Annotated in this window: 55 protein-coding genes and 1 riboswitch (1 of these 56 only partly in view); of the genes, 37 read left to right on the top strand and 18 right to left on the bottom strand. The window is 65.3% G+C overall.

All coding sequences use genetic code 11. The features are described 5' to 3' along the window. On the bottom strand, nt 1–111 hold the beginning of the coding sequence (locus tag KBI52_RS26880) for a cobyric acid synthase (RefSeq protein ID WP_210812323.1). It extends 1,335 nt beyond the left edge of the window; only the first 111 of its 1,446 coding nucleotides appear in the window; it begins with the start codon at nt 109–111; its stop codon lies off the left edge, out of view. A 12-nt stretch (nt 112–123) separates the two neighbouring features. Beyond that, entirely contained in the window at nt 124–729 is a 606-nt protein-coding gene (gene cobO, locus KBI52_RS26875; RefSeq protein ID WP_173949159.1) for a cob(I)yrinic acid a,c-diamide adenosyltransferase, read from the bottom strand. Nucleotides 730–835: 106 nt separating this feature from the next. Continuing rightward, nucleotides 836–1,024, top strand: a riboswitch (cobalamin riboswitch). A 120-nt stretch (nt 1,025–1,144) separates the two neighbouring features. Here cobO and KBI52_RS26870 point away from each other — a divergent pair. The 8 genes from KBI52_RS26870 to cobJ are packed head-to-tail and all read left to right on the top strand — an operon-like array spanning nt 1,145 to nt 10,213. Next, complete coding sequence (locus tag KBI52_RS26870; protein ID WP_210812302.1) at nt 1,145–1,786, top strand: HupE/UreJ family protein; 642 nt, start codon at nt 1,145–1,147, stop codon at nt 1,784–1,786. Between the two features lie 4 nt (nt 1,787–1,790). Further along, on the top strand, nt 1,791–2,186 hold the full coding sequence (locus tag KBI52_RS26865; protein ID WP_210812301.1) for a DUF1636 domain-containing protein: 396 nt from the start codon (nt 1,791–1,793) through the stop codon (nt 2,184–2,186). A gap of 24 nt (nt 2,187–2,210) precedes the next feature. Beyond that, complete coding sequence (gene cobW / locus KBI52_RS26860; protein ID WP_210812300.1) at nt 2,211–3,245, top strand: cobalamin biosynthesis protein CobW; 1,035 nt, start codon at nt 2,211–2,213, stop codon at nt 3,243–3,245. 1 nt (nt 3,246) lies between these two features. Continuing rightward, on the top strand, nt 3,247–6,783 hold the full coding sequence (gene cobN / locus KBI52_RS26855) for a cobaltochelatase subunit CobN (protein WP_210812299.1): 3,537 nt from the start codon (nt 3,247–3,249) through the stop codon (nt 6,781–6,783). Then, on the top strand, nt 6,780–8,078 hold the full coding sequence (gene cobG / locus KBI52_RS26850) for a precorrin-3B synthase (RefSeq protein WP_210812298.1): 1,299 nt from the start codon (nt 6,780–6,782) through the stop codon (nt 8,076–8,078). Before cobN ends, cobG begins: the two co-directional genes overlap by 4 nt. Further along, entirely contained in the window at nt 8,075–8,704 is a 630-nt protein-coding gene (locus tag KBI52_RS26845) for a precorrin-8X methylmutase (protein WP_173949153.1), read from the top strand. Before cobG ends, KBI52_RS26845 begins: the two co-directional genes overlap by 4 nt. Before the next feature lie 4 nt (nt 8,705–8,708). Beyond that, entirely contained in the window at nt 8,709–9,452 is a 744-nt protein-coding gene (locus tag KBI52_RS26840) for a precorrin-2 C(20)-methyltransferase (protein ID WP_210812297.1), read from the top strand. Further along, nucleotides 9,449–10,213, top strand: coding sequence for a precorrin-3B C(17)-methyltransferase (gene cobJ / locus KBI52_RS26835; RefSeq protein WP_210812296.1), 765 nt, complete (start codon nt 9,449–9,451; stop codon nt 10,211–10,213). The genes KBI52_RS26840 and cobJ overlap by 4 nt, the downstream gene beginning before the upstream one ends. On the opposite strand, the gene KBI52_RS26830 is transcribed toward cobJ, so the two are convergent. Further along, nucleotides 10,195–10,947 (bottom strand): cobalt-precorrin-6A reductase, encoded by a 753-nt coding sequence (locus tag KBI52_RS26830; protein ID WP_173949150.1) that lies wholly within the window; start codon nt 10,945–10,947, stop codon nt 10,195–10,197. The two genes, cobJ and KBI52_RS26830, sit on opposite strands and share 19 nt — an antisense overlap. Between KBI52_RS26830 and cbiE the strand changes: the two genes are divergently transcribed. From cbiE to cobM, 3 genes are read left to right on the top strand one after another with little or no spacing between them, the layout of a single operon-like run. Continuing rightward, nucleotides 10,946–12,199: a precorrin-6y C5,15-methyltransferase (decarboxylating) subunit CbiE gene (gene cbiE, locus KBI52_RS26825; RefSeq protein WP_247654675.1), complete on the top strand. Its 1,254-nt coding sequence runs from the start codon at nt 10,946–10,948 to the stop codon at nt 12,197–12,199. The two genes, KBI52_RS26830 and cbiE, sit on opposite strands and share 2 nt — an antisense overlap. Further along, nucleotides 12,178–12,582, top strand: a complete 405-nt coding sequence (locus tag KBI52_RS26820) for a cobalamin biosynthesis protein (RefSeq protein WP_210812295.1) — start codon at nt 12,178–12,180, stop codon at nt 12,580–12,582. Before cbiE ends, KBI52_RS26820 begins: the two co-directional genes overlap by 22 nt. Then, on the top strand, nt 12,579–13,352 hold the full coding sequence (gene cobM, locus KBI52_RS26815) for a precorrin-4 C(11)-methyltransferase (protein WP_210812294.1): 774 nt from the start codon (nt 12,579–12,581) through the stop codon (nt 13,350–13,352). Before KBI52_RS26820 ends, cobM begins: the two co-directional genes overlap by 4 nt. An 11-nt stretch (nt 13,353–13,363) precedes the next feature. On the opposite strand, the gene KBI52_RS26810 is transcribed toward cobM, so the two are convergent. After that, nucleotides 13,364–14,467, bottom strand: a complete 1,104-nt coding sequence (locus KBI52_RS26810; protein ID WP_210812293.1) for a cobalt-precorrin-5B (C(1))-methyltransferase — start codon at nt 14,465–14,467, stop codon at nt 13,364–13,366. Between the two features lie 71 nt (nt 14,468–14,538). Here KBI52_RS26810 and cobA point away from each other — a divergent pair, with 71 nt between their 5' ends. The 11 genes from cobA to KBI52_RS26755 all read left to right on the top strand — a co-directional run bounded on the left by cobA (nt 14,539) and on the right by KBI52_RS26755 (nt 26,211). Then, nucleotides 14,539–15,333 carry a uroporphyrinogen-III C-methyltransferase gene (gene cobA / locus KBI52_RS26805; protein ID WP_210812292.1) on the top strand — a complete coding sequence of 265 codons (795 nt, stop codon included), beginning with the start codon at nt 14,539–14,541 and terminating at the stop codon, nt 15,331–15,333. After that, nucleotides 15,330–16,652: a cobyrinate a,c-diamide synthase gene (locus tag KBI52_RS26800; protein WP_210812291.1), complete on the top strand. Its 1,323-nt coding sequence runs from the start codon at nt 15,330–15,332 to the stop codon at nt 16,650–16,652. Before cobA ends, KBI52_RS26800 begins: the two co-directional genes overlap by 4 nt. Before the next feature lie 86 nt (nt 16,653–16,738). After that, a complete protein-coding gene (locus tag KBI52_RS26795; RefSeq protein WP_173949144.1) occupies nt 16,739–16,900 on the top strand; it encodes a hypothetical protein in 162 nt (53 codons plus the stop codon). Nucleotides 16,901–17,210: 310 nt separating this feature from the next. Continuing rightward, nucleotides 17,211–17,411 (top strand): hypothetical protein, encoded by a 201-nt coding sequence (locus KBI52_RS26790; RefSeq protein WP_173949143.1) that lies wholly within the window; start codon nt 17,211–17,213, stop codon nt 17,409–17,411. Between the two features lie 177 nt (nt 17,412–17,588). Beyond that, nucleotides 17,589–19,640: a long-chain fatty acid--CoA ligase gene (locus KBI52_RS26785; RefSeq protein WP_210812290.1), complete on the top strand. Its 2,052-nt coding sequence runs from the start codon at nt 17,589–17,591 to the stop codon at nt 19,638–19,640. After that, nucleotides 19,637–20,437: an ABC transporter ATP-binding protein gene (locus KBI52_RS26780; RefSeq protein ID WP_173949141.1), complete on the top strand. Its 801-nt coding sequence runs from the start codon at nt 19,637–19,639 to the stop codon at nt 20,435–20,437. The genes KBI52_RS26785 and KBI52_RS26780 overlap by 4 nt, the downstream gene beginning before the upstream one ends. Nucleotides 20,438–20,455: 18 nt before the next feature. Further along, complete coding sequence (locus tag KBI52_RS26775) at nt 20,456–21,406, top strand: branched-chain amino acid ABC transporter permease (protein WP_371823216.1); 951 nt, start codon at nt 20,456–20,458, stop codon at nt 21,404–21,406. A 12-nt stretch (nt 21,407–21,418) separates the two neighbouring features. After that, nucleotides 21,419–22,504: a branched-chain amino acid ABC transporter permease gene (locus tag KBI52_RS26770; RefSeq protein WP_210812288.1), complete on the top strand. Its 1,086-nt coding sequence runs from the start codon at nt 21,419–21,421 to the stop codon at nt 22,502–22,504. 77 nt (nt 22,505–22,581) lie between these two features. Continuing rightward, a complete protein-coding gene (locus KBI52_RS26765; protein ID WP_173949138.1) occupies nt 22,582–23,904 on the top strand; it encodes an ABC transporter substrate-binding protein in 1,323 nt (440 codons plus the stop codon). 199 nt (nt 23,905–24,103) lie between these two features. After that, on the top strand, nt 24,104–24,952 hold the full coding sequence (locus tag KBI52_RS26760; RefSeq protein WP_173949137.1) for an ABC transporter ATP-binding protein: 849 nt from the start codon (nt 24,104–24,106) through the stop codon (nt 24,950–24,952). Beyond that, a complete protein-coding gene (locus KBI52_RS26755; protein WP_371823218.1) occupies nt 24,952–26,211 on the top strand; it encodes a phenylacetate--CoA ligase family protein in 1,260 nt (419 codons plus the stop codon). Before KBI52_RS26760 ends, KBI52_RS26755 begins: the two co-directional genes overlap by 1 nt. A 471-nt stretch (nt 26,212–26,682) precedes the next feature. Here the strand turns inward: KBI52_RS26755 and KBI52_RS26750 are convergent, their stop codons facing one another. The 3 genes from KBI52_RS26750 to KBI52_RS26740 all read right to left on the bottom strand — a co-directional run bounded on the left by KBI52_RS26750 (nt 26,683) and on the right by KBI52_RS26740 (nt 29,039). Further along, nucleotides 26,683–27,342: a porin family protein gene (locus tag KBI52_RS26750; RefSeq protein WP_315974853.1), complete on the bottom strand. Its 660-nt coding sequence runs from the start codon at nt 27,340–27,342 to the stop codon at nt 26,683–26,685. Between the two features lie 518 nt (nt 27,343–27,860). Further along, nucleotides 27,861–28,310, bottom strand: coding sequence for a sigma factor-like helix-turn-helix DNA-binding protein (locus KBI52_RS26745; RefSeq protein WP_173949134.1), 450 nt, complete (start codon nt 28,308–28,310; stop codon nt 27,861–27,863). A gap of 108 nt (nt 28,311–28,418) precedes the next feature. Continuing rightward, entirely contained in the window at nt 28,419–29,039 is a 621-nt protein-coding gene (locus KBI52_RS26740) for a pentapeptide repeat-containing protein (RefSeq protein WP_256439517.1), read from the bottom strand. A gap of 728 nt (nt 29,040–29,767) precedes the next feature. On the opposite strand from KBI52_RS26740, the gene KBI52_RS26735 reads away from it, so the two are divergent. The 4 genes from KBI52_RS26735 (at nt 29,768) to KBI52_RS26720 (ending at nt 34,714) form a co-directional block, all read left to right on the top strand. Beyond that, nucleotides 29,768–30,430, top strand: coding sequence for a Crp/Fnr family transcriptional regulator (locus tag KBI52_RS26735; RefSeq protein ID WP_173949206.1), 663 nt, complete (start codon nt 29,768–29,770; stop codon nt 30,428–30,430). A 152-nt stretch (nt 30,431–30,582) separates the two neighbouring features. Beyond that, nucleotides 30,583–31,620, top strand: coding sequence for a Fe(3+) ABC transporter substrate-binding protein (locus KBI52_RS26730; protein WP_173949132.1), 1,038 nt, complete (start codon nt 30,583–30,585; stop codon nt 31,618–31,620). 81 nt (nt 31,621–31,701) lie between these two features. Further along, nucleotides 31,702–33,441, top strand: coding sequence for an iron ABC transporter permease (locus KBI52_RS26725; RefSeq protein ID WP_259060726.1), 1,740 nt, complete (start codon nt 31,702–31,704; stop codon nt 33,439–33,441). Nucleotides 33,442–33,577: 136 nt separating this feature from the next. After that, a complete protein-coding gene (locus KBI52_RS26720; RefSeq protein WP_173949131.1) occupies nt 33,578–34,714 on the top strand; it encodes a DJ-1/PfpI family protein in 1,137 nt (378 codons plus the stop codon). Nucleotides 34,715–34,726: 12 nt separating this feature from the next. Here KBI52_RS26720 and KBI52_RS26715 read toward each other — a convergent pair whose 3' ends face one another. From KBI52_RS26715 to KBI52_RS26705, 3 genes are all read right to left on the bottom strand, one after another. Further along, nucleotides 34,727–35,317 carry a cysteine hydrolase family protein gene (locus KBI52_RS26715; protein WP_173949130.1) on the bottom strand — a complete coding sequence of 197 codons (591 nt, stop codon included), beginning with the start codon at nt 35,315–35,317 and terminating at the stop codon, nt 34,727–34,729. A gap of 137 nt (nt 35,318–35,454) precedes the next feature. Further along, the gene (locus KBI52_RS26710) at nt 35,455–36,135 is read right to left on the bottom strand and encodes a 3-oxoacid CoA-transferase subunit B (RefSeq protein WP_210812287.1); all 681 of its coding nucleotides are present in this window, start codon (nt 36,133–36,135) and stop codon (nt 35,455–35,457) included. Continuing rightward, a complete protein-coding gene (locus KBI52_RS26705) occupies nt 36,135–36,869 on the bottom strand; it encodes a CoA transferase subunit A (protein ID WP_173949128.1) in 735 nt (244 codons plus the stop codon). Before KBI52_RS26705 ends, KBI52_RS26710 begins: the two co-directional genes overlap by 1 nt. Nucleotides 36,870–37,232: 363 nt before the next feature. Here KBI52_RS26705 and KBI52_RS26700 point away from each other — a divergent pair, with 363 nt between their 5' ends. After that, on the top strand, nt 37,233–39,044 hold the full coding sequence (locus KBI52_RS26700; RefSeq protein WP_173949127.1) for an AsmA-like C-terminal region-containing protein: 1,812 nt from the start codon (nt 37,233–37,235) through the stop codon (nt 39,042–39,044). Here KBI52_RS26700 and KBI52_RS26695 read toward each other — a convergent pair. The 3 genes from KBI52_RS26695 to KBI52_RS26685 are packed head-to-tail and all read right to left on the bottom strand — an operon-like array spanning nt 39,038 to nt 41,915. After that, complete coding sequence (locus KBI52_RS26695; RefSeq protein WP_173949126.1) at nt 39,038–39,841, bottom strand: ABC transporter permease; 804 nt, start codon at nt 39,839–39,841, stop codon at nt 39,038–39,040. The genes KBI52_RS26700 and KBI52_RS26695 overlap by 7 nt on opposite strands. Continuing rightward, the gene (locus KBI52_RS26690; RefSeq protein ID WP_173949125.1) at nt 39,838–40,743 is read right to left on the bottom strand and encodes an ABC transporter permease subunit; all 906 of its coding nucleotides are present in this window, start codon (nt 40,741–40,743) and stop codon (nt 39,838–39,840) included. Before KBI52_RS26690 ends, KBI52_RS26695 begins: the two co-directional genes overlap by 4 nt. Before the next feature lie 2 nt (nt 40,744–40,745). Next, nucleotides 40,746–41,915: an ABC transporter ATP-binding protein gene (locus KBI52_RS26685; protein ID WP_210812286.1), complete on the bottom strand. Its 1,170-nt coding sequence runs from the start codon at nt 41,913–41,915 to the stop codon at nt 40,746–40,748. Nucleotides 41,916–42,140: 225 nt separating this feature from the next. On the opposite strand from KBI52_RS26685, the gene KBI52_RS26680 reads away from it, so the two are divergent. The 3 genes from KBI52_RS26680 (at nt 42,141) to KBI52_RS26670 (ending at nt 45,388) form a co-directional block, all read left to right on the top strand. Further along, on the top strand, nt 42,141–42,575 hold the full coding sequence (locus KBI52_RS26680) for a MarR family winged helix-turn-helix transcriptional regulator (protein WP_210812285.1): 435 nt from the start codon (nt 42,141–42,143) through the stop codon (nt 42,573–42,575). A 121-nt stretch (nt 42,576–42,696) separates the two neighbouring features. Next, nucleotides 42,697–44,265 (top strand): MFS transporter, encoded by a 1,569-nt coding sequence (locus KBI52_RS26675; protein ID WP_173949204.1) that lies wholly within the window; start codon nt 42,697–42,699, stop codon nt 44,263–44,265. A 7-nt stretch (nt 44,266–44,272) separates the two neighbouring features. Continuing rightward, a complete protein-coding gene (locus KBI52_RS26670) occupies nt 44,273–45,388 on the top strand; it encodes an HlyD family secretion protein (RefSeq protein ID WP_173949122.1) in 1,116 nt (371 codons plus the stop codon). 123 nt (nt 45,389–45,511) lie between these two features. On the opposite strand, the gene KBI52_RS26665 is transcribed toward KBI52_RS26670, so the two are convergent. Further along, nucleotides 45,512–47,104: a DHA2 family efflux MFS transporter permease subunit gene (locus tag KBI52_RS26665; protein WP_210812284.1), complete on the bottom strand. Its 1,593-nt coding sequence runs from the start codon at nt 47,102–47,104 to the stop codon at nt 45,512–45,514. A 5-nt stretch (nt 47,105–47,109) separates the two neighbouring features. Next, nucleotides 47,110–48,306 (bottom strand): HlyD family secretion protein, encoded by a 1,197-nt coding sequence (locus KBI52_RS26660; protein WP_210812283.1) that lies wholly within the window; start codon nt 48,304–48,306, stop codon nt 47,110–47,112. 149 nt (nt 48,307–48,455) lie between these two features. Here KBI52_RS26660 and KBI52_RS26655 point away from each other — a divergent pair, with 149 nt between their 5' ends. Continuing rightward, entirely contained in the window at nt 48,456–49,157 is a 702-nt protein-coding gene (locus KBI52_RS26655; protein ID WP_210812282.1) for a TetR/AcrR family transcriptional regulator, read from the top strand. Here the strand turns inward: KBI52_RS26655 and KBI52_RS26650 are convergent. Beyond that, a complete protein-coding gene (locus tag KBI52_RS26650) occupies nt 49,117–49,803 on the bottom strand; it encodes a Crp/Fnr family transcriptional regulator (protein WP_173949118.1) in 687 nt (228 codons plus the stop codon). The two genes, KBI52_RS26655 and KBI52_RS26650, sit on opposite strands and share 41 nt — an antisense overlap. 185 nt (nt 49,804–49,988) lie before the next feature. On the opposite strand from KBI52_RS26650, the gene KBI52_RS26645 reads away from it, so the two are divergent. The 6 genes from KBI52_RS26645 (at nt 49,989) to KBI52_RS26620 (ending at nt 54,027) form a co-directional block, all read left to right on the top strand. Beyond that, nucleotides 49,989–51,866 carry an ABC-F family ATP-binding cassette domain-containing protein gene (locus tag KBI52_RS26645; protein WP_210812281.1) on the top strand — a complete coding sequence of 626 codons (1,878 nt, stop codon included), beginning with the start codon at nt 49,989–49,991 and terminating at the stop codon, nt 51,864–51,866. A 185-nt stretch (nt 51,867–52,051) separates the two neighbouring features. Beyond that, nucleotides 52,052–52,453, top strand: a complete 402-nt coding sequence (locus tag KBI52_RS26640) for a hypothetical protein (protein ID WP_173949116.1) — start codon at nt 52,052–52,054, stop codon at nt 52,451–52,453. A 175-nt stretch (nt 52,454–52,628) separates the two neighbouring features. Further along, entirely contained in the window at nt 52,629–52,811 is a 183-nt protein-coding gene (locus KBI52_RS26635) for a hypothetical protein (protein ID WP_173949115.1), read from the top strand. Nucleotides 52,812–52,900: 89 nt separating this feature from the next. Continuing rightward, complete coding sequence (locus KBI52_RS26630; protein WP_173949114.1) at nt 52,901–53,038, top strand: hypothetical protein; 138 nt, start codon at nt 52,901–52,903, stop codon at nt 53,036–53,038. A 146-nt stretch (nt 53,039–53,184) separates the two neighbouring features. Beyond that, nucleotides 53,185–53,460, top strand: a complete 276-nt coding sequence (locus KBI52_RS26625; protein WP_259060074.1) for a hypothetical protein — start codon at nt 53,185–53,187, stop codon at nt 53,458–53,460. A gap of 84 nt (nt 53,461–53,544) precedes the next feature. Next, on the top strand, nt 53,545–54,027 hold the full coding sequence (locus KBI52_RS26620; protein ID WP_210812322.1) for an AAC(3)-I family aminoglycoside N-acetyltransferase: 483 nt from the start codon (nt 53,545–53,547) through the stop codon (nt 54,025–54,027). Between the two features lie 30 nt (nt 54,028–54,057). Here the strand turns inward: KBI52_RS26620 and KBI52_RS26615 are convergent, their stop codons facing one another. Continuing rightward, on the bottom strand, nt 54,058–54,441 hold the full coding sequence (locus tag KBI52_RS26615; protein WP_173949113.1) for a hypothetical protein: 384 nt from the start codon (nt 54,439–54,441) through the stop codon (nt 54,058–54,060). Beyond that, complete coding sequence (locus tag KBI52_RS26610; protein ID WP_210812280.1) at nt 54,441–56,009, bottom strand: S10 family peptidase; 1,569 nt, start codon at nt 56,007–56,009, stop codon at nt 54,441–54,443. The genes KBI52_RS26615 and KBI52_RS26610 overlap by 1 nt, the downstream gene beginning before the upstream one ends. Nucleotides 56,010–56,340: the final 331 nt, after the last annotated feature.

Below are 56,340 nucleotides of genomic sequence, written 5' to 3'. Positions count from 1 at the left end.
CATGTTCTGCGGCTTGAACGGCCGGACCGTCAGGCCCCGGCGCGCGAAGACCCGGCACAGGCCCGCCACCAGGAGCGACTTGCCCACGTTGGAGCCGGTGCCCTGCACCATGAGAGCGCGCATCTAGAACTCGACGCCTTCCTGTGCCTTCACGCCGGCGGCGAAGTGGTGCTTCACCAGGGTCATCTCGGTCACGAGATCGGCCGCTTCGATGAGTTCGGGCTTCGCGTTGCGGCCGGTGACGACCACGTGGAGGTCGGGCCGGCGTCGCTTCAGGGTCTCGACCACCTCGGCCAGGTCCAGGTACTCGTAGCGCAGTGCGATGTTGAGCTCGTCCAGCACCAGGAGGCGGACGTCCGGGCGGGCCATCAGGTCCTTCGCCTTCCGCCAGGCCCGCTCAGCCGCCGCCACGTCGCGGGAGCGGTCCTGCGTCTCCCAGGTAAAGCCCTCGCCCATGGTGTGCCATTCGACCTGGTCGGAGAACCGGTCCAGGGCGAGGCGCTCGCCGGTCTCCCAGGCGCCCTTGATGAACTGCACCACGCCGACCCGGAAGCCGCGCCCGAGCGCCCGCAGCATGAGCCCGAAGGCCGCCGTCGACTTGCCTTTGCCAGGGCCCGTATGGACGATAAGGAGCCCCTTCTCGACCGTCTTCGAGGCGACCTCCCGGTCCTGGACCTCCTTGCGCTTGATCATCTTGGCGCGGTGGCGCGCCTCGTCGTCCTGGGTCATCCCGATCCTGCCTTCGCCCGAATGGACCGCACCATGAACAGACCCGCCCGGGAATTCAAGGCCGGGTCATCTGCAACGCTCAGGCTTGAAAGATGCCCCTCGCCCCGGTAAGCGTGTTACGGACGGTGCCCCGGCAACGGGGTGAAAAGGGAATGCGGTGAGACACCGCGGCTGCCCCCGCAACTGTAAGCGGCGAGCCTTCGCTCCACATGCCACTGGGCCTCATCGTCCCGGGAAGGCGGCGAAAAGCATCGACCCGCGAGCCAGGAGACCTGCCGTCAGCCTTTGCTTCTATCGGGTCTGTCGGACGGGGTGTGCCGACGGTGACCGTAGTCGAATGACCTCTCGTCGTTCGGTTCCGTCCGTGGAAGCGCAACAGACTCGACCTGAATTGAGTCTCCCGACGGAGAGAACGATGACTGCACGCCTTCTGCCCCAGACCCGATTCGCCACCCTGACGCTCGCCGGCCTCGTGGCCGCGACCCCTGCCCTGGCCCACCACGCCATGGACGGCCAGATGCCGTCCACCTTCGCTCAAGGGTTGCTCTCGGGCCTCGCCCATCCGGTCATCGGTCTCGATCACCTCGCCGCCCTCGTGGGCGTCGGCCTGGTCTCGTCCCGTTTCGCCCGCGGCGTCACCCTGCCGGCCTTCTGGATCCTCGCCATGGCGGCCGGAATCGGCCTGCACCTGGCGAGCGCCGACCTGCCCTACGCCGAGCTGCTCGTGGCGCTGAGCGTTGTCGTCATCGGGGTCGCGGCCACCGTTCGCACCACGCTCCCCTATGCGGCGATCGCCGTCCTCTTCGCCATCGGCGGCGCCGTGCATGGCTATGCCCTGGGCGAGTCGATCGTCGGGGCGGAATCCACCCCACTCGCCGCCTATCTGGCCGGCCTCGTCGTGGTCCAGACCGCGCTCACGACCGGGATCGCCTTCGCGGCCCGGCGCTTCGCCAAGGCGCCGCTCCAGGCTCCCTCCCTGCGGCTGCGCCTCGCCGGCCTGGCGGTCGCCCTCGCCGGGGCCGCGACCTTCGCCCTTGCCCTGTCGACCGTCGCCTGACGTCATGACCTCATCCCATGAGGAGATCTGCCTGCACGTCTGCGTCACCTGCCGCGAGGCGGGTGGCCCGGACGACAAGGCGCTCCGGCCCGGTGCCGTCCTGCACCGGGCCCTCACGGAGGCGCTCGCCCGGCCTGACGCACCCAAGGTCCGCGTCGAGGCGGTCGAGTGCCTGTCCGTGTGCAAGCGACCGTGCACGATCGCCGTCTCCGCCCCCGGACGCTGGACCTACATCTACGGCGACCTGAACGCCGAGACCTCGGTCGAGACAATCCTGGACGGGCTGCGGCGCTATGCAGACACGTCCGACGGCCTCGTGCCCTGGCGCGAGCGGCCCGAGGCCTTCCGCAAGGGCGTCGTCGCCCGCATTCCCCCGTTCAAGACCAACAGCGCGGCCTGACCGAGGCCGCCGAAAGGCTCACTCATGAGCGATCTCACCAAGATCCCCTGCACCATCGTCACCGGGTTCCTCGGGGCCGGGAAGACCACCCTGGTGCGCCACCTCCTCGAGAATGCGGAAGGGCGCCGCCTCGCGGTTCTCGTCAACGAGTTCGGCGATCTCGGCTTCGACGGCTCCTTCATTGAAGGCTGCGGCATCGAAGGCTGCACGCAGGACGACATCGTCGAGCTGCCCAACGGCTGCCTGTGCTGCACGGTGGCGGACGATTTCGTCCCGGCCCTGAACACCCTGCTCAACCGGCCAAACCCGCCGGAGCACATCCTGATCGAGACCTCGGGCCTTGCCCTGCCAAAGCCGCTGGTGCGCGCCTTCAATTGGCCGGACATTCGCTCCCGCGTGACGGTCGACGGCGTGATCGCCGTGGTCGACGGGCCGGCCGTGGCCTCGGGAGCCTTCGCGGAGGATCCGGAGGCGCTGGAGGCGCAGCGCCAGGCAGATTCCTCCGTCGATCACGAGAACCCGTTGGAGGAGGTGTTCGAGGATCAGCTTCTCTGCGCCGACCTTATCATCCTCAACAAGACCGACCAGATGGCCGCCGGGGACAAGGGCAAGGTCCTGGCCGAGATCGAGGAGCATCTGCCCCGCGCCGTGAAGGTGATCGAGACCGCGCACGGCAAGGTCGATCCGACGATCCTGCTCGGCCTCGGAGCGGCCGCGGAGGCGGACCTCGAATCCCGCCCCTCGCACCACGAGACCGCCGACGACCACGACCATGATGATTTCGACAGCATCGCGATTCCGGTTGCGCCCGTGGACTCGCCCGAGGCGCTCGTCGCCCGCGTCGAGCGCGCCGCGGAAGCCGCCGGCGTGCTGCGGATCAAGGGCTTCGCGCCCGTCGACGGCAAGCCCATGCGCCTCGTGGTGCAGGGCGTCGGCACGCGCGTCGCGCATCACTTCGACCGGCCCTGGAAGGCCGGCGAGGCGCGCGACGGGCGCATGGTGGTGATCGGCCTGAAAGGCTTCGACCTGTCGGCCGTCGAGGCCGCTCTGCGCGGGTGACATGCACCTCCTCCCGGTCACGGCGATCTCCCTCGACGAAGGCCAGGAGGCCACCGACCTCCAGCAGCCGCCGGGGGATGTCGTGGTCCTGTCCTTCGCGGACAGCGACCTCGGCGCCCTGGCGGAAGCCCACCGCCTGACGGCGGGCACAGCCTCGCTCCGCCTCGCCTCACTGCGCCGCCTGCGCCATCCGCTCTCAGTCGACCTCTACGTCGAGAGAACCGCCGCGAAGGCGCGCTTCGTGCTCGTGCGCTGCCTCGGCGGCCTCGACTATTGGCGCTACGGCATCGAGCACCTCGCCCGGGCCTGCCGGTCCCACGGCGTGAAGCTCGCGGTGCTGCCGGGCGACGACCGGCCCGACCCGCGGCTTTCGGCCTACGCCACCGTTCCCGCGGCGCTCTGCGATGAGCTCGACGCCTATTTCCGGGCTGGCGGCATCGACAACATGCGACGGCTGCTGGCCCGCATCGGGGCCGAGATCGGCCTGTCCGATACGGCGGAGCCGCCTCGCGCGGCGCCGCGTGCGTTCGCTTGGGTGCTTCCGAGACCGCCCGTCGAAGGAAGTTCCGGTTACGGACCTGATCGCGAGAGACTGGGTCCCCGAGGACCAACAGCCACCTCACGGCATGGCCGGGCTTGTCCCGATGATCCCGATCCTTCGAAGCCCGGCGTTCTTCCGATTGAGATGGCCGGGACGAGCCCGGCCAGGACGGAGGTGGGAGTCTATGATGCGGCGGTCACCGGGAATGAGGGTTGCGAGGTCGAAGCGCACAGCATCGCGGTCCCGGAATCCATCCTCGCCAGCCTCCCCGGGGATCGTCCTCTCGCCTATCTCGTGGTCTACCGCTCTTCCATTCTCTCCGGCGACACGCGGGCCGTCGAGGCCCTGTCGGACGCGCTCGCCCGGCGAGGCATCGGGCCGCTCGTCCTTGCCGTCTCCAGCCTGAAGGATCCGGAAGCCGTCGCGGTCGTCCGGCGCACGATCCGGGCACGCCGTCCCGACATCATCGTGACCACAACCGCCTTTTCGTCGCGCGACGGGCAGGATTTCGTGCTCGACGAGGCCGATTGCCCGATCCTGCAGGCGCTCCCGGTCGGCAGCGCCAAGGACGCCTGGGAAGCGTCGCCGCGCGGCCTTTCCGCGGCCGATCTCGCCATGCAGATCGCCCTGCCCGAATTCGACGGGCGCATCGCGGCCGGACTGATCTCGTTCAAGACCGAGGAGCCCGCCGAGCCGGCGCTCGCCTTCTCGCGCCGCGCCCAAGCGCCCGATCCGGCCGGCATCGATGCCGTCGCCGACAGGGCGGCCGCCTGGGTGCGCCTCGCCCGCACGCCGCGCCACGAGCGGCGGCTCGCCCTGGTCCTGTCCGATTATCCCGCGCGCGGCGGACGCGCCGGCTTCGCAGTCGGGCTCGACACGCCGGCGAGCGCCTGCGCTATTCTCGATCTCCTCAAGGATTCCGGCTACGGGGCCGAGCGGAACGTCACGGCCGCCGACCTGATGCCGCGTCTCACCGAAGGCGAGTCGTCATTTTCCGTTCCACTCGCCGCCTACCTGTCGTGGCTCGACACGCTTGCGCCGGGCGAGCGCGCCGCCATCGACGGGCGCTGGGGTGTTCCCACGGACGACCCTGCCTTCGCGGACGGCGCCTTCCGCTTCCGCGCGATCCGCGCCGGAAACGTGCTCGTGGCCCTGCAGCCTGACCGCGGCCATCGCCGCGACCGAAAGGGCGTCTACCACGACCCCGAATGCCCGCCGGGCCACGGCTATCTCGCCTTCTATTTCGGCCTGCGGACGCTCGAGCGCATCCACGCCCTCGTCCATCTCGGCACCCACGGCACCACCGAATGGCTGCCCGGCAAGGCGGTGGCGCTGTCCTGCGCCTGCTGGCCGGGTCTCGCCATCGGGGCCATGCCGGTGATCTATCCGTTCATCGTCGACGATCCGGGCGAAGCCGCACCGGCCAAGCGCCGCATCGCGGCCGTCACCGTGGGCCATCTCACGCCGCAGACCGCCGAGGCGGGACAGCACGGCGAGGCGGCGGCCCTGCGCGAGCTGGTCGAGGAGTTCTCCTCCGCCCAGGTGCTCCACCCGGGCCGGGCCGCGCTCGTGGCGGGCGAGATCCTGGAGCGCGCCAGGGCGAGCGGGCTTGCCGAAGCGTGCGGTGTCGCGGACGGCATGCCCATGGATGAGGCCCTGACGCGCCTCGACGCCCATCTCTGCGACCTGGGCGAGGTGACGATCCGCGACGGGCTGCACGTGTTCGGCCGCGCTCCCGCCGGGCTCGAGGCCTGCGCGACTGGCGAGCGCGAGGGCCTGCTGAAGGCTCTCGACGGCCGCTTCGTCGTGCCAGGCCCGTCGGGCTCGCCGTCGCGGGGGCAGACCAACGTACTGCCCACCGGGCGCAACCTCGCGACCCTCGACCCGAGGGCCATCCCGACCCGAGCCGCCACCGAACTCGGTCAGCGGGCCGCGGCGGAAGTGGTGCGCCGGCACCTGCAGGAGGAAGGCGACTGGCCGCGCCGGATCGTCATGGATCTGTGGGCGTCCCCCACCCTCCGCTCGGGCGGCGAGGACATCGCCCATGCGCTGGCGCTCATGGGCGTGCGGCCGACCTGGGACCATGCCTCGACGCGGGTGACGGGGTTCGAGATCGTCCCGCAGCCGCTCCTCGACCGGCCGCGCGCGGACGTGACCCTGCGGGTCTCCGGGGCCTTCCGCGACACCTTCCCGGACCAGATCGCGCTGCTCGACGGCGCCGCCCGCGCGGTCGCGGCCCTCGACGAGGACGACGAGTGGAATGCGCTCGCCGCCGCGCGCCGGCGCGGCGAGGCGGCGTCCCGCGTCTTCGGCTCCGCCCCCGGCACCTACGGGGCCGGCGTGTCGGCACAGACGCTCGACGGCGAATGGGCCACGAGAGACGATCTCGGCCGCACCTATCTCGACGGCACCTCCCATGCGCTCACGGCGGACGGCGGGGCGCGGGAGGACCACAGCTTCCCCCGGCGGGTTGCGCAGGCCGAGGCCTTCATTCATGTGAGCGACGTGGCCGAGCGCGATCTTCTCGATGGGGATTCCGCCGCCGATTCCGTCGGGGGCTTCGCGGCGGCCGCCCGGTCGCTCGGCGCCGCCCCGGCCGTCTACAGTCTCGACACGAGCCGGCCTCAGGAGCCCAAGACCCGCACCCTGGCGGAGGACGTCGACCGCCTCGTCCGCGGACGCCTGACGAATCCCCGCTGGATCGCCGGCCAGCTGCGGCACGGCTGGCGCGGCGCCGCCGAGATCGCCCAGGCGGTCGATGCGCTCTTCGCCTTCGCGGCGACCACGGATGCGGTCCCGCCGTCGTTCTTCGATCTCGTTTTCACGGCCCTGATCGCAGACCAGACCGTCTGGGAGCCGATCGAAACCTTCAACCCGGCGGCCGCGCAGGCCATCGAGGCGCGACTCGCAGACGCCCGTCGCCGCGGCCTGTGGCAGAGCCGCCTCAATTCGGTGGCCGCCTTCTTCGAGGATGAACGGAAGGAGGCGGCCGAATGAGCCCGCAGCCCGTCAGCGACAGGCGCCGCGGCTGGTGCCCGGGCGTGCGCCGCCCGATGGCGACCGGCGACGGCCTGCTCGTGCGCCTGCATCCCTTCGCCGGAAGGCTCACGGCCGATCAGGCCCGCCTGGTCGCCGAAGCCGCCCGCGCCCATGGCAACGGCCATCTCGACATCACGGCCCGCGGCAACCTGCAGATCCGCGGCGTGAGCGACGAGACCTACCCCAGCCTGCTCGCCCTCCTCGACCGGGAAGGTCTGGTCGAGCCCGAAGGCGACGGCCCGAACCGCCTGACGGTTCTCTCGCCGCTGGCCGGTCTCGACCCGCTGGAGCGCTTCGACGCCGCCACCCTGGCCCAGGCGATAGAGAGCCTGGACGGGGTCGGGGGCGGATTGCCGGCCAAATTCTTCATCTCGGTCGATGGCGGTGGCGCCATGGCTCTCGGCGACATCGGGGCGGACCTTCACCTGGCGGCGGGCGAGACCGGCACCGTTGCATTCGATGTGCCCTCGTCCGGGGGCCTGCGCGGGATCGGCACGGCCGGCCTCGCCGACGCGCCAGGAGCGGTCCGCACGATCCTCGTGGGCTTCGCCGCCATGCGGCGCAACGGCGAGACCGAGGCGCGGCGTCTGCGGGATCTCGGCTTGGATGTCCTGGAAGGCTTGGCGGCATCCGCGGGTCTGGCTGCGGGATCCCCGACGCCCAGGCGCGAAGCGGCCCCGCGCGCCGGAATCCTCGCCGCCTCGGGCGGCAAAGCCGTGCTTCTGGCCCTGCCTTTCGGCCGCTGCGGCACCGGGCCGCTGACACAGGCGGCCGCGTGGAGCGAGCGCTTCGGGACGGGCGAGATGCGCCTGTCCTTCACCCGGGGTATCCTGGTGCCGGGACTGTCGGACGCAGTTGTGCCGGCGCTCCTCGAGGAAGCCCGGGCGGCGGGTTTCATCACCGATGCCGGCGATCCCCGCCTCTCCCTGATCGCCTGCCCGGGCCGGCCCGACTGCGCCGGCGCTGCGACTCCCGCGCCCGCCGATGCCCTCCGGCTCGCCGCCGCCTGCCCCGACCTCCTGGCCAAGGGCGTTACCCTTCACGTCTCGGGATGCCCGAAAGGCTGCGCCCATCCGGGCAGCGCCGATCTGACGCTGGTCGGGCGCCCGGATGGCCGCTATGACATCGTATCCGACGGCTCGACCCGTGACGGTTCCCTGCTTCACCTCTCACTCGACGAGATCATGACCCGCCTGATGTCTGCCAAGACCTCTGCCGACCTCAGCGGCGCGTTTCCGGAGCGCGCTCGATGACGAGCCGCGCCTATATCCGGGACGGGGCCGAGATCTATCGCCGTTCCTTTTCCATCATTCGGGCGGAGGCGGATCTGTCCGGCTTTTCCGGTACGGCGGAGCGCGTCGTCGTGCGCATGATCCATGCCTGCGGAATGACGGACCTGCCGAAGGACGTTGAACTCTCGCCCGACTTTGCTGACGCAGCGGAAGCCGCCCTCAAGCGTGGCGCGCCGATCCTGTGCGACGCCAAGATGGTGGCGAACGGCATCACCCGTACCCGCCTCCCGGCGGAGAACGACGTGATCTGCACCCTCGACGACCAGCGGGTTCCCGACCTCGCCCGCCAGCACGGCAACACCCGATCGGCCGCAGCCCTGGAGCTGTGGCGCGAACGGCTCGACGGGGCCCTCGTGGTCGTCGGCAACGCACCGACCGCCCTGTTCCATCTGCTGGACATGCTCGATGCCGGCGCGCCCAAGCCCGCCGCGGTGATCGGCATCCCGGTCGGCTTCATCGGGGCGGCGGAATCCAAGGAGGCGCTCGCCCAGGACCGCCGCGTTCCATATCTCGTCGTTCACGGCCGGCGCGGAGGCAGCGCCATGGCGGCCGCCGCGGTCAATGCCCTGGCGAACCCGGTCGAGTAAGCCGATGACCATGCAGGATCCCGTCCGCCTCTTCGGCCTCGGCCTCGGCCCCGGCAACCCCGACTACATGACCGTGCGCGCCCGCCGGGTGCTGGAGAGCGCCGACCGGCTCGTCCATTTCTGCAAGCGGGGACGGCGCGGCAACGCGCGGACCATCGCAGACGCCATCGTGGGCCCGAGCCCGGAGCGCGAGATCGCCCTCGCCTATCCGGTCACCACCGAGATCCCGGCCGATCATCCCGATTATGCGGCGGCCCTCAATCCGTTCTATGAGCAAGCGGCCGCAATGCTGCTCGCCGAGGTCGAGGCGGGCCGCACCGTCGCGGTGCTCTGCGAAGGCGATCCCTTCTTCTATGGCTCCTTCATGCATCTCTGGTGGCGTCTGAAAGACCGCCTGTCGATTGAAGTGGTACCAGCTGTCACCGCCATGTCAGGTGCCTGGACCCGCGCTGGCGCGCCGATCACCTGGGGTGACGACGTGCTGACCGTCGTACCGGGCACGCTCCCCGAGCCGGAGCTGGCGCGCCGCCTCTCCGGCACCGACGCCGCCGTGGTGATGAAGCTCGGAAGCCATCTGCCGAAGGTCCGGGCGGTCCTCAGATCCACCGGCCTGTTCGAGCGCGCCATCTATGTGGAGCGCGCCACCATGGCCCAAGAGAGGATCGTTCCTCTGCCCGACCTGCCTGACAATTTCGAGGCCCCGTACTTTTCCCTGATCATCGTGCCGGGCCGAGGGAGGCGCGTATGACGGGCCTTCTCACCATCGTAGGTCTCGGCCCGGGCGACCCGCGTTACCTGACGCCGGCCGCCTCCGAGGCCCTCGCCTCCGCGACCGACATCGTCGGCTACGGTCCCTATGTGGACCGCGTGCAGGATCGGCCCGGCCTGCGCCGGCACGCCTCCGATAACCGCGTCGAACTTGACCGTGCCCGCTTCGCCCTCGATCTCGCGGCGAACGGCGCCCGCGTGGCCGTGGTGTCCGGTGGGGATCCAGGGGTGTTCGCCATGGCGGCGGCCGTGTTCGAGGCCGTCGAGAACGGCGATCCGGCTTGGCGCGGCCTCGACATCTGCGTGGAGCCCGGCATTACGGCGATGCTCGCCGCGGCGGCCCGAGTCGGTGCCCCGATCGGCGGCGATTTCTGCGCCATGTCGCTCTCGGACAACCTGAAGCCCTGGGAGGTTGTCGAGGCGCGCCTGAGGGCCGCCCTCGCGGCCGATTTCGTCGTGGCTCTCTACAACCCGATCTCCTCCGCCCGCCCCTGGCAACTCGGGGCGGCGTTCACGATCGCGTCGGAGATTCGTAGCCCTGGCACGCCCATCATCCTTGTCCGCGCGGTGGGCCGACCCGACGAGCGGGTCAGGATCCTCCCGCTCGCGGAGGCGGAGGCGTCCATGGCCGACATGTCGACCATGATCATCATCGGCGCGTCCACCACGCGCCTGATCGAGCGGATCGCGAACCAGGAACCATGGGTCTACACGCCACGGTTCTATGGAATTCGGCCGTGAACACGCTCCAGCCAATCGAGCGCCGCATCGGCGGTCGCGACCTCCTCGGTATCGAGCGGCTTCTGCGGACGCGTCACGACGATCACCGGCAAGCGGAGAGATTGCGCCGCCAGGATCTTCGGATACGTCGCCGCGCCGCCGGAATTCTTCGTCACCACCACGTCGACCCGCTCGCGCTCCATGAGGAGGCGCTCGGCCGCTTCGTCGAAGGGTGCACGATCCTGAATGGCAGCGACGTTCGGTGCCATCAGAGCATTGCCGATAGGCTCGATGGTGCGCACGAGATAAGTGTGCTGCGGCGCGACCGCGAAGGGAGCGAGTTCGAGACGGCCAACGGTCAGGAAGACACGACGAGGGGCTTGACCCAGCGCGTTGACGGCCGCCTCCATGGACGAGACCTCGATCCAGTGGTCACCCTCCTGCCGGGTCCAGGCCGGGCGGCGCAGCGCGAGGAGCGGCACGTGGGTCTGTCGGCAGGCCTCGGCCGCGTTTCGAGAGATCACGGCGGCGAAGGGATGCGTCGCATCGACGACAGCCTCGATCCCCTCATCTTGCAGAAACCTAGCGAGACCCGCTGCGCCGCCGAAGCCGCCGATTCGGGTGGGAACCGGCATGGGACGGGGATCGCTGGTGCGACCGGCCATGGACAGGAGCGGACTGAACTTGGACCGGCCGGCAAGCCGCGCTGCGAGCGCGGAGGCCTCGGTGGTGCCGCCCAGAATGAGGATGCGCATGAGCTCCTTTTCCCTGAATTCTGAGCCGGAGTCGAGCATGGCGCCGGGCAGCCCCTGGCTCACGATCGTCGGCATCGGCGAAGATGGGCGCGCTGGGCTCTCCCGTGCGGCGCTGGCGGCTCTCGATCAGGCGGAGGTCGTGATCGGCGGCGCGCGCCATCTTGCCCTAGCCGCTCCCGTGACCGCAGAAACGATCACTTGGCCGAGCCCCTTCGCGGACGGCTACGCGATGATCCTCGCCCGGCGCGGCCGGCCCACCTGCGTTCTCGCGACGGGAGACCCGTTCCATTACGGCGTCGGTGCCGAGCTCGCACGCCTGATCCCGGCGGGGGAGATCACCTGCTTCCCGCATCCCTCCGCCTTCAGCCTGGCAGCCGCACGCCTGGGCTGGTCTCTGCCCGACTGCGACTGCGTGAGCCTGCATGGCCGCACGCTCGAGCGGATCATTCCCCATCTGCAGCCGGGCGCCCGTATCCTGGCTCTGTCATGGGACGGCTCGACACCGGGCAAGGTCGCCGATCTCCTGACACGACGCGGCTTCGGAGAGTCGACGATCACCGTGTGCGAAGCCCTGGGCGGCCCGCGCGAGCGCAACCGACGGGTCACGGCTGCCGACTTCGGCATCAGTGAAATCGACCCACTCAACACGATTGCGATCAAGGTCGTTCCCGCAAAGGATGCGCGCGTCGTGGCGCTCGCACCAGGCCTGCCCGATGACTTTTTCGAGAATGACGGTCAGCTCACGAAGGCGGAGATTCGTGCCCTCACTCTTGCGGCCCTCGCTCCGAGAGCGGGCGAGCTTTTGTGGGATATTGGGCTGGGTGCCGGCTCCGTCGGGATCGAATGGTGCCTGCGCCATCCGCGCAACCGCTGCATAGGGATTGAGGAACGGCCAGAGCGTGCCGAGCGCGCACGCCGCAATGCCCTCGATCTCGGCGCGACGGATCTGGACATTCGCATCGGGCGCGCACCGGAAGCCCTGACCAATCTGCCGGCGCCCGATGCGATCTTCATCGGTGGCGGCGCCTCGGAATCGGGCGTCTCCGAGGCCGCATGGGCGGCGTTGAAACCCGGAGGGCGGCTCGTGATCAATGGAGTGACTTTGGAAACCGAAACGCTTCTCGGCACTCTCTATGCGCAGCATGGCGGCACCATGCGCCGCCTTGCCGTCTCGCGCCTCGGACCGGTCGGAGGCATGCACGGCTGGCGGGCCGCGATGCCTGTCACGCAATGGACGGTGACAAAGCCATGATCGTGGCAGGGATTGGCTTCCGACGCAGCGTCGCCGCCGCAGAAATCGTGGCTCTCGTGGAGCAGGCGCTCGAGCAGGCTGCACTCGCACGCGAGGCTTTGACCAAGCTGGCGACTCTCGATTCCCTTGCTGACCTGCCTGCTTTCGCAGCGGCAGCCCAAACGCTTGCGGTCGCGGCGATATCAGTCGAGAAGACCGAGTTGTCCGCAGCGGCTCCTCGCATCCACACGCACTCGGCTCGCTCGATCGCTGCCCATGGCGTCGGATCCGTTGCGGAAGCGGCGGCCCTCGCAGCTGCAGGACCTCGCGCCGAACTCGTTCTCGACCGTATTGCATCGCAATCCGCCACCTGTGCCCTCGCACGCCTGGAGACTGGCCCATGACCGTCCATTTCATAGGAGCGGGTCCCGGCGCCGCCGATCTCATCACCGTGCGCGGCCGCTCCCTCATCGAACGCTGCCCCGTCTGCCTCTATGCCGGTTCCATCGTTCCGCCGGAGATCCTGTCCTGGTGCCCGCCCGGCGTTCGGCTCGTCGACACCGCGCCCCTCGACTTAGACGCGATCACGGCCGAGTTCGTCCGGGCATATGAGGCCGACGAGGATGTGGCACGGCTCCATTCTGGCGATCTTTCGATTTGGAGCGCCATGGGCGAGCAACTGCGGCGCCTTGAGGCGCTCGGCATTTCCTACACGATCACCCCGGGCGTCCCATCCTTCGCAGCCGCAGCCGCAGCCTTAGGCCGCGAACTGACTGTGCCGGAGGTAGGCCAATCGTTGGTGCTCACGCGAACCTCGGGCCGCGCCTCGGCCATGCCGGAGGCGGAGGGGCTTGCCACCTTCGCGCAGACGAAGGCAACGCTCGCCATTCATCTGTCCATCCACGTCATCGAACAGGTGGTGGAGGACCTATTGCCCGCATACGGCGGCGACTGCCCGGCCGCCGTGGTCTGGCGCGCCTCCTGGCCCGACGAGCGTGTGATCAAGGGGACCCTGGAGACGATCGCCGCCATGGCGCGCGCTGAAAAGCTCGAGCGGACGGCGCTGATCCTGGTGGGACGGACATTGGACGCAGGGGATTTTCGCGACAGCGCGCTCTATTCGGCCGATTACGACCGGCGTTTCCGTCCTGGCGCCCGAAAGGACAGTCTATGAAACGCTGGGCGTCAGGCGACCGGATGGAACGGCATGCGACCGACGAGTTGGCCGTCGCGGTCGAAAACCGCGATTTCGAGGGCGATTGTGGCACCGCCCAGGGCCTTGGCGGCCGTGCGCCAGGCATGCTGCGCGACCACGTCGCCGAGCGGAAGGCCAAGGCGTTTCGCGGTTTCCAGCACTTCCAGAGCTGTATTCGCCCCGAGAGCCTGTCCCACGAGGGACAGGTCCGCTCCCGCTTCGACGAGGCGTTCGGCCAGCCAGGCAAGATCGACCGCGCCGGAGCGGGAATGGAGATCAAGCAGGCCTTGGCCGAGCTTCGTCATCTTGGCGATGCCGCCCGCGATCGTGACCCGCGGGACCGGATTGCGGCGCAGGTATTTCAGCATGCCGCCGGCGAAATCGCCCATGTCGATCAGGGCATGATCGGGCAGGTCGTGCAGGACCTGCACGGCCTTCTCGGACGTGGAGCCGGTCGCGCCCGCCACATGGTCGAGCCCCCCGGCGCGGGCCACGTCGATGCCCCGATAGATGCTGTGAATCCACGCCGAGCAGGAATAGGGAACCACCACGCCCGTGGTACCGAGAATCGAGAGCCCGCCCAGGATGCCGAGGCGCGGGTTGAGGGTCTTCTTCGCAAGATCCTCACCGCCTGGAACCGAAATCTCGACCTCGATATCCATAGGACCACCGGCGCTGCGCGCGGCTTCCTCCAGGTTGTCACGGATCATCTGCCGCGGGACCGGATTGATGGCGGGCTCGCCCGGCGGCAGGGGCAAGCCGGCCCGGGTGACCGTGCCGACGCCTTCGCCCGCCCGGAACGTCACACCCGAGCCCGGCGCCCCCATACGGACGGCCGCGATCACCAAGGCCCCGTGTGTCACATCAGGGTCATCGCCCGCATCCTTCACGACACCGACCCGCGCGCCCTCCTCCGCGACCTCGCTCAAGGCGATGGAGAAGGCCGGCCGTGCTCCGCCCGGGAGCGCGATCTCGACGGGATCGGGACAATCGCCCGTCCGCCAGCCCAGATAAGCCGCCTTGGCCGCTGCCGTGGCGCAGGCGCCCGTGGTCCAGCCACGGCGCAGCGATCCGGCGGGTTTACTCTCGTCCATACGCCCTCTTACATCGTCCCCATGAATTCCAACAGCCATCCCGTGAATGCCGTCCAGGGCCGGAGGCTCGCATGACCTCCCTGTCCCGCCTCTCGCCCCCGTTCGCTCCCGGAACGGTCTGGCTCGTCGGGGCCGGCCCGGGCGATCCTGGCCTTCTTACGATACATGCAATGAACGCGCTCGCAGCCGCGGACGTCATCGTTTACGACGCCCTCGTCGACCCGGCCGTCCTGTCGTTCGCCCGCGAAGGAGCCGTGCTCGAATTCGCCGGCAAGCGCGGGGGCAAGCCCTCTGCCGTTCAGAGGGACATCTGCGAACGGCTGATCGAGCTGGCCTGCGATGGGAAGCGGGTTCTGCGGCTCAAGGGCGGCGACCCCTTCATCTTTGGTCGCGGCGGCGAGGAAGCGCTGGCTCTCTCCGACGCCGGCGTTGCGTTCCGCATCATCCCGGGCGTGTCCAGCGGCCTTGCGGCCCTCGCGATTCACGGTGTCCCGGCAACGATGCGCAGGACGAACCATGCGGTCATCCTCGCCACCGGTCACGCGGCGCCCGACGCTCAGATCGAGTGGACGTCGCTCGCCCGCACGGGTGCTCCCATCGTGCTCTACATGGCTGTCTCGAGCTTACCGTCCATTGTGGAAGGGCTCCTGGCAGGGGGACTTGCAGGGGATACGCCGGCCATCGCGGTGCACGGTGCAACGACCGGAAAGGAAAGTATCGTGGAAGGGACCCTTGAGGTCCTGCCGAGGCTCGCGGAAGAAGGGCTCATCCGATCACCCGCCATCGTCGCCATCGGGGCGATCGCGGCCTTCCGCTCGGCTATCGCCAATCACCTCCTGGAGTTCGGCAGCGAGGCCGCGCAGTGAACGCCGGTCCCGGACTTCTCATCGCGGCACCACGCTCCGGTTCGGGCAAGACGACGGTCGTGCTCGGGCTCCAGCGTGCCTTGGCCCGCCAGGGCGTGGTGGTGCGCGGCATGAAATGCGGGCCAGATTACATCGATCCCGCGTTCCACGCTGCCGCCATCGGCGCACCGAGCTTCAATCTCGACAGCTTCGCGATGAGCACACCGTTGCTGGAAACCCTCGCGTCCGAGGCTGGCCAGGAGGCCGATCTCATCATCGCGGAAGGCTCCATGGGCCTCTTCGACGGGATCCGCCACGAGACCGGCCGCACCGGCGCCAGCGCCGACATCGCGGCCCTGTTCGGCTGGCCGGTCATCCTCGTCCTCGACGTGTCCGGCCATGCGCAATCGGCAGCCGCCGTCGCGCTCGGCTGCGCCCGGTTCGATCCAAGGATCGACGTGGCCGGGGTGGTGCTGAACAAGGTCGCGAGCGACCGCCACCGGCGGCTGGTCGAGGACGGCATGGCACGGATCGGCTTGCCGGTTCTCGGTGCGGTCATGCGCAACGGCGATCTGACCCTTCCGGAGCGCCACCTCGGTCTCGTGCAGGCCGGCGAGACGGACGAACTCGACGCACGCCTCGAACGCCTCGCAGATGCCGTTGAAGCCGCGCTCGACATCGACCGGATCGTCGCCCTCGCCCGCCCGACCCGCCTTGGACCTCCGAACCATGCGACGAGCCTGCCGCCCCCAGGCCAGCGCATCGCTCTGGCCTCGGACCAGGCCTTTTCGTTCGTTTACCCGCATGTGCTCTCGGGGTGGCGTCAGGCGGGAGCGGAAATCATCACTTTCTCGCCGCTTGCCGACCAACCTCCGCCGGACGGGTGCGACGTCTGCTGGCTGCCGGGTGGATATCCCGAGCTTCACGCAGGCCGCATTGCGGAAGCAAGGCGCTTCCGTGAGGGACTGAGCGGTTTCGCCGAGACCCGGCCGGTCCATGGCGAGTGCGGCGGCTATATGGTGCTCGGCCAATCCATTGAGGACGGAGACGGCCGCACGCACCCCATGGCCGGTCTCCTACCGGTCGAGACGAGCTTTGCCAAACGCCGAATGCATCTCGGGTATCGGGTTGCCTGTCTCGCCCGGGACGGGATCATGGGAGCAGCCGGCCAGCGTCTTGTCGGCCACGAGTTCCACTATGCGTCCGTGATCCGGAGCGACGCCTCCCAGGACGCGGCCTTCGCGACGATCACGGACGCGGAAGGCAATGATCTCGGAACCGCTGGGCATCGTCGTGGGCTGGTCACGGGCAGCTTCTTTCACGCCATCGCGCTTGGATGACGGGGCCTCGTGCCATTGCCTGTAAGCTCGGCGGTGAACCGTCCAGCCGGCGAGGCGTTGAAGAGCACCATGTTGAGGAGATCCCGATGCGCCTTCGAATGATCCTGCCACTGGCCGCCCTACTCGCCCTGGCCGCTTGCGGTGAAGACGGACCGGACCAGACCGGAAGCACGGACAACGCCAATCAGCCCGGCAACAATTCGGCGCCTGCCAATCCCCGCAGCAACCCGCCGCCCCCAGCACAGTGACCGTCAAACTCGAGGAGCTCGCGGCGACCAGGGGGCCTCGAGCTTCAGCCATTTATCCCATCTTAATGCGCCTATTCTCAGTTCGGTCTCTTTTCGGCTGACAGGGATTAGAGGACGGGATGACGCAGCGGAAACGGGACAAAAAATCCGAAAACGCCATCGTTTTGCCTCAGGCATCCGTCTTGATCCCGGTCAACCTGAAAGGGGTCGGGGAGAACACCCAAGCTTGACGGTCGGACAGGAATAGTTCCTTGCAACGCGGCTATCCGGCAAGCTCCGTTCATCGCATCCCAGGCTGATGGAGGCGCTGATGAAAGAGGCATTCCATATCGGGCAGCTCGTCCGGATCACGAGTGCGTCCTCGGGCTATGCGGATCGCCGCATCTATTGCATCGTCTGCCTAGTACCGGACGACCATGCTCCGCTTTATCGCGTCAAGAACACGGTCGGCATAGAGCACGTCGTGAAGGCCGAAGACATCGAGCCTGCTGCTCTCACGGCCGTGCCGTAGACATCCCGCAGCGGCCCAACCAGCCCCGACACCGCCCAAAGGCGACCGAGCTGTATTAGCCCATGGTAGCGGTGCTAGGCACCTTGCCGTCCCCTGACCGGCACGACAGAATACCCTCCAACAACGCCCGAACGGGCAAGCCGGCACAGATCGGCGGACGCATGAAAACCGATCTTCATGCGCCAGAGGAAGCGAAGCCATACCACGCGTTGTCGAAGCGCGCGGCTGCCAGGGAGGTTGACGTCGTTGACGACGGCTGCGGATGCGCGCGCGGACACATTCCCGAAATTGTTGGCGCGTAACGCGCGCCTGCGCCCAACGCGCACGGCGTTTAGGCATAAGGATCTCGGGATCTGGCAATCATGGACCTGGGGCGAGGTTCACGACATCGTCCGAGCCTATGCCTGTGGCCTGCAATCGCTCGGCCTGAAGCGCGGCGGCAAGATCGCCATCATCGGCTATAACCGCCCGTATCTCTACTGGAGCATCTGCGCCGCTCAATGGCTCGGCGCGATCCCGATCCCGGTCTATGCGGATTCCGTGGCCGACGAGATGGCTTATGTGCTCAGCCATGCGGAAGTGACCCATGCGGCCGTGCAGGACCAGGAGCAGGTCGACAAGATTCTCTCCGTGTCCGATCAGATCCCGCAACTCCAGCATGTCCTTTACGACGAGCAGAAGGGCCTGCGGGATTACGACCACAGCCGTCTCCATTCCATAGAGTCAGTGGTGGAGGAAGGTCGCGCGCGGCTGAAGGATGCCCAAGAGGCTGCCGCCATCGACCTCGCCCTTCAGGAAGGGCGCGGGTCCGACCTCGCCATCATTCTCTATACCTCCGGGACAACCGGGCGGCCGAAGGGGGTGATGCTCACATCGGACGCGGTGATCGCCGCCGCCGAGATCGGCTGCGATTTCGACAAGCTGGACGAGACGGACGAGATCATCGCCTATCTGCCGATCGCCTGGGTCGGCGACCACATCTTCTCCTACGCCCAGGCCATCCTGTCGGGCCTCTGCGTCAACTGCCCGGAAAGCCCCGAGACCGTCGCGGAGGACAGGCGGGAAATCGGCGCCACCTACGTTTTCGCACCGCCGCGCGTCTTCGAGAGCATGCTGACGCTGACCATGGTGCGCATCGAGGATGCCGGTGCCCTCAAGCGGCGCATGTTCCACTTCTTCATCAACCACGCCGGCAAGGTCGGCGAGAAGATCCTGAACAGGGAGCCTGGCGTCGGCGTCAGGGACCGACTGCTCTGGAACATCGGCAACGTGCTCGTCTATGCACCGCTTCGCAACCGCTTCGGCATGACGCGGGTGAAGGTCGGCTACACGGCGGGCGAGGCCATCGGTCCGGAGATCTTCCGCTTCTATCGCTCCATCGGCGTGAACCTGAAGCAGCTCTACGGACAGACCGAGGCCTCCGTCTACATCACCATGCAGCCCGACGGCGAGATCCGCGCCGACACGGTCGGGCGACCGGCCCCGCAGGTGGAGATCCGCATCGCCGACAGCGGCGAGGTCCTCTACCGCTCGCCCGGCGTGTTCGTGGGCTATTTCAAGGATGACGAGAAGACGGCCGAGACCAAGACACCTGACGGTTTCGTGCATTCGGGCGATGCGGGTTTCTTCGACCAGAACGGTCATCTCAAGATCATCGACCGGGCCAAGGACGTGGGCAAGATGCGCGACGGCGCGCTCTTCCCGCCGAAGTACGTCGAGAACAAGCTGAAGTTCTATCCGAACATCAAGGAAGCGGTCTGCTTCGGCGATGGGCGCGACCATGTCGCGGCCTTCATCAACATCGACCTCGTGGCCGTGAGCAATTGGGCCGAGCGGAACGGCGTGACTTACGCCTCCTATCAGGAGCTCGCCGGACATCCACTCGTCTATGACATGATCGAAAAGCACGTGGACGAGGTCAATCGCTCGCTATCCGCCGAACCACGTATGGGCGGTGCTCAGATCAAGCGCTTTCTCATCCTCCACAAGGAGCTCGATGCGGATGACGGTGAGTTGACCCGGACCCAGAAGGTGCGCCGCGGCTTCATCGCCGAGCGCTACGCTCCGCTGATCGACGCGCTCTACGACGGCTCCTCCGAGGCGGACATCTCGACCGAGGTCACGTTCGAGGACGGCCGTAAGGGGGTGATTGCCGCTCGTGTCAAGATCAGGGACCTGACGCTCTACCCGGCGGCCGAGCCGGGATCCGTGCTGGAGGCCGCAGAATGAGAGCGCCGGATCATCCCGTGCAGGCGAAGGGCGACGTACTGCTCGCGGTCGAGAACGTGTCGCTGGGATTCGGCGGCGTCAAAGCCCTGACGGACGTGTCCTTCGACATCCGCAAGAGCGAGATCCGCGCCATCATCGGACCGAACGGCGCGGGCAAGACCTCGATGCTAAACTGCATCAATGGCTTCTATTATCCGACCGAGGGCCGCATCACGTTCAAGGGGGTGAAACGCCCGAAAATGCGTCCCTATGTGGCGGCGCGTGGCGGCATCGCCCGCACGTTCCAGAACGTCGCACTCTTCAAGAGCATGTCGACCCTCGACAACATCATGGCGGGGCGCTCGATCAAGATGCATTCGAGCTTCTTCTGGCAGCTCTTCCGCCATGGCCCGGCCATGAAGGAGGAGGTCGCGCATCGCCGCTTTGTCGAGGAGATCATCGACTTCCTCGAGATCCAGCATATCCGGAAGGTTCCGGTGGGGCGGCTGCCTTACGGTCTCCAGAAGCGGGTCGAGCTCGGGCGGGCCCTGGCCATGGAGCCGGAACTGCTGCTGCTCGACGAGCCCATGGCGGGCATGAACCTCGAGGAAAAGGAAGACATGTCCCGCTTCATCCTGGAGGTGAATCAGCAATACGGCACCACGATCGCGTTGATCGAGCACGACATGGGCGTGGTGATGGATCTCTCCGACCGGGTCGTGGTGCTGGAATACGGGCGCAAGATCGCCGACGGAACGCCAGCCGAGGTCAAGAGCGACCGGCGCGTGATCGACGCCTATCTCGGCGTGGCGCACTGAAGGGCTTTGGCGATGGACATGCTGTACAAGGTCTTCATCGAACCCTTCGTCTTCATGGGCGAGGCTCCGGATCTCCTGATCCAGACCCTCTGGGAGGGGCTGGTCTCGGGAGTCCTTTACGCCCTGATCGCGCTTGGCTTCGTGCTCATCTTCAAGGCATCCGGTGTGTTCAATTTTGCGCAGGGGATCATGGTCGTGTTCGCGGCGCTGATCCTAGTCGGCCTCTACGAGAAGGGTGTTCCGGCCTTTCTGGCTCTCTTCCTCGCAGCAGTCGCCATGCTGGTCCTCGCCATGGTGGTGGAGCGCGTCGTGCTGCGCCCGCTCGTCAACCAGCCCGACATCATCCTGTTCATGGCGACCTTCGGGCTCACCTATTTCCTGATCGGGTTCGGCGAACTCATCTTCGGCGGCAACCCGCGGGAGATGATCACGGAACAGCTCTTTCTGCCGCAGGGCACGACGGAGATCGATGCTCTCGGCGGCTCGATCCGGCTCCAGCATCTCGACGTCGCCGCTGCCGTGATCGCCTCGATCATGATCGGCCTTCTCGCCGTGTTCTTCTCCAAGACCCGCATCGGCCGTGCGCTACGGGCGGTGGCCGACAGCCACAAGGCGGCGCTCTCGGTGGGCATCTCGCTCAACCAGATCTGGGTGATCGTCTGGTTTGCGGCCGGCATGGTGGCTCTTGTCGCAGGCATCATGTGGGGCGCCCGCTCGGGCGTGTCGTTCTCGCTCCAGATCATCGCGCTGAAGGCTCTTCCGGTCCTCATCCTAGGCGGGTTCACGTCGATCCCGGGCGCCATCATCGGCGGGCTCATCATCGGGGTCGGCGAGAAGCTCGGCGAGTTCTACTGGGGGCCGCTCGTCGGCGGCGGCGTGGAGACGTGGCTCGCCTACGTCATCGCCCTCCTCTTCCTGCTCTACAGACCGCAAGGTCTGTTCGGCGAAAAGATCATCGAACGGATTTAGGGAGGCGCTTCCGTGCTCTATCGCGAGGCCGGCCAGTTCAAGACCAACTACGTGGCGGACAGCGCGATCTTCCCCTTGCGGGAAGACCGGATTGGGCTCGCCGTCATCATCCTGGCCGCCTATGCCCTGGCTTTCCTCGGGAACAGCTTCGTGCTGCAAGCGGTGATGATCCCCTTCCTGGTGTTCTCCCTTGCAGCCATCGGGCTCAATATCCTCACCGGCTATACGGGTCTTCTGTCGCTCGGCACCGGCGCCTTCATGGGTGTCGGCGCCTATGCCTGCTACAAGCTGATGACGGCTTTTCCCGGCGTGAACGTGATCGTCTGGATCTTCGTCTCGGGATTTTTCTCAGCCGCGGTCGGCGCATTGTTCGGCCTGCCCTCCCTGCGCATCAAAGGCTTCTATCTCGCCGTCGCCACGCTCGCCGCCCAATTCTTCCTGCAGTGGTGCTTCATCCGCATCCCGTGGCTCGTGAACTACAACGTGTCCGGTGCGCTCGACGCTCCGCTGCGCACCCTGTTCGGTATTCCGATCATGGGGCCGAACGCAACGCCCCAGACGCGCTACCTTTTGGTGCTCACCATCGTGATTCTGCTCACCTGGCTCGCGTCGAACCTCGTTCACGGTCGCATCGGGCGCATGTGGATCGCCATCCGCGACATGGATTTGGCGGCCGAGCTCATGGGGATCAGGCCCCTTCAGACCAAACTCCTGGCGTTCGCGGTCTCTTCCTACTACTGCGGCGTCGCCGGCGCCCTCCTCGTGTTCCTCTGGTACGGTGGAGCGGAATACGACGTGTTCAACATCAACCAGTCGTTCTTCATCCTGTTCATGGTAATCATCGGCGGCTTGGGCAGCCTCATCGGATCCTTCTTCGGCGCGGCGTTGATCTTCATCCTGCCGATCTTCCTCGGAATCGTGCTGCCGGCCGCCCTGTCGCCCTTCGGCCTCTCGGTAGGAGCCGATGTCATCGAGCATTTGCGCTTCATGATCGTAGGCGCGCTCATCATCTTTTTCCTGATCGTCGAACCGCACGGTCTCGCGCGGCTCTGGCAGATCGGCAAGCAGAAGCTCCTGGTGTGGCCCTTCCCCTACTGACGGACTGCCCAAAGGGAGACGACGAAGCGAAACAAGAATTCGGCTTTTCGGCCGATATAACGGGAGGAAACGCCACCATGTCGTTTCGAACAATGAGCCTAGGATTAGCCGCCGCTACGATGCTCGCCGGCACTGCCCTTCCTGCCTTTGCGCAGGATTCGATCTATGTCCCTCTCTTCACCTACCGGACGGGGCCCTTCGCGGGGTCCGGCACCTTCATCGCCGACGGCATGCACGACTACCTGGAGATGCTGAACCAGCGCGACGGCGGCATCGGGGGCGTGAAGCTCGTGCTGGAGGAATGCGAGACCGGCTACGACACCAAGAAGGGCGTCGAATGCTATGAGGCGGTGAAGGGCAAGAACCCGGTGATCGTCAACCCGTGGTCGACCGGCATCACGCTGCCGCTGATCCCGCGCGCCTCGGTGGACAAGATCCCGATCCTGTCCATGGCTTACGGGCTGTCGGCATCGGCCCGCGGCGACATCTTCCCCTGGGTGTTCAATCCCCCGGCCACCTATTGGGACGGGTTGTCGATGATCATCAAGTTCATCGGCGAGAAGGAAGGCGGTCTCGACAAGCTGAAAGGCAAGAAGATCGGCTTCATCCATCTCGACGCAGCCTTCGGCAAGGAGCCGATTCCGCTCCTTCAGGACCTCGCGAAGGACATCGGGTTCGAGGTGGCGCTCTATCCGGTCGCCGCCCAGGACATGCAGAACCAGTCCTCGCAATGGCTCAGTGCCCGCCGGGATCGGCCGGACTACATGATCATGTGGGGCTGGGGCTCCATGAACGGCGCAGCCGTGAAGGAAGCCGTCCGTTCCGGCTACCCGATGGACAAGTTCTACTCCGTATGGTGGCCGAGCGAGGACGACGCCCGCAGCGGCGGCGCAGGCGCGAAGGGCTTCAAGGAACTGAACTGGCACGCGGTCGGGGCGAACTTCCCGGCTCTCCAGGACATCCAGAAGCACGTGATCGACAAGGGTCTGTCGAAAGCCGCCAAGGACAAGGTGGGCGAGGTGCTCTACAACCGCGGGGTCTACAACTCCCTGCTGATCGCCGAGGGCATCGCCCAGGCCCAGAAGCTCACGGGCAAGAAGGCGGTGACCGGTGAGGACGTGCGCCGCGGCATGGAGAACATCAAGCTCGATGCGGCCAGGCTCAAGGAACTCGGCCTCGAAGGGTTCACCGACCAACTCGTCCTGTCCTGCAATGACCACAACGGCCATCGCGCTGCCTTCATGCAGGAATGGGACGGGTCGAAGTGGGTGAAGATCTCCAACCCGATCGAGCCGATGACGGATCGGGTCAAAAGCCAGCTCGATGGCGCCGCGAAGGACTATGCCGAGAAAAACGCCGGCTGGCCCAAGCGCACGGAGACCTGTGATAAGGCGAGCTGATCTGGCTGATCCAGCCGCATAGGCCGACACAGCCGCTCACGTCATCACCGGCCCTGTGCCGGTGATCTCGATCCCGAGAAGCGCAGTGCTTCCGGCAACCGGGACAGTCGGGACAGACCCGGCTAGGACGTCCGAAAGCGGTCTCGCCCTCAACGCTGCCCTCTCCCTCAAGGGAGAGGGATTTCCGAAAGACTCGCCCATGACAAGCGCCATCCAGATCCATGAGCCGAACAAGCCGCACCCGGCGGAGACCGTCCTCAACGTCAATAACATCGAGGTCATCTACGACCACGTGATCCTCGTGCTCAAGGGCGTGTCCCTCAACGTGCCGAAGGGCGGCATCGTGGCCCTGCTCGGGGCGAACGGCGCCGGCAAGACGACGACGCTGAAAGCCGTCTCCAACCTGCTCCGCGCCGAGCGCGGCGAAGTGACGAAGGGGTCGATCGAGTTCAACGGCGAGCGCGTCGACCGCCTGTCTCCCAACGAGTTGGTGCGACGCGGCTGCATCCAGGTTCTCGAAGGACGCCACTGCTTCGGCCATCTCACCATCGAGGAGAACCTGCTCACCGGTGCTTTCACCCGCAAGGACGGCAACGCGGCGATCCGGCGCGATCTCGAGGTGATCTATGGCTATTTTCCGCGCCTGAAGCAACGGCGGACCTCCATGGCGGGCTATACTTCCGGCGGCGAACAGCAGATGTGCGCCATCGGCCGGGCGATGATGTCCCGCCCGTCCATGATCCTGCTCGACGAACCCTCCATGGGGCTGGCGCCCCAGATCGTGGAAGAGATTTTCGAGATCGTGCGCAAACTCAATGCCACGGAAGGCGTCTCCTTCCTCCTCGCCGAGCAGAACACCAACATGGCGTTGAAATACGCCACCTACGGCTACATTCTCGAAACGGGACGCGTCGTGATGGACGGGCCCGCGCAGATGCTGCGCGAGAACGAGGACGTGAAGGAGTTCTATCTTGGGGTCTCGGAAGGTGACCGAAAGTCCTTCCGGGCCGTGAAGAGCTACAAGCGCCGCAAGCGCTGGCTTGCATGATGGATCAGAAAGTCAGGAAAATCGCTTTGTCCGACTTCTTCGACGTCAATGAGACCCGTGATCCCGCCGAGCGCGAAGCCGCGCTCTTCGGGCGGCTGCCGGAAATCTTGAACAGGTCCGCCGAGGCCCCCGCCTACGCGGCGCGTCTCGCCGGGATCGACCTGGGCAGCATCCGAAGCCGCGAGGCGCTTGCCAAAATTCCTGTGCTGCGCAAATCCGAGTTGCCGGCACAGCAGAAAGCCGCCCTGCCCTTTGGAGGCTTCGTGGCCGGGCCATGCGGCTCGTTCGGTCGGCTGTTTACATCGCCCGGTCCGATCTTCGAACCCGAACCCCATATCGAAGACCCCTGGCGCTCGGCTCGCGGTCTTTTCGCCGCCGGCTTCCGGCGCGGCGACGTGGTGCTCAATACCTTCAGCTATCATCTCACGCCCGGCGGCTTCATCATGGATTCGGGTGCGCGCGCGCTCGGCTGCGCCGTCGTTCCAGCGGGTCCGGGCAACACCGAGCAGCAATTCGAGTTGATCGAGGCTTATCGTCCTGTCGCCTATTGCGGCACCCCTGACTTCCTGAAGGTGCTGCTCGACGGCGCGGCAGCCTCGAATCGGGACGTTTCATCGATCAGACGCGCGCTCGTCTCGGGGGCTGCCTTTCCGAAGTCCCTGCAGGACGAATTCTCGTCGAAGGGCATCGAGGCCTATCAGGCTTATGCCACGGCGGATCTCGGCTTCATCGCCTATGAAACCTCAGCCCGGGAAGGTCTGGTGGTCAACGAAGACATCATCGTTGAGATCGTGCGGCCCGGGACCGGAGACCCCGTGCCTCCGGGTGATGTGGGTGAGATCGTCGTCACGACCCTCGACGCCCACCGGCCGATCATCCGCCTGGCTCTCGGTGACCTGACAGCGGCCATGACCGGTTTCAGCTCCTGCGGGCGCACGAATATGCGCATCAGGGGCTGGATGGGACGGGCCGACCAGGCCACGAAAGTCAAAGGGATGTTCATCCGACCCGAGCAGGTCGCAGAGATCGGCCGGCGTCATCCCGAACTGGGACGTCTGCGCCTCGTCGTGACCCGCGACGGCGAGACGGACGTGATGACGCTCATGGCCGAAACCGCCGCGCCGAGCGAGGCTCTCTCGGCCGCGGTCGGCGCAACGCTTCAGACTGTCGCGAAGCTGAAAGGATCGGTAAGCTTCGCCTCGCCCGGCCACCTTCCGAACGACGGCAAGATCATCGCGGACGAGCGCCGTTACGAGTGAGGGGCACTTTTCGGATTAGCAATCGCGTTTTGCGAGGATGCAAGATGTGGAGGGCCAAGACGTCTTGAACGCGTGAGTCCCACTCCATAAGCTCTAGCTTACACCTGATTCGATCTGAAAAGGCGAGGAATAACAAAAAGAAAGAGCACCCGCTGGGGTGCTCTCAAGGTGTCCGGCCGTAGGGGCAAAAATGACCGGAGATGCCAATAAACGCCCACCGCTGACGTTGGTTCCAAATTTTCTTCAAGAATCGACAGCTCGTTCCCGGCCTCATTGAGGTCACGATTAAGGGATTTAGGGCGGAGCTTCCCGTGGGGGCAAACACGGGCCGGGGCCGCGACCACAGATCCGCCAAGGACAGGGTCGCGGCCTACTTCTTTCTCGGACATCGGCAAGCCCGATCCGACCTCGCGCCGACGGCACAAAAAAGGCCCGGGAGGTCCCGGGCCTTTCTCCGCCGATAGCGAAGGCTCAGTAAGTGCCGAACTTGAAGTTCAGCTTGGCGCGAGCCACGAAGAAGTCGTTGTCGTCGTTGTTGTTGTTCGGCACGAAGAGATCGACCGGGGTCCCGCCCGTCGGCGTGAAGGTGCCGGCAAAGCGACCCAGGTTGTCATCATCGTCGTCGAAACCGATCCAGAGGCCTTCGACACCGAAGGTCACAGCCGAGGAGCCGAACCAGTTCACCGGCAGAGCCCACTCGACGCCGCCGCCGGCCACCCATCCGGTGTTGTCGTCTGAATAGGCGAGACCGCCGGTGGCGTAGATCAGCACGCGGTCGAACGCGACACCCGCGCGGGCGCGCACGGTGCCGAACCAATCCGACAGGTTGTTGTCGAAGGTGCCGGGTACGAAGGTGCCCGGCAGGCCCGCCGGAATAAACGCAACTGTTTCACTCTGATCGGTATCTGCCCACTGGATGTCGGTCTCGACACCAATCACGAAAGAACCGATCTGGTAGTTGTAGCCGATCTGGCCACCGCCGGTGAATCCACCGTCGTCGTTGTTAGGGAAGAACAGCGTACCAGGAACGGCGCCGCCAAGAATGACGGATTCCCGATTGCTGTCGCGCCAGCCCCAGCCGGCGTTCACACCGGCGTAGAAACCGGTCCAGGTGAAGATCGGCGCCGTCACGATCGGAGCCGGAGGTGGTGCCTGACTGGGTAGGTCGGCGGCAGAGGCAGCGGCTGCAGCAAGCGTCACGCCTGCAACCCCTGCTAGGAGGCTAAGTACGCACTTTCTCATAACCGTAACCCCTTGGTGTGAGGACTCACGGTGAAAACTTACGCCTGTTCCGCTTGGGAAAGCTATTGCAAAGGAGCAACACCTACATGTTCGATCAATATTCAATGGTCACAAAAGTAGTACTACTTTCGATATAAGGAATTTTGTCCAATAGTGTGGAAACTAAGTCTCTTAACAATACCTTTAAAGTCATTTGACATTACTTTTAAGGCATGCCCTAATAATCGCGTTTTCGGCTTGACAACCGAAGGCGAGGAGATCACTCAACCCTGCCCCCTGGGCGGGGTTTTTTCTGCGCTAGTCCGGCTGCCCCATCGCGGGCACGCCTGGGGGCAATGACAAGCCTGATCAGGGCCAGGCCAGACTTTCAAGTAAGCCCCATGAGGGCCAGCTTTTCACATGTCGCCCTATAGATCACCCAACAACAACTGCGCCTGATTGCTCAGCTTCGGCTTCGAGGCCTTTTTCTGATCGGCAGAGACGGCTTTGATCACCCGGCGCGCCGGGCGCTTGCCGGCGGCGTCAACGGCCATACGGGCCTTGGCCTTGTCCCGGGCGATGGCCTCAGGCGAAGCCGGGTCGTCATGAAGCCACTTGCCTCTCTTGATGACCTCGTTCACCCGTCCCTGATTGACGCCGAGCTGAAAGGCAATTTCCTGCTGGGTCATCTCGGTCGTTCCATGGAGCTCCAGAATCCGACGGGCGAGTTCCGGCGTCATCTTCCGTCCAGCAATCCGGCGGGCAGGAGTCACCGAACGTTTGGTCCGATCCCGCTCCCGTAGCCTCTCCAGGATTGCGAGAGCCATGTGCATCCCCTGCTCGCGCAGGGCATCCTCGAATTCCTTGAGCGTGGTCAAATCGGACGCACTCCTTCGAAGAAAGGGAACTGGGAAACCTCTTGAGATAACGTCTGTCCATCTTTTCAACGGCCACGCTGCAGCTTGGTTGCACAGGCGCGCTGAGCCTCACTCCTCCTCGTCCTTGCAGGGCCAGGTTTTCGGCGCCGTGAGACCGGCTGGAAGCTTGGTCTGTGCGGTTCCGCAGGCGATGTCGACCTGCGCCTGAGTCAGGCCGGTCACTCCGCTCAGGTTAGCGCCGCCGAACTGGGTCAGATACAGGTATGAGCCCGTGAGGTTCACGCCTTGCAGATCCAGGCCGTCGAGCCGGGCACGCGACAGATTGGAATAGCTGAAGTCAATACCAGTCACTCGCGCGCTCTGAAAGAGCACCCGCGCGAGCTCCGCCTTGGACATGTTCGCGCCCGCAAGGTCGGCACCACTGAAGTCGGACCGGTTCAGTTCAGCTTTGCTGAAGTTCGCGCCAGTCCCTTTCACTTGGGCGAAATTCGACCGATTCATATCGGCCGAACTGAAGACGGCACCGGTGAGGTTGGCCTGGCCGAAATTCGCCCGCCAGCCGAGTGCCTTCGTGAAATCCGCCTTGGACAGATCGGTGCCCTCGAAGCGGGTCCGACTAACCTCCGTTTCGCTCAGGTTCGCGCCGGCCATCTTAGAGGATGCGAAATCGCTCAACGTCAGGAGGGAGCGCCGGAAGATGGTGCCGGTGAGGTCCTCGTTCGTAAGCATGAGGCGTGCCTTGGAGCATCCGGACCAATCGACCCCGGGGCTCGGACCATCCTGACACTTGGCCCAGGCAGGCCCTGCGCAGACCATGGCGACGATCAAGGCTCCTGCAGTCTTCACGCTGAAACGGCCCTCCATAAAGTCCTCTCGTGCTGCTCTTTGATAATTAGGCATGCCAACCTCCCTGAGGAGGCCCCGGCCTAGAACTTTCCTAACGTAAGTCGCAGAAAAATGTCGCCGTTTCATGCACCAAGCGATGGTCCTGTCGAACATCCTGCTATTGAAGGAAGACTCGACTTCCACACCTTATGGTCTAGCTTCTGGATCGATTCCTGTGGAGTAAACCATGCGTCTTTCCCTAATGTTTCCTGCTGCTGTGCTTGCCGGACTTGCCTTGAGCGGCTGCGTCGCCTCTACGGCTCCCGTCGGGGTACTGCCACGCGATCCCGTTCCGCCCCCGCCTTCTCTCTCGGCGGATGCCCCACGGCGCTCCGCCGCCCCACAATCTGGCACGACCTCGCAACGGCGGACCCTGAGCGTTCCCGGGCAAGCCAGGCCGTAACGGCGAACTTTCAGGGACGCTGGTACAGTCGCCTGCGCGGCGACCATCGGTTCCGGTCCGGAACCCTCTCCCAAAGAGTCTGGCGCCCTGCGCCAATGCGTAGCTGGCGCCGATTCCTAGCTTGGTGCTATATGCCGTAACGATAGATCAAAATGCGGGGATGAACGTTATGACGTGGTACGAGGCCATCGGGTGGTTCGGGGCCGTCCTGGCCGTCACGGGCAGCGCGATGAAGACGATCATCCCTCTGCGCTGCATAGGGATTGGAGCGAATATCTGCTCCCTGATCTTCTCCTCGTTCACGGGCAATTATCCCAGCCTCGTGGTCAATCTGATCCTGCTGCCGCTCAACGGCACTCGGCTTTACCAGATGCTGGGCCTGATCAAGCGCGTGAAGCACGCCTCGAAGAGCGATCTGTCCATGGATTGGCTCAAGCCCTTCATGACCCGCCGCAGGACAGAGACCGGAGAGGTGCTGTTCGCCAAGGGCGACGTCGCCAATTGCATGTTCTTCACGATCTCGGGTCGCTATCGCCTCAAGGAGATCGATATCGAGCTTCTCCAGGGTCAGGTGGTCGGCGAAATGGGTTTCATGTCTCCGAGCAACACCCGCACGCAAACCCTCGAGTGCCTTGAAGCCGGAGAGGTGCTGAGCATCTCCTATGACGAGGTCCGCCAGCTCTATTTCCAAAATCCTGAATTCGGCTTCTACTTCCTGCGCCTCACGAGCGAGCGCCTCTTCGCGAACATGGAGAAGATGGAAGAGGAAATTGTCCGTCTTCGCGCGGCGCTGCCGGATATCGAGCCCGTGCAGAAGGCCGCGTCAGCTTAGAAGAACTACAAAATGCAAGCAGTTTAGAAATCTTATAAGGTATTGAAATTACTCGATTTTCAATTGACGCGGTAGCGCGATCATGGTTCCTCCAGCGTCAACAGGACTGGGCGAGACGGCTCGCCCGCGACGCTTGCTGGAGGACTTCGGGAATGGTGAACCTTTCGTTTGGACGCGGACTGCTCTTGGGTGCAGCGGCCATCGGGGCCCTGGTAGGAACGAGTGTTTCGGCCTTCGCCCAAGAAGTGCTGAACATCTACACCACCCGCGAACCCGGCCTGATCAAGCCTGTCCTCGACGAGTTCACCAAGGAGACCGGGATCAAGGTCAACACGATCTTCATCGCCAACGGTCTCGAGGAGCGCATCCGCACCGAGGGTCAGAACAGCCCGGCCGATCTGATCATCACGGTCGATATCGGGCGCCTGGCTGCCGCAAAGGATTACGGCGTGACGCAGCCGGTGAAGTCCGAGGCGCTCGAGAAGGTCATCCCGGCCGCCTACCGCGATCCTGAGGGCCATTGGTTCGGCATCGCTCTGCGCGGCCGTGTCGTCTATGCCTCCAAGGAGCGGGTGAAGCAGGACAAGATCACCTACGAGGAGCTTGCCGACCCCAAGTGGAAGGGCAAGGTCTGCATCCGTTCGGGCCAGCACCTCTACAACATCAGCCTGATCGCCGCGATGATCGCACACAAGGGCGAGGCAAAAGCGGAGGAATGGCTGAAGGGCGTGAAGGCCAACCTTGCCAAGAAGCCCTCGGGCGGCGACCGCGAACAGGCCAAGGACATCCTGGCGGGCGTCTGTGATATCGCTGTCGGCAACACCTACTATGTCTCCCTCATGCTCAACGGCAGCGATGCCGAGCAAAAGAAGTGGGGTGAGGCCATCAACGTGATCCTCCCGACGTTCGAGGGTGGTGGAACCCATGTGAACGTCTCGGGCCTCGCCTTGACGAAGTACGCGCCCAACAAGGCCAACGCTGTTAAGTTCATGGAATACATGGTCTCGGATGCATCCCAGCAGATTCACGCCGAAGCGAACTCGGAATATCCGATCAAAGCCGGCATCAAGATCCATCCAACGATCGCGTCTTTCGGGGAACTCAAGGCCGACACCACCCCGATCGCCGAGATTGCGAAGCTGCGCAAGAAGGCCAGCGAGCTGGTCGACAAGGTTGGCTTCGACCAATAAGACGAGGAGCGGCGGATCAAGCCGCTCCCGTGCCATTTCAAGGGGCGCCTCCGATTGTGGGGGCGCCGTTTCCGTTTGACCGTGATTGCGAAAACCCAGACCGCATTCGGCCGCTCGCTTGGGCGAAAGGCGAAGAGCCTTCCCTGGTGGCTCTCGGCCGCCGTCGCCGCAATCGGATTGCTCATACTCCTGCCGGTCGCAGCCTTGATCGGCATTGCCGCCGAGGGCGACGCGGAGATCTGGCCGCATCTCATCGCCAACGTTCTTCCGGCAAGCATCATAGACACCCTGGCTCTGCTGACGGGAATCGGCATCGTCGCCGGTTCGATGGGAATCACCGCGGCCTGGCTCGTCACCGCACACCGGTTTCCCGGCCGGGGCATCCTGGTGTGGCTGCTACCGCTGCCGCTCGCGGTGCCGACCTACATCACGGCGTACATCTACGTTGAGGTCTTCGACTCCGCCGGTCTCGTGCAGATGGCCCTGCGAGACCTCATGGGCTGGAGGTCGCGAACCGATTACTGGTTTCCCGAGGTCCGATCTCTCCCGGGCTGTATCCTCGTGATGTCCGCGGTGCTCTATCCCTACATCTACATCGCGGCCAGGGCGATGTTCCTGACGCAGAGCGCAAGCATGCTGGAAGTGGCCCGGACCCTCGGCGCCAGCCGCATCAAGCTCTTCCGGATCATCGCGCTTCCGCTGGCCCGCCCTGCCCTTGCGGTCGGGGTGTCGCTCGCTCTCCTCGAAGCCTTGAACGACATCGGGGCCAGCGAGTATCTGGGGGTGCGCACACTCACCGTGTCCGTCTACACCACGTGGCTCAACCGCGGCAGCCTGCCGGGCGCGGCGCAGATCGCGTGCGTCATGCTCGCTTTCGTGATGGGACTGATCCTGATCGAACGCTACGGCCGGAGGGATCGACGCTATGCGGCTTCGCCCAAGCGGCACCGCAATGTGCATCCGGTTCCGCTGCGCGGAGCACGCCGCTGGGCGGCGACGGTGCTCTGCACGGTGCCGGTCGTGCTCGGCTTCATCCTGCCGACGGCGTTCCTGCTACGTGAGACCTTCCGCGGCAGCCTCTTCGGCCAGTTCGATGCCGAATTCCTCGCCCATTTCTTGACGACGATCGGGCTCTCGGTCTTTGCGACCTGTGTCGTGCTGCTCCTTGCCGTCGTGCTGGTCTCATCCGCTCGCCTGTCCAAAGGCCCGCTCACCGCGGGTGCCCTCTTCATCGGCGGCCTAGGCTATGCGGTGCCCGGAACGGTTCTGGCCCTGGGACTGATGACGCCCCTCGTCGGGATCGACAATCTCATCGGGACCCTTTGGCGCAGTCTCACTGGGGAGCGCCTCGGCCTCCTGCTCATGGGTGCCGCCGGCGGCATCGTCATCGCCTATGTGATCCGCTTTCTGTCGATCGCGACCGGCTCGCTCTCGGCCGGCCTTGACCGGGTTTCGCCAAGTCTCGAGGATGCCGCGCGTACCCTCGGCGCATCGCGAAGGGAAATGGTCCGGAGGATCCAGCTTCCGCTCATGCGCCCGGCCCTGGCCAGCGCCGCCCTGCTGATCTTCGTCGACTGCATCAAGGAGCTGCCTGCGACCCTCCTGTTGCGGCCTCTCAACACGGAGACCCTGTCGACGCTCGTCTACACCTATGCCTCGCGGGGCCGCTTCGAAGACGGATCGCTCGCCGCGCTCGTCATTGTCCTCGTTGGTCTAGTTCCGGTCATCCAGCTCGTGCGCAGCGCCGAGTCCCGGCCGAGAACGGAGGAGGGCCTAGACAGTTCGGCAACCAGTTTTTCGGGCTTGGACGACCGACCCTGAAGGGACGGCCCCACGCCGAATCCATTCTCGTCCAAGAGATCTGTGAAGAGGCGGCATGGCCCAAAGGGATGAAGTAGACCCCATCCGCGACACGACCTAGGATACGTCACGGCAGGCTCATCGGAGCATGAGTGGCATGAAGAAGCGGCTTGTCTTGTGGAGTTGTCTGGGCGTCGCCGCGCTCCTCGCGACAATCGGCACGGTTTGGATGCTCTCTCTGCCCCCTGCCCTTCAGGTCGACGGCATGCCATCCGTTCCGAAGGAGGAAGCCGATGCCACCCTGGCGGCCTTGAAGCCTCCCAAGCGCCAGCGCCCACTCATCGCGATCATCGGCATCAACGATGCGACCGAGACGACTGATTATCTCATGCCTTACGGAATCCTGCGGCGAGCCGATGTGGCAGATGTGGTCGCGCTGGCGACGAAGCCGGGCCCCGTGACGCTCTACCCGGCGTTCAAGATCATGCCGGACATGACTGTCGCGGAGTTCGACAAGCGACACATGGACGGCGCCGATTTCGTCATCGTTCCCGCCATGAGCCGTGACGACGATCCGGTCGTGCTGGAATGGATCAGGGGTCAGGCCGCCAAGGGCGCCATTATCGTAGGCGTCTGCGCCGGCGCCAAGATCGTCGGTGCTGCCGGATTGCTCGACGGAAGACAGGCGACGACCCACTGGTATTTCATTGAGGAGTTGCGCAAGAAGAATCCCGCCATGCGCTATGTCGCGGACCGGAGGATCGTGGTCGACCGAGGGGTCATGACCACCACCGGGATTACCGCCTCGATGCCGATGGCGCTCACCCTGATCGAGGCCATTGCGGGCCGGCCCAGGGCCGAGGCTGTTGCCCAGGATCTCGGCCTTCCCCACTGGGACGCACGCCACGAAAGCGAAGCGTTCGCTGTCACGCGCCCGTTCGCCCTGACGGTCGTGGGCAACAGCCTGGCCTTCTGGAACCGAGAGCAGCTCGGCATCGATCTCCGGCCCGGAGCAGACGAAGTTTCGCTCGCCCTGGTGGCGGATGCCTGGTCGAGAACCTATCGGTCGAGGGCCGTGGCATTCGCGCGGAGCGAGGATCCCCTTGAGACCCGCAGCCACATCCGCATCATCCCCGACAAGGTCGCGACGAACTGGTCGGCGGATCACCTTCTGCCGGCAATCGGCAGCCAGCGACCTGCGGAAGCTCTCGATCGCGCCCTGCAGGCAATCGCAGCGCGCTATGGACCATCCACGGCCGATCTCGTCGCGATGCAGCTCGAATACAGACGCTGAAGCCGGGCGCCCTCACGAAGGCCATTGGCTCAGCACGACCTCGCTGCTTACGGTCTCGACTTGATAACTGTAACGTTTGGAATACAGGGTCAGGAGGGAATCGTGCCCCTCATCCGATGAACTGCAGACGCCGTCCGCGACGATCAGAACGCGCAGGCCGAGATCGACTGCGCCGAGCACGGTGGCTAGAACGCACATATCGGTCTCGGAGCCTGTGATCATGAGGGTATCGACGCCGCGCTCGCTGACGAGATCACGCAACTTGTGACCTGCAAAGGCTGAGTAGACCGGCTTGTCCAGCATGATGGCCGGCGGAACGAGCCGCTGCAGCGGCGGCATCAGTTCCAGCAGCCTGGGGTCGAGATGCTCACGGGTGACTTGGCGCCACTCCTCGTAATAGCGACGCCATGTGCCCGGCATATCCTCAGGCCGGAACGGGGGAATGAATCGGGTAAAGACCGTACGGTCCGGAGCCCGCTCGGCAATCCGGACGACGGTCGGCAGGACACGCTCCATCCATGGCGTCGGCCACGGCCCCTCGGCCGAAAAGAGGCGCTGCATGTCGATGCAGAGATGAAGGGTGCCTGGGCCGAGGAGTGTCATGTCGTTTCGGTGAAATGGCGACGATACGCGGCAACGGGCCGCGATCAGCCTCGGTTCCATCTGAACGACATCAGGCCCCGGTCAGTCCCGGGGCCTGCCTAGACTCTACCGCTCGTCCTTTGCAGGCGCCGGTATGATCAGGCTGCGCTGGCTTGGCCGCTGCCGAGGGCAACCTTGAATTCGGCCTGCGTCTTGGCCCTGATCTCCTCCACGGTCACGCCGTCCGCGAGTTCGATAAGGGTCATGCCGGTGCCGCCCTTCTTGTCGATGGAGAAGACGCCGAGATCTGTGATCACCAGGTCGACGACGCCGGTCCCCGTCAGCGGCAGACTGCACGCCTTCAGGAGCTTGGGATCCTCGGAGCCGTCCTTGGCCTTGGCCACGTGTTCCATCACCACCACGACGCGCTTGACGCCGGCGACCAGGTCCATGGCGCCGCCCATGCCCTTCACCATCTTGCCCGGGATCATCCAGTTGGCGAGATCGCCGTTCTCCGCCACCTGCATGGCGCCCAAGATCGACAGGTCGATATGGCCGCCGCGGATCATTCCGAAGGAGTCGGCAGACGAGAAATAGCTGGTGGTCGGCAGTTCGGTGATCGTCTGCTTGCCGGCATTGATCAGGTCCGCATCCTCCTCGCCCTCGAACGGGAACGGCCCCATGCCGAGCATGCCGTTCTCCGACTGGAGCTGGACGCGCATGCCCTTGGGGATGAAGTTCGAGACCAGCGTCGGGATGCCGATGCCGAGATTCACGTAAAAGCCGTCGCGCAACTCCTTGGCCGCGCGCTCGGCCATCTGTTCACGGGTCCAGGCCATCAGACTTCCTCCCCTGCCCCGGCCGGCGCAGCCTCGGCGCGCTTGCGGGTCGTGCGTTGCTCGATGTGCTTGGCCGGGTTCGGCAAATGAACCATGCGCTTCACGAAGATGCCCGGCGTATGGATGCAATCGGGGTCGATCTCGCCGGCAGGCACCAAATTCTCGACCTCGGCAATGGTCAGCCGGGATGCGGTGGCCATCATCGGGTTGAAGTTGCGGGCCGTCTTCCGGTAGACGAGGTTGCCTTCCGTATCGCCCTTATAGGCGTGCACGATGGAGATGTCAGCGAACAGGCCCGTCTCCATGACATACTTCTCGCCATTGAACTCACGCACTTCCTTGCCCTCGGCGATCAGCGTGCCGACGCCGGTCTTGGTGTAGAAAGCCGGGATGCCCGCGCCGCCGGCGCGGATGCGCTCGGCCAGCGTGCCCTGCGGGTTGAATTCAAGCTCCAGCTCGCCTGAGAGGAATTGCTGCGCGAACAGCTTGTTCTCGCCCACATAGGAGGAGATCATCTTGCGGATCTGGCGGGTCTCCAGCAGGCGGCCGAGGCCGATGCCGTCCACGCCCGCATTGTTGGAGATGAAGGTCAGATCCTTCGCCCCCGAGTCACGGATCGCCTCGATCAGGGCCTCCGGTATCCCGCACAGGCCGAAGCCACCGGCCATGATGGTCATGCCGTCCTTGACCACTCCGGCCAGCGCTGCCTGCGCATCGCTGTACACCTTATCCATCAAAACCTCTCCCCATGGGCGATCCACGCTCGCTAGAGCATCGGCCCCAAAAGTGGAAGGCACCTTTGGGATCCACCCGATGCTCGAAGCCTTTGCCGGCGCGTCGTTCGGGACGGACCCGGAGGCCGCGTCAGCGAAACCGGGTCCACTTTTGCCCCGCGACACGCCAGAAGAAACGATCGAAAACGGGTTGCGACGTTTTGGCCGCTCCGCTCCGAATGGCGGCCACCCTGCAACCTGGCCTCAATTTAGACAATCCCTTCATATGGATATATGGAAACGATTCACGGTTTCGGTCTTGCCTGAGGACATCCCCTCATCTCCGCTTGCGAGGCAGGCCTTAAGGTTTACAACATTCGTCCCATGTCCCGCCGCGTTGTCCTCCTCATTGCGTTGATTTCGCTCGCCGTTCTCGGAACGGCAGCCTCTCCCTGGACGCTGCCGGGCGGCGGACTGTCGGCGGAGCTGACGCAGCATGTGAAGGACAGGTACGGCCTCGATCTGACGGTGAGAGGACGCAGCACCTTTGCCGTTCTGCCCATTCCACGGGTGAAATTCGAGAATGTCACGCTCGAGTTCCCGAACCAGGCCATCAGGGCCGACGGCGGGACGCTGAGAGGCGAGTTGCGCCTGCTGCCACTGCTCCTGGGCCGGATCGAGCTCTCGGATTTCGACCTTACGGAAACACGCATCACGGGATCGGCTCGGGCCCTGCGATCCATCAAGTGGACGGAGGCTCTCAAGGATCGCGCGAGCGGGACCTATGCCCGCCGCCTCATTATCAACAAATCGACCCTGCGCTGGACCGATCTGAAGGATGCCAACCTGGACCAGCTCAACCTCGTCATACGCTGGGCCGATGCGGCCGAGCCCATGACCATGGTCGGCTCGGCGCTCTGGCGCGACGAGGAAATCTCCCTTGAGGAGTCATCTGTCTTCCCCGAACTTCTGGCGTCCGACCGGATCAGCCCTTTTGCCCTGACGCTGGCCTCACAGTCCGTCCGGATTGCGGCCGAGGGAGAGGCGCAGCTTGGAGACACGCCTCGGATCACCGGCGAGAGCACCATTCAGGCCAAATCGGTGCGTGACTTCACCCGGTGGAGCGGCGTTGACCTGCCTTTCGGTTCGCTGGTGCGCGCCGTGTCCGTCGCGGGAGACTTTTCCATGGACCGTCGGCGCCTATCCTGGCCGGCCGTTTCCGTGACGATGGGCGAGGACAAGCTGGAGGGGACGCTCGGCGTCCGTTTCGATACGGATCGTCCGGTGATCACGGGAACCCTTGCGGCCGATACGCTCAACCTGTCGGACCTCTTTGCGCCGTTCTCGCAGGCCCGAACCTCCTCCGGCTCATGGAGCGAGGAGACCATCGATCTGACCAGGGCCACCGGCGCCGACCTCGATCTGCGTCTCTCGGCGGCGACCGCGAGCCTCGGCCGGCTCAGCCTGGAGGACATGGCGGCCAGTGTGCTCGTGCAATCCGGCCGAATCGAAGCCTCGATCGGCCGGGCCGGCTTCAACGACGGCAGCCTCAAGGGCCGCCTGTCCCTGGTGAAGCAGAATGGCCAGGTCGAGTTCAAGAGCCAGGGCACCTTCGCGGGGGTGAAGATCGCGCCCTTCCTGGCCGCCATGGGAGAGCCTCGCTGGATCACCGGCCACGCGACCGGGCAATTCAGCTTCGAGGGATTGGGGAAGAACCCCGCGGACGTGATCCGGGAGGCGCAGGGCCGCTCTTCCATTGAGGTCAGCGACGGGGAGATCGTCGGAATTGCCCTTGATGACGCCCTACGCCGAGTGGAGAAGCGGCCGCTTCTCGCGTCGCTCAACTGGAAGGGCGGCCGCACGCCTTTCGATAAGGTCCAGGCGCAGATTCTGGTGAAGGATGGTGTCGGGGAAATTGCCGAGGCCCATCTTCGGGGGCCTGCCGTGCAGGCTGACCTTACGGGCCAGGTTCTTCTGGTCGACCGCCAGCTCCGCGTGACGGCGAACGTCTCGCCGGCCGGAGCCCCGGTGGGCCAGTCCCCCGCGCTCGTCTTCAACGTCGTCGGCGACTGGGACAATGTCGCGGTCTCGCCGGAGATCCGTTCCCTCATCGAACGCTCGGGCGCCGCCAAGCCGCTTTTTCCGTCCGAACGCATTCCGGCCAACGAACCGCGCCCGCAGGCTACGGCTCAGTGAGCGTTCCGGCGCGAGCGCAGGACGGAGCACTTGCTGAGCAGGGTCGCGCCGATCACGCCGAGCGTCACGATGCCGATCAGGATGGTTGAGGCGGCATTCACCTCCGGTGAGAGCCCCAGCCGCACCTGGCTGTAGATCTTGATCGGCAGGGTCGTCGCTCCAGGCCCGGCATTGAAGCTCGCGATCACCAGGTCGTCCATGGACAGGGTGAAGGCGAGCAGAAAGCCCGCCACGATGGAGGGAGCGATCAGTGGCAGCGTGACGGAGAAGAACGTGCGCAGGGGCGGCGCCCCGAGATCCATGGCCGCCTCTTCCAGCGAACGGTCGAACGTCATGAGGCGCGATTGAACCACCACGGTCACGAAGCACATGGTGAGCGTGGTATGCGCCAGCGTGATGGTCCAGAAGCCGCGGTCCAGGTCGATGGCGACGAAGAACAGGAGCAGCGACAGGCCGGTGATCACCTCAGGCATGACCATGGGCGCATAGACCATTCCGGTGAAGAGCGTCCGTCCCGGGAAGCGCCCGTAGCGAGTGAGCGCGAGGGCCGCCAACGTCCCGAGGATGGTCGCGAGAGTCGCGGAGAGAAGCGCGATGCGCACAGTCACCCAGGCCGCTTCCATGAGCGCCTCGTTCCGGAACAGCGCACCGTACCATTGGGTCGAGAAGCCGCCCCAGACCGTGACGAGCCGGGAGGCGTTGAAGGAATAGATCATCAGCAGCAGGATCGGCAGATACAGGAACGCGAACCCGATCACGAGCGATGTGACGTTGAATAGGCTCAGACGCCGGTTCATGGCCGCGCCTCCACGCGCCGCGCCTCGACGTCGCGATAGATCACGATCGGCACCACCAGGATGATGAGCAGAAGGATCGCGACGGCTGACGCCAGCGGCCAGTCGCGGTTGGAGAAGAACTCGCTCCAGAGCTGCCGGCCGATCATCAGCGTTTCCGAGCCACCGAGAAGATCCGGAATGACGAACTCGCCCACCGCCGGAATGAAGCACAGGAGCGAGCCGGCGACGATGCCCGGCATGGCGAGCGGCACGGTGATCGTCCAGAACGATCGCCAGGGCGGCGAGCCGAGGTCGAGGGCCGCTTCGAGCAGCGTATCGTCCATCTTCTCGAGCGTCGCATAGAGCGGCAGCACCATGAAGGGCAGATAGGCATAGACGATGCCGATAAAGACGGCCGTTTCGGTGTTGAGGATGTCCAACGGTTGGGAGATCAGGCCCATGCCCGTCAGCGCCTGAGTGAGCAGGCCCTCCGGCTTCAGAATCGCCACCCAGGCATAGATGCGGATGAGAAAGCTCGTCCAGAATGGCAGGATGACGAGCGCCACCAGCAGCGAACGGTACCGCTCCGGCGCACGGGCCATGCCGTAGGCGATCGGAAACCCTACCAGCAGGAGCAGCAGGGTCGAGACCGCGGCGATCCGCACGGAGGACAGCGTGGCTCGGAAATAGAGATCGTCCTGGGTCAGGAGCTCGAAATTCTCGAAATCAAGAGCGCCGAAGAACCCGGTGATGTCGCCCCATTCGAAGACAGGCTTGTAGGGCGGCTGGGCCACCGCCGCGTCCGAGAGGCTGATCTTGAGGACGATCAGGAACGGCACGAGGAAGAGCCCGCCAAGCCACAGATAGGGAATGGCCGGCACGAGGCCGGCGGTCAGGCGTCGCGGGAGGGAACGTTCGACCATGGCTATTCCGCCAGGATCACCGCCGCATCGGGCGCAAACGTGACATGGACCTGCTCGTCCCAGTCGATGGGATTATCGACGAACCGCGAAGCGTTGGCGCGAGTGACGCGCAGGATCTCGCCGGTGGCGAGCTTCACCCGGTAGACCGTCCAGTCGCCGAGATAGCCGATGTCCCACACCTCGCCACTGAGCACATTGACGGCGCCGGGTCCCGGCGGGTCTCGATGGATCACCATCTTCTCGGGCCGCACCGCGATGGCCACCGCCTGCCCGGAATGCAGCACTTCGTCCGGATCGTCGATGGTGAGCGATCGCTCGGCCGATGAGGCCTTCACACGCCAGAGGCCGTTCTCCCGACCCTGCACGTGCCCCTCCAGAATATTCACGTCGCCCACGAACTCCGCGATAAAACGGGTCTTGGGCTGCTCGTAGATCTCTCCCGGGGTGGCCACCTGCACGATGCGGCCGTGATCCATCACCGCGATCCGGTCGGCCATGGTCATGGCCTCCTCTTGGTCGTGCGTGACCACCACGAACGTCATGTGCAGCTCGTGCTGGATGTCCATCAGCTCGAACTGCGTCTCCTCGCGCAGCTTCTTGTCAAGGGCGCCCAGGGGCTCGTCGAGCAGCAGCACCTTGGGCTTCTTGGCCAGAGCCCTGGCCAGCGCCACCCGCTGGCGCTGGCCGCCGGAGAGCTGGCTCGGATAGCGCCTCGCGAGCTTTTCGAGCTGAACGAGACGCAGCATCTCGCCGACACGCTCGGCGATCTGGTCCTTTGGCAGGCCGTCCTGCTTCAGGCCGAAGGCAATGTTTTTCTCCACGCTCATGTGGGGGAAGAGAGCATAGGACTGGAACATCATGTTCACCGGCCGGCGATAGGGCGGTACCCCGGCCAGATTCTGATCGCCCAGGGTGATGCTGCCCTCGCTGGGTGTCTCGAACCCCGCGAGCATGCGCATGAGGGTCGTCTTCCCGCAGCCGGACGGGCCGAGCAGGCAGAAGAACTCGCCTTCGAAGATGTCCAGGGAAAGGTGGTCCACCGCCACACCGTCCCCGAACCGCTTCGTGACGTTGGAAAAGCGGATGAGCGGCTTGGCATCGGGATTGGACCAGGGCGCAAAGGCACGGCGCACGGCGCCAACGGAGGCGGATTGGCGGGAGGGAGGAGGCAAGATGCTTTGACTTCGGCCTTGAACGAGGAAACCTGCGGGCAAGCTATGATGTTCGGCCCCCGAGAACAACACATTAAAAGTCTTTGCCCGTCGGATCGGGAACCGCGTTCACTGCAACCCTCCCCTGCCCGATGCAGTTGACGATGAGGCTTGTAGGCGGTCCGGGGCTGAGCTATCGAGCACCCATATAATTAGTGCCCTAATAATATGTGGTCTAAGTTGGTCATGACGACTCCTGCCAAGGCGGCTTTTTCCGAGGAGATCTGGAAGGTCAGCCGGAAGATGCGCACCCTCTTCGACGCTCGGGTCCGAGCCAAAGGTCTGACCCTGGCGCGCGCACGAGCCCTGATGCTCCTGGGAAGGAACGGCTGCATGACACAGACGGAACTTGCAGACCTGCTGGAGATCGAGGGCCCGACCCTGGTCCCCCTTCTCGACAGCCTTGAGAAGCAGGCTCTGATCGAACGCCGACCGGTGGCCGGCGACAGGCGCGCCAAGCAGATCGCCCTCACGGAAGCGGGACAGGAACAGGCCGCCTACGTGAACATTCTCGTTCAGGAGTTCCGTAGCGATGTCCTGAAAGAGACCAGCGAGGACGATCTCAAGGCAGCCCTCCGCGTTTTCCACGCCATGGTGCGGAATATCGAATCCGCCGGCTGAAGATAGTGTGCATTCGGTGACAGCGACCTCCGACGACAGTTCTCCCCATGGCTCCAACGCCGTAACCGCTTCGAAGCCGGTCGAGCCGCAGGCGGCACCCGCCCCGCCCGCGCCAACTCCCATGCCTTGGTCCCGGGCGGCGCTCTACATGCTGACGTCCCTTCTCCTGTCACTCACTCAAGGACTGGGGATGAACCTTGCTGCGGCGAACCTCCCTCAGCTTCAGGGGCCGCTCGGCGCCACAACGAATGAAGTCACCTGGCTGATCGCCGCCTATATGGCGCCCAATGTGAGCCTGTCGCTGATCCTTGTGAAGGTCAGGGCACAGTTCGGGCTTCGCAACTTCGCGGAGCTGAGCATTCTCGTGTTCGTCCTCGTGATGCTGCTGCACATCTTCGTGCGGGACCTGCAATCGGCCCTCATCGTGCGCTTCTTCAGCGGCATCGCAGCCTCGCCCATCTCGACGCTCGCCTTCCTGTACATGCTGGAGCCGCTGCCCCCGGCCAAGAAGCTGAGCGTCGGCCAGCCCCTCGTCCTCACGAACATCGCATTGGGCGCCCCGTTGGCCCGCCTGATCTCGCCGGACCTCCTGATGCTCGGCGATTGGCATGGTTTGTATCTGTTCGAGATCGCCCTCGCCATGATGGCCTTCGCGGCCGTGTACCTCCTGCCCCTGACGCCTCCGCCGCGTGCCAAGGTGATCCACTGGCTCGACGTCGTCAGCTATCTTTTCATTGCCGTCGGCTTCGGTCTCATCGCCATGGTGTTCGTGCTGGGAAGGGTCTACTGGTGGTTCGAAGCGCCCTGGCTCGGGGTCATGCTCGCCCTCGGCCTCGCTTCGCTCACCTGCGCGGTCGCGATCGAGCTCAACCGCGAGACGCCCTTTCTGGATATCCGATGGCTTGCCCAGAAAGAGATCTTGCATCTCGCCGGCACCCTCATGATCTTCCGGCTTCTCATGTCGGAACAGACGGCCGGCGCCTTCACGTTCTTCCAGTCCCTAGGACTGCAAAACGAGCAGATGACAGTCCTGTCCCTGGTGGTGATCGGGGCCTCCATCACGGCCGGCCTGGGCTATATCCTTCTCGTCAAGCCCGGCCGCGAGACAGCCGCTCAGATGGTCGCCTTGGTCCTGCTGCTGATCGGCGCACTCATGGACAGCAACGCAACGAGCCTCACAAGGCCTGAGCAGATGTACGTGAGCCAGGCGCTGATCGCGGCAGCTGGGGTCCTGTTCCTGCCTCCCGCCATGGCGACAGGGCTGGCGCTGGCCCTGCAGCGGGGGCCGACCTTCATCCTGAATTTCATCGTCGTCTTCCTGACGACGCAGAGCCTCGGTGGCGTGATCGGATCAGCCCTCGTCGGCACCTTCATCACCTGGCGGACTCGATTTCATCTCCAGGACCTGGTCGACCACCTTGCTTCGACGAACCCACTCGTCTCTCAACGTATTGCGCAACTGGCCGGGACCTACGGCCGCGTCATCACGGATCGATCCCTGCTCAACGCGGAGGGCGTGGCGCTCCTGGGCCAGCAGGTCACCCGGGAGGCGACCGTGCTCGCCTACAATGACGCTTTCCTGGCCATTGCTCTCGCGGCCGCCTTCACGCTCGCGGCGATGATCCTCCATCTCGGGATCCGTGCGATCCGCAAGAGCCTCTCACCCGAACCGCAACCGGCCGTCAGTTAAAATCATCATGACCAAGTTCTTTCGATCCACCGCCTCCCTCATTGCCGTGATCATCGGCATCGCCGGTGTCGCCCTCGTGCTCTATGCCTGGCGTCTCCCGCCCTTCACGAGCTCGGTCGCGACCACCGACAATGCCTATGTCAGGGGACAGATCACGGTGATTGCGCCTCAGCTTGCCGGCTACGTGGCCGAAGTGGCCGTGCAGGACTTCCAGCGTGTAAAGGCGGGGCAGCTCCTGGTGAAGATCGACGACCGGATCTTCGCGCAGAAGCTCGAGCAGGCGAAAGCCACCCTGGCCAGCCAGCGGGCGGCCCTGTCCAATTCCGAGCAGAAGGAGCGCTCGGACCGGGCACGGATCGAATCGAGCCAAGCCCAGGTCGACAGCAGTCGGGCGGCTCTGAATGCCGCGGAAGCGAACTGGAACAGGATTTCGCCGCTCCTGGAACGGGGGGTCGCGACGCAGAGCCAGGCCGATCAGGCCCGGGCCGGCTTCGACCAGTCGACTGCCGCCCTGCACCAGGCCGAGGCGGCGCTGACCGTCTCGCGCCAGGATCTTGCATCCACCCTCGTCAACCGCCAATCCCTCGAGGCGGTCGTTCAGGGCGCCGAGGCCGCCGTCCGGCTGGCCGAGATCGACCTGCAGAACACGCGCATCGTGGCTCCTGAGGACGGGCGCCTCGGCGAGGTCGGCGCGCGCGTCGGTCAATACGTATCGGCCGGCACGCAGCTGCTCGCCCTCGTGCCCGAGCGGATTTGGGTCGTCGCCAACTTCAAGGAAACCCAGCTTCCGGGCATGCGGGTCGGCCAGCCTGTCACCTTCACGGTCGACGCTCTGGAGCATGCGCAGCTCGCCGGGCGGATTGAGCGCTTCTCGCCCGCCGCCGGTTCCGAATTCAGCGTGATCAGGACCGACAACGCCACCGGCAACTTCACCAAGGTGGCACAACGGGTGCCGGTGCGGATCGCCATCGATCCCGGCCAGGCGCTCACGGACCGACTGGTGCCGGGCATGTCGGTGGTGGTGAGCGTTGATACGCAGGCCCGTCCTGCGGATGTCCCGGCAACGGGAACAACCCCGCAGGCTCAGGGTTCGACCGTGACGTCGGAGCAGGATCGACGATAGCGCATCGTGCGGACCCGGAGCGGTGGAGAAGGTCTATGTCCTGCTGCGCAGGCTCAGGCTGAAGGCATCCGGACGATAAAAAAAGCCCGGTTCGAGAGCCGGGCTTAAGTTTTGGAGGTTTAGCTAATGCCCCCCGCCGCCTGCTGGCGCGGCACGAGGCTTTTCGATGAAGGGCAAGGCGCAGATCAGGCCCAGGAACAGCACGGTCAGGAGCAGGAACACGTCGGCGAAGGACATGACGAGCGCTTCCTTCCTGACCATGTTCGACATGGTCTTGATCGCCGCCGCATTGGCATCCGTGCCGAGCCCCTGGAACCTCATGGTTAGGGCATTGAGGGTCTCCAACGCCCGGGAGCTGTCCCAGCTGACGCTCTCGCGCAGGCGCTGGAGATGCAGGTCGAGGCGGTTGTTCAGCAGGGTGTTGATCACCGCGAGGCCGACGGCGCCGCCGAGATTACGGGTCAGGTTGTAGAGGCCGGACGCATTCTTGATCCGGTCCGGTGGCAGGGTGCCGAGAGCGATGTTGTTGATCGGCACCATGCAGATCATGAGGCCAACGCCGCGGAAGATCTGCGGCACGAACAGCTCCCAGAAATCCCAGTCCTTGGTCAGGCCCGTGATCTGCCAGGTGCCGAACGCGAAGGCGCCGAAGCCGATGGCCATCATGAGCCTCGGGTCCATCTTGCGCGACAGCATCCCCGCCACCGGGGCCATGAGGAACATGGTGGCACCGGTCACGAACATGGTCTCGCCGATCTGCAGGGACGAATAGCCCCTCACCCGCGCCAGATAGACCGGGTAGAGATAGGTCAGGCCGTAGAGGCCAATGCCCATGACGAAGCTGAAGGACGAGCCTGCCAGGAAATTGCGGTCCGTGAAGGCGCGCAGGTCCACGATCGGCTGCTTGGCCGTGAAGGCGCGATAGAAGAAGCCGATCGCCCCGACGGCGCACACGATGGCGAGGATCAGCACCGCCTCGTCCTGGAACCATTCGTTGTTGGGCCCCTCTTCCAGCACGTATTCCAGACTACCGAGAAAGGCCGCCATGCAGCCGAGGCCCACCCAGTCGAAGCTCTTGAACAGGCTGAGGTCGGGCTCGTCGAAGTCGACAAGCAGATAGGTCGAAACGGTCACGAAGATGCCCGGCACGATGTTGACCAGGAACAGCCAATGCCAGGAGAAGAGATCCGTCAGATAGCCGCCGAGGGTCGGGCCGATCGTCGGCGCGAGCGTCGCCACGAGGCCAATGATCGGCGAGATCACGGGCCGCTTCTCGGGCGGGAAGATCGTGAAGGCGGAGGCGAAGACGGTCGGGATCATTCCGCCGCCGATGAAGCCCTGCAGGGCGCGGTAGACGATCATCTGCTCGATGTTCGTCGCGGTCGCGCACATGAAACTCATGGCAGTGAAGCCGCCGGACGCGATCACGAACATCCAGCGGGTCGAGAGCACGCGCGAGAGCGTGCCCGAAAGCGGGATCATGATCACTTCGGCGATCAGGTAGCTCGTCTGCACCCAGGAGATTTCCTCGGACGAGGCCGAGAGGCCCGCCTGGATCTCGGCGAGCGAAGCCGAGACGATCTGGATGTCCAGGATCGCCATGAACATGCCGAAGACCATGCAGAAGAACGCGAATGTCCGGCGCCGGTCGAGCGGCGCCGGCTTCGCGGCCGGCATGCCTTGAGGCTTTGCTTGAACAGCAGCCGATGCGGCCATAGTTCCTACTCTTTGATGCTGGCCGTCTTGGCGGCGTCAGCGCCGGTGCGGGTATCCACGTCGACCACCACCGACAGGCCCGGGCGCAGCAGACCCTGCTGGGCCACCTCGGGATTGACGGTGACCCGGACGGGCACGCGCTGGACGATCTTGGTGAAGTTGCCGGTGGCATTCTCCGGCGGCAGCAGGCTGAACACCGCGCCGGCGGCGGGCGACACGCTCTCCACGGTACCGACGATGTCGGAATCCGGGAAGGCATCGACCTTCACATGCACTTTCTGGCCGGGCTTCAGGGACGCGAGCTGCGTTTCTTTGAAGTTGGCATCCACATGGACGCTCGTCAGCGGAACGAGAGCCGCCAGGCGCGCGCCGGGCTGGACATAGGTGCCGACCTCCACGGCCTTGTTGCCGATGATGCCGTCGAGGGGCGCGCGGATCTCCGTGAAGGAGAGATCCCGCTCGGCCTTGTCGACGGCGGTCTGATACTCGGCCGCAAGCCGCTCGCCCTCGTTCTTCTGAGCAGCGAGAACCTCGACATTGGCCTGAGCCGCCGCCACCGCCGCCTGGGCGCTCTTGACGTCGGCATTGGCTCGGTCACGGGCAGCCTTGGCGTTCTCGAGCGCGGCGCGGCTGGTGTAGTCGGACCGGGCGAGCTGCTGCTGACGGGCATAGTCACCCTCGGCGCGCTCGGCCTCGGCCTGCGCGCTGACCACCTGCGACTCCGCCTGCAGCGCCGAGGCGCGGCCCGCTTCGATCTGGCGCCCGAGGCGCACGATGGCGCTCCGCTGGGTCGCAAGCTTGTCCTTGGCCGACTGGAGGGCAAGACCATAATCGCCATCGTCGATCTTGGCGATCAGGTCGCCCGCCTTGACGCTCTGGTTGTTCGTGACGGCCACGGAGGCGACGTAGCCGGAGATCTTGGCCGACAGGATCGTGATGTCCGCCTGTACATAGGCGTCGTCGGTCGAGACCATGAAGCGCCCGTCCGTCCACCAATGGTAGCCCTCGTAGCCGCCGAATCCCAGAGCGGCCGCCAGGATGGCGAGGATCACGGGCTTCTTGCCGAAACCCTTCTTCCGTGCCTTGGGCTCGGCGGCATGAGGCTGGGCCTGAACAGGCTCGGGCGCCTGAACGGGCTGCCCGCCCTTAGCCGTCTCGAGGCGCTCCTTGGCGCCCTGCTCAAACTCGTCCCGATAAGCCATGTGAACCTCTGCAAGCCAACTTAAAGCCCGTTGTTCGAGATGGTTCGGGCTTATCGTTGCAGACTTGATATCTGCCAGTCACCTGCCATATATGAGTTGACCGAACCGTTCGGTCAATAGCGATGACGAAAAAGGATACAAGAGAAGCTATGAGCGCCGTGCATGACAGCACCCGAGATCAGGCACTTTCTTCTCCGACCGACGAGAGCCCGGAGAACTCGAAGCGCCGCCAGATCCTGGAGGGCGCCCGCAAGGTCTTCCTGGCTGAGGGCTTCGACGGCGCCAGCATGGGCGAAATCGCCAAGGTCGCCGGGGTGTCGAAGGGCACCCTCTACGTCTATTTCGACAGCAAGGAACGCCTCTTCGCCGCTCTGACCACGGAGGAGAAGCAAGGGCTGGCCGAGGTTCTGTTCAAGCTCGATGCGAATGATCCCGATGTCCGCGGCGTTCTGAAGGCGCTTGGCCTGGGCTACCTGCGCCGCATGGGCAAGCCTGAACATATCTCCTCGATCCGTATGGTCATGGGCGCGGCCGAGAAGTTCCCCCATCTGGGACAGGCCTTCTATGAGGCCGGGCCGTGCCAGGGGCTCGCCCGCCTCGGCGCCTATTTCGACCGGCAGGTCGAAGCGGGCCGGTTGTCCATCGAGGATACCCACGTGGCCGCCCAGCATTTCCTCGATCTCTGCGTGTCGGGCATGCTGCGCCGCCTGCTCTTCTCGGTCGGAGAGCCGCCGACGGAAGCCGAGATCCAGAAGAACGTGGAGCACGCGCTCCGGGTCTTCTTCGCCGCCTACGGTCCGACGGAGCCGGCTAGTGGTCCGTCTGCATCGCCTCGGCTACGCGCGCTTTGAGCACGTCCGGCTGCCGCAGGATCAGCGCGCCGCGCGTGCGCTCGATCAAGCCTTCCTGGGTCAGCATCGTGAATTCCCGCGTGATCTGCTCGCGCCGGCAGCCGATCCGGGCCGCCACGATGTGGTGGAAGGGCGGCGGGGTGATGACCCGCTCCCCCGACCGGTCCTGACGGGGCGTCGACAGCCGCAGGAGCTCCGAATAGAGCCTGTGCCGGAGATCGAGCACAGTCTGTTCCATGAACCGGGCGTTCAGCTCGCGGATGCGGGACGCCATGAGGCAGAACAACCGCTCGGCGATGGGCTGATGGGAGAAAAGGAGCTCCTTGAAGACGGTGGCGGGCATCACGCAGGCCTCCCCGCGGGTCAGCGCCGTCACATTGGCCGAACGCGGCACCCCGTCGAGCGCCGCCAGCTCCCCGAACAGGTCGCCGGGCCTCATCTCATAGAGGATGACCTCCTTGCCGGAGGCCGTGCGCATGAGGACCCGAACCTCGCCCGAGAGCAGGAAGTAAACGTCCGTGGACGGCTCGTCGAAGTCGACCAGAACCTCCTCGGGATCGAAGCGGCGCCAGTTGGCCCGCGCCTCGAACCGCTCCAGGTCGATGTCCAGCCCTTTGAAAAGCTTAATCCCGGCGAGCCGCGCCATCGGTCCTCTCCCCCTGAATGCTATCCTTGGCTATAGCACATATTTTCCATAGCCAGTATGTCATTTGATCCACCCCTTTCCCAGGCATTGCGGGTCTTGTCACTAGCGATTCAGGCTAGGTGGCGTCCGGTCGCGGCCCAGGACCGGGACCTTGCCAGAGCCGCCGTCCCGCGCCAAAAGGCGGCATGCTTCACGTCAACGACCTAACCTACCGCATCGGCGACCGGCTGATCCTCGACCACGCCTCCTTCAACCTGCCCACCGGCGCGAAGGTGGGGCTGGTCGGGCGCAATGGCGCGGGCAAGACCACCCTGTTCAAGATCATCCAAGGCGAGCTCGCCACCGAGAGCGGCAGCGTCACCCTTCCCCGCGGCATGAAGATCGGCGCGGTCGCCCAGGAAGCTCCCGGCGGGCCCGAATCCCTGATCGACGTCGTGCTCGCGGCCGACAGGGAGCGCAGCGCCCTGTTAGTCGAGGCCGAGACGGCGGACGGCCTCCGCCGGGCGGAGATCGAGACCAGGCTCACCGATATCGGGGCTCATTCGGCACCCGCCCGCGCCGCCGCGATCCTGCACGGGCTCGGCTTCGATGCCGAGGCTCAGAACCGGCCCTGCTCGGATTTCTCCGGCGGCTGGCGCATGCGCGTGGCGCTCGCCGCCGTGCTCTTCACCGAACCGGACCTGCTGCTCCTCGACGAGCCGACCAACTACCTCGACCTCGAGGGCACCCTCTGGCTTTACGATTATCTCGGACGCTACCCGCACACGGTGCTGGTCATCAGCCACGACCGAGAGCTCCTCGACGCCTGCGTCAACCACATCCTCCATCTCGACCGGGGCAAGCTCGCAATCTATCGCGGCGGCTACACGTCGTTTGCCAAGCAGTTCGCGGAAAAGCGCGAGCTGACGGCCAAGATGGCCGCCAAGCAGGAGGCCGAGCGCAAGCATCTCCAGGCCTTCGTCGACCGCTTCAAGGCCAAGGCATCCAAGGCCCGTCAGGCGCAATCCCGCGTCAAGCGCCTCGCCAAGCTGGAGCCCATCGCGACCATCGTGGAAGACGACGTGCTGCCCTTCAACCTGCCCGGCCCGGAACGCCCCGCGGCGCCGCCGCTGATCACGGTCGAAGGCGCCGCCGTCGGCTACGGCGAGCGGATCGTGCTCGATCGCCTCAACCTGACGATCGCGCCGGACGACCGGATCGCGCTCCTCGGCTCGAACGGCAATGGCAAATCCACCTTCTGCAAGCTCATCGGCGGCAGGCTGGCGCCCATGAAGGGCGAGATGCGCACGCCCAGCCGCATGGACGTGGCCTATTTCGCCCAGCACCAGCTCGACGAGCTGAACCCCAAGGCGACGGCCTACGACCACGTCGCCGAGCGGATGCCCGACACGCCGGTCGCCAAAATTCGGGCCCGGACTGCACAGATCGGCTTTCCGAGTGCAAAGGCGGACACCCCGGTGTCCGCCCTGTCGGGTGGCGAGAAGGCGCGCCTGCTCATGGGACTGGCGGCTTTCGACGGCCCTCACCTGCTGATCCTCGACGAGCCGACGAACCATCTCGACATCGACAGCCGCACGGCTCTGATGGAAGCGATCAACGACTACACGGGCGCGGTCATCCTCGTGAGCCACGACCGCTTTCTGATCGAAGCCTGTGCGGACCGACTCTGGATCGTCGGCAGCGGCGGCGTGAAGCCCTTCGACGGCGACATGGACGATTACCGTCAGCTCGTGCTGTCCGGCGATCTCGATCCGCAGAGACGTTCCGACAAGCCACTGGCGCCCGGCGCCTCCAAGGTGGAGGAGCGTCGTGCCGCCGCCGAGCGACGGGTGGCCCTGGCACCGCTGCGCAAGAAGCTGGAAGGGGTCGAGGGTCGAATGGCGAAGCTCACGGACGTGATCGGCAAGATCGACGCCGCGCTCGCCGACGGCACCGCTTTCCAGAAGGATCCGGCGAAGGCCACCGAGTTGTCCAGAATGCGCGCCGAAGCCGCCGCGACCCTGGCCTCCGTCGAAGAAGAATGGCTGACGCTCAGCAGCGAGATCGATGAGGCCGGCGCGTAGCGGGCTTCCCCGTCCCGCATTTTTCGACCGCGGACCGGATCCCATCCCGCGGTGGACGCTTTCCATCGTGATCGTCGCGGCTCGAGGCGTTGCCCGCGAGCCGGACAATCGCCCCTGAACAAGGCGTTATAACATCGTTCATCCTCCGCCCCGTATATTGACGACCTCACGATGGAGAACGAGACATGCTTCGCGCAGTATTGGCAACGGCGGTGCTGGCCACCGGTGCACTCTTCGGGACGGTGCCGGCGGCACAGGCTCAGAGCCTGGTGCCCTGCGCGCGGGAACACGAATTCTGCCGCGTTCCCTACCCCACCCGCGTCATCTACGGCGTTCCCGGACGGAGCGCGGAAATGTTCGTTCGAGAACGTGGCATCCCATGCTCGAACCGGGTCTTCGGCGATCCCGCACCGGGTGTCCCGAAGCGCTGCGCGTTCGTCGCACGTGGATACGACCGCGGCGACCGCTGGCGCGACGACGGTTATCGGGGGCCTCCGCCGCGGCGGGGCTACGACCGCGGGTACGACCGTGATTTCAGGGACGATGGCGGTTATGACCGGCCCGTCCGGCGCTACGACGTCTACTGAGAAAAGACGCGGCTCAGCCAGTCCTCTCGGTCGAGGATCGGGGTGCGGGCACGGCAATCCGACCCGTACCTCCTCCTACCTACCCCCGCAGGGCTCCAGAGTTACCTACTCGGGGCCCGCGCAGAATCGGAGCAGGAACGTATTCTCGAAAGAGCCTTATGGGGGAGGCTGACCGATGAGGATCCAAATTTCCGCCTGCACCGACAAAGTCTTCGAGGTGGGTCTCTTGCCGCTGGCCCATCTGACCGAGAGTTCGGCTTCCGCCGTCAACGACAATGCGACCCGCCCGCCGATCAAATCGAAAGCCCGGTTGCATTGGAAGCGCGCGGCGTTCCTGGCGCAGCATGCGGTTAGGTAATGATGCCGTAAGGTAATATCGCGTGCGGGACAGCACATCTGTCCAGCTTTCCCTAAGGTAGCCTTCTGCTGCCTTTGATGGAGGCTTGGATGAATCAGGTGATGTCCTACTGCACGGCAAGGCTCTTCTCACGGGCCTTCGTGCCGCTTGCTCCCTTCAGAGCCCGGGAGGTCGAGCCGGGCAACGACAACGATCCGCTGGCTCCCTTCCCGTGCGTCTGGCGCTGACGAGGTCACCCGCTTTCGAGCGCCGGAAAGGCCGATGCCCATGATGGCTGTTGCTTACCTCCTATGGTCATTTGAAGGTTCACGTCGCGAACTGCGACATTCCTCTGCCCGTGATCGCGCCAGCCCGGGCCCCCATGGAGAGGATTGTGACCGCTGCTCATGATCTCGAAGAGATCGTCGATCTGTTTGCCATCGGCAGACCGTCCCGGAATGCCGACCTTTTGCCCGTGAAGGTCGCGACGCTTCCTCTCAAAAAGGCCGTTGCCCTCGTGATCGAGGACTGGTCCGACGACAAGTTCCGGCAATTGAGCGCGGTCATTCAAAGGCGCTCCGGCCCGGCGATCCGCAGCCTCGACGACATCCGACATCTCTACGATCGCGCGACCTCCCGCACGGAAAATCGCGTCAGGCGCCCCGTCTGACGTTCGATCTCGCGTCAGAAACCCGAGGCATCGCCGGCTCCGGAGGGAATGCCCTGGACGCCCCCGCTGCCCTATGGTGAAGCCATGTCGTCGATCCCGCTCCCCATCCGCCGTCTCGGACCCGGTGACGTCCCGCTTCTGCGCAAGCTGAACGCGTTGTTCGCCGTTGCATTCGACGATCCCGCCTCCTATGCGTCCGAGCCGCCGAGCGACGCCTATCTGGAAGGACTTCTCGCCAAGGAAAACGTCGTCGTGCTCGTGGCGCTGTCGGGCGGCGACGTGCTGGGCGGGCTCGTCTCCTACGAGCTCGAGAAGTTCGAGAAGGCGCGACGGGAGTTCTACATCTACGACCTCGCGGTCCATGTGGCGCATCGCCGTCGGCATGTCGCCACCGCGCTCATCGAGCACCTGCGCGGGATCGCCGCCCAGCGCGGGGGCTGGGTCGTCTACGTGCAGGCCGATTACGGCGATGAACCCGCCATTGCCCTTTACGAAAAGCTCGGCACCCGCGAGGAGGTGCTGCATTTCGACATTTCAGTCGACCCGACCCCGAAGGGCAGCCGGTGAACCGGCCACGGCCGTTGCGTCAAGGCAGGATCAGGGCTTCACGATCCGGTCGAGCCGGTTGTTCACGAAGAAGTACAGCTCACGGCCGCCGGGCTCGGAATAGAGCACCTGGACCTCGCGCTGGCCCTTGCCGCTCTCGCCGACCAGCACATCCGTCGCCGGCTTGCCTTTCAGGCGCACGAGGTCGCACTCGGTGATCCCGGGCTCGATGGTGGTCGCCCGGCCGAATCCCGTGACGGTGCAGCGACCGTCCGGTCCCAGGGTAGGCCCATCGATGACGGGCCCCGGGGTGACGGCCGGCGCCGGAGCGATCGCCACAGCAGGAGCCGGTGGCGCGCTGCCCGTGCTGGTGCAGGCCGCCAGAACCAGCGCGACGAAAGCGACGCTCGAGAGAACCTTCACATGCATTCCCATCAATCCCTGTTGTCCACGGCCCTCGCCTGCAGGGCCTCGTCGAAGAGGCGCTGCACATCGGCCTTGAAGGCCTGCCGCGACGCCTGCCGCGAATAGAACATGTGGCCGCCTTCGTAAACACTCAGCGTCACACGCGGCTGGGGACCGAGCTCGGGCAGCTGGTTCAGGAGCAGCTGGGAGGCATAATAGGGCGTCACCAGGTCGGTGAAGCCGTGCGTGACGAGCACGCGCATCCTGCCGTCGAGAGAGAGGGCCTGGCGCAGCTCGTCGAGGTTTTCGGGACCGTTGCGGCCGCCGCCCCAGCGCCATGCGCCGTTGACCGATCCGTTCAGCAGGTTGTAGCGCCCGTCCGCCTTGTAGTTCAGGGTCTGGGCCAGGTGTTGGATGATGGCGCTCGACAGGGGCGCCGTCATGGCATCGAGCACGGGATCGTCGAAGCGGGAAGACTGCGATGACGGGTTGGGGTCCGCGATGGCCACGTTGGTGTCGTAGGCGCTGACGATTTCGGACGATCCGCGCCGGAGCTCGCGCTGGACCGTGCGCATGTCGATGCGTCCGGCCAGGCGACGGGTCAGTTCGGGATCAAGCCCGCTCAACTCCGCCACGCGCCGGCTGATCCGGTCGACGGCCTCCTTGTCCCGCAGGCCCCGCATGAGGTCCACGAGGTATTCGCCGGACGCGTAGGCCTCCGCGCTCCCGAGCGCCTCCCGGGACACCGGCCCGGTGCGGGACAGTTTCGCGGCGGCCAGGGACGGCAGCAGGGCCGAATAGGTCCACGGCGCCCCGGCGGTCCCCTGCTCGAGCCAGTCGAAGTCGAAGACCGGCGAGACGAGCACGAGGCCGCTGAAGCCGACGCCCTGGTCGTTCTGCAGCTTCTGAGCCAGCAGCGGTCCGCGGAAGCCGCCGTAGCTCTCGCCGACGAAGAACTTCGGCGAGACGAGCCGGTTCTTCTCCTTCAGCCAGCGCGTGACGAATGCGGCGAGCCCGTCGATGTCTCCCGCAACGGAATAGAAGCGCTCACGCACCGGGTCGCCCCCGACCACGCGGCTGTAGCCGGTGCCAGGCGGGTCGATGAACACGAGATCCGTGAAGTCGAGCCAGGTCTCGGCATTCGGCACGAGAGCCGGAGACGCCGAGGGGCTGATCGTCGGCCCGTCCATCGGCAGGAGCCAGGGACCGACCGCGAGAAGATGCAGATAGGCCGAGGACGCGCCGGGCCCGCCGTTCACCGCGAACGTCACGGGCCTGGTCGCCGGATCCGCATCGTCCCGGGTATAGGCGACGAACCCGATCTCGGCCTGCGGCGTGCCCTGCGGATCCGTCAGCGTCAGATGCCCGGCGGTGGCGGTGAAGGACAGGGTCCGACCCGGCAGCTGAAGGCTGTGCCGCGTCACCGATTCCGGCGGCAGGGCCTGCGTCTCCCTGGCCTCCGGCCGCGACCGACGCGCCTCCTGCTGGCCCTGGGACTGCTCCCGGTTGCCTGCCTGCTCCTGCGCACCGGCGCCGAGGGGCATCGCCAGGGTCAGGACAAGGGCAGCATAGAGAGGAAGACGCGTCGCTCGGGTCATCGGGAGTTCCTTTCGGCCTCCCTGAAACTGGAGAGCCCCCCGGCCACGGCAAGTTCCGCGGCGATGAAGTCTTCGTGTACTGTGCCGCGCCTCAATCCGACCTCATACCGCGGGTCAGGCGGACCGCCCTCCCGCCCTTCTCTGTCATCACCGGCCTTCCGCCGATGTTCCCGCTTGTCTGAAGCGCCGCGCCTGTTCGGATCGGGATGGCCCGTCCTGATCCTCTCCGCGTCATCGCCGGGCTTGTCCCGGTGATCTCGCTTGCTTGAGGTGCGGCGCTCTTCCGGATCGGGATGGCCGGCACAGGGCCGGCCATGACGGGCGCAGGGTG

The organism is Microvirga sp. HBU67558 (genome assembly GCF_018069605.1).
Lineage (GTDB): Bacteria > Pseudomonadota > Alphaproteobacteria > Rhizobiales > Beijerinckiaceae > Microvirga > Microvirga terrae.
Note: the sequence above shows the minus strand (reverse complement) of the source record. Positions and strands in the feature narration are given on the sequence as shown.

Coding starts and splice junctions, on each gene's coding strand:
- KBI52_RS26715 (WP_173949130.1), bottom strand. CDS start 35,317: ATGACACTCCTCGGCCCAGGCACCCTTCATCTCTGCATCGACATGCAG.
- KBI52_RS26760 (WP_173949137.1), top strand. CDS start 24,104: ATGACAAGCGCCATCCAGATCCATGAGCCGAACAAGCCGCACCCGGCG.
- cobN (WP_210812299.1), top strand. CDS start 3,247: ATGCACCTCCTCCCGGTCACGGCGATCTCCCTCGACGAAGGCCAGGAG.
- KBI52_RS26810 (WP_210812293.1), bottom strand. CDS start 14,467: ATGGACGAGAGTAAACCCGCCGGATCGCTGCGCCGTGGCTGGACCACG.
- KBI52_RS26775 (WP_371823216.1), top strand. CDS start 20,456: ATGCTGTACAAGGTCTTCATCGAACCCTTCGTCTTCATGGGCGAGGCT.
- cobJ (WP_210812296.1), top strand. CDS start 9,449: ATGACGGGCCTTCTCACCATCGTAGGTCTCGGCCCGGGCGACCCGCGT.
- KBI52_RS26755 (WP_371823218.1), top strand. CDS start 24,952: ATGGATCAGAAAGTCAGGAAAATCGCTTTGTCCGACTTCTTCGACGTC.
- KBI52_RS26675 (WP_173949204.1), top strand. CDS start 42,697: ATGCCTTGGTCCCGGGCGGCGCTCTACATGCTGACGTCCCTTCTCCTG.
- KBI52_RS26830 (WP_173949150.1), bottom strand. CDS start 10,947: ATGCGCATCCTCATTCTGGGCGGCACCACCGAGGCCTCCGCGCTCGCA.
- KBI52_RS26795 (WP_173949144.1), top strand. CDS start 16,739: ATGCGCCTTCGAATGATCCTGCCACTGGCCGCCCTACTCGCCCTGGCC.
- KBI52_RS26645 (WP_210812281.1), top strand. CDS start 49,989: ATGCTTCACGTCAACGACCTAACCTACCGCATCGGCGACCGGCTGATC.
- KBI52_RS26660 (WP_210812283.1), bottom strand. CDS start 48,306: ATGGCTTATCGGGACGAGTTTGAGCAGGGCGCCAAGGAGCGCCTCGAG.
- KBI52_RS26705 (WP_173949128.1), bottom strand. CDS start 36,869: ATGGATAAGGTGTACAGCGATGCGCAGGCAGCGCTGGCCGGAGTGGTC.
- KBI52_RS26840 (WP_210812297.1), top strand. CDS start 8,709: ATGACCATGCAGGATCCCGTCCGCCTCTTCGGCCTCGGCCTCGGCCCC.
- KBI52_RS26695 (WP_173949126.1), bottom strand. CDS start 39,841: ATGAACCGGCGTCTGAGCCTATTCAACGTCACATCGCTCGTGATCGGG.
- KBI52_RS26820 (WP_210812295.1), top strand. CDS start 12,178: ATGGACGGTGACAAAGCCATGATCGTGGCAGGGATTGGCTTCCGACGC.
- KBI52_RS26700 (WP_173949127.1), top strand. CDS start 37,233: ATGTCCCGCCGCGTTGTCCTCCTCATTGCGTTGATTTCGCTCGCCGTT.
- KBI52_RS26710 (WP_210812287.1), bottom strand. CDS start 36,135: ATGGCCTGGACCCGTGAACAGATGGCCGAGCGCGCGGCCAAGGAGTTG.
- KBI52_RS26790 (WP_173949143.1), top strand. CDS start 17,211: ATGAAAGAGGCATTCCATATCGGGCAGCTCGTCCGGATCACGAGTGCG.
- KBI52_RS26735 (WP_173949206.1), top strand. CDS start 29,768: ATGACGTGGTACGAGGCCATCGGGTGGTTCGGGGCCGTCCTGGCCGTC.
- cobW (WP_210812300.1), top strand. CDS start 2,211: ATGAGCGATCTCACCAAGATCCCCTGCACCATCGTCACCGGGTTCCTC.
- KBI52_RS26765 (WP_173949138.1), top strand. CDS start 22,582: ATGTCGTTTCGAACAATGAGCCTAGGATTAGCCGCCGCTACGATGCTC.
- cobM (WP_210812294.1), top strand. CDS start 12,579: ATGACCGTCCATTTCATAGGAGCGGGTCCCGGCGCCGCCGATCTCATC.
- KBI52_RS26865 (WP_210812301.1), top strand. CDS start 1,791: ATGACCTCATCCCATGAGGAGATCTGCCTGCACGTCTGCGTCACCTGC.
- KBI52_RS26670 (WP_173949122.1), top strand. CDS start 44,273: ATGACCAAGTTCTTTCGATCCACCGCCTCCCTCATTGCCGTGATCATC.
- cbiE (WP_247654675.1), top strand. CDS start 10,946: ATGAGCTCCTTTTCCCTGAATTCTGAGCCGGAGTCGAGCATGGCGCCG.
- KBI52_RS26665 (WP_210812284.1), bottom strand. CDS start 47,104: ATGGCCGCATCGGCTGCTGTTCAAGCAAAGCCTCAAGGCATGCCGGCC.
- KBI52_RS26780 (WP_173949141.1), top strand. CDS start 19,637: ATGAGAGCGCCGGATCATCCCGTGCAGGCGAAGGGCGACGTACTGCTC.
- KBI52_RS26785 (WP_210812290.1), top strand. CDS start 17,589: ATGCGCCAGAGGAAGCGAAGCCATACCACGCGTTGTCGAAGCGCGCGG.
- KBI52_RS26640 (WP_173949116.1), top strand. CDS start 52,052: ATGCTTCGCGCAGTATTGGCAACGGCGGTGCTGGCCACCGGTGCACTC.
- KBI52_RS26630 (WP_173949114.1), top strand. CDS start 52,901: ATGAATCAGGTGATGTCCTACTGCACGGCAAGGCTCTTCTCACGGGCC.
- KBI52_RS26680 (WP_210812285.1), top strand. CDS start 42,141: ATGACGACTCCTGCCAAGGCGGCTTTTTCCGAGGAGATCTGGAAGGTC.
- cobG (WP_210812298.1), top strand. CDS start 6,780: ATGAGCCCGCAGCCCGTCAGCGACAGGCGCCGCGGCTGGTGCCCGGGC.
- KBI52_RS26845 (WP_173949153.1), top strand. CDS start 8,075: ATGACGAGCCGCGCCTATATCCGGGACGGGGCCGAGATCTATCGCCGT.
- KBI52_RS26610 (WP_210812280.1), bottom strand. CDS start 56,009: ATGACCCGAGCGACGCGTCTTCCTCTCTATGCTGCCCTTGTCCTGACC.
- KBI52_RS26730 (WP_173949132.1), top strand. CDS start 30,583: ATGGTGAACCTTTCGTTTGGACGCGGACTGCTCTTGGGTGCAGCGGCC.
- KBI52_RS26615 (WP_173949113.1), bottom strand. CDS start 54,441: ATGGGAATGCATGTGAAGGTTCTCTCGAGCGTCGCTTTCGTCGCGCTG.
- KBI52_RS26690 (WP_173949125.1), bottom strand. CDS start 40,743: ATGGTCGAACGTTCCCTCCCGCGACGCCTGACCGCCGGCCTCGTGCCG.
- KBI52_RS26620 (WP_210812322.1), top strand. CDS start 53,545: ATGTCGTCGATCCCGCTCCCCATCCGCCGTCTCGGACCCGGTGACGTC.
- cobA (WP_210812292.1), top strand. CDS start 14,539: ATGACCTCCCTGTCCCGCCTCTCGCCCCCGTTCGCTCCCGGAACGGTC.
- KBI52_RS26635 (WP_173949115.1), top strand. CDS start 52,629: ATGAGGATCCAAATTTCCGCCTGCACCGACAAAGTCTTCGAGGTGGGT.
- KBI52_RS26870 (WP_210812302.1), top strand. CDS start 1,145: ATGACTGCACGCCTTCTGCCCCAGACCCGATTCGCCACCCTGACGCTC.
- KBI52_RS26720 (WP_173949131.1), top strand. CDS start 33,578: ATGAAGAAGCGGCTTGTCTTGTGGAGTTGTCTGGGCGTCGCCGCGCTC.
- KBI52_RS26650 (WP_173949118.1), bottom strand. CDS start 49,803: ATGGCGCGGCTCGCCGGGATTAAGCTTTTCAAAGGGCTGGACATCGAC.
- KBI52_RS26740 (WP_256439517.1), bottom strand. CDS start 29,039: ATGCTTACGAACGAGGACCTCACCGGCACCATCTTCCGGCGCTCCCTC.
- KBI52_RS26655 (WP_210812282.1), top strand. CDS start 48,456: ATGAGCGCCGTGCATGACAGCACCCGAGATCAGGCACTTTCTTCTCCG.
- cobO (WP_173949159.1), bottom strand. CDS start 729: ATGACCCAGGACGACGAGGCGCGCCACCGCGCCAAGATGATCAAGCGC.